This window comes from Actinomadura sp. J1-007, from assembly GCF_009793335.1.
Lineage (GTDB): Bacteria > Actinomycetota > Actinomycetes > Streptosporangiales > Streptosporangiaceae > Spirillospora > Spirillospora yumaensis.
In genome coordinates this window covers 4,948,009-5,003,706 of sequence record NZ_WING01000001.1, presented here as the reverse complement: position 1 = coordinate 5,003,706, position 55,698 = coordinate 4,948,009, and the positions used below count along the sequence as shown (strand labels likewise).

Below are 55,698 nucleotides of genomic sequence, written 5' to 3'. Positions count from 1 at the left end.
GCGTCAAGGCCAACCAGCTCGCCGTCAAGAGCGAGCTGGAGCTCGCCAACACCGCCGTCGCGCAGGGCCAGTACGCCATCTCGCTCGTGAACATCTACAACTTCTACGCGGGCGACAAGAAGAAGGGCGCGCCGCTCACGTTCGTCTACCCGAAGGACGGCGTGGTGATCGAGCCCAACTACTACGGGATCATGAAGGGCGCGCCGCACCAGGCCGCCGCCGAGCTCTACATGAACTGGCTGTACGCCAAGGAGGCCCAGGAGGGCTTCGCCAAGCTCGGCACCTACCCCCTCATGCCCGGCACCAGGACCGGCGGCGACCTGCCCGAGATGAACACCCTCAAGGTGCTCGACACCCCCGACCCCACCGAGATGAGCAAGCTGTGGGGCCCCGGGACCGCCACCCTCAAGAAGATCCTCGGCGGCTCCGCCGCGGGCTGACGCGCCGTCCCCGCTCGCGGGCGGCCGCCCGCCCGGCCGCCCGCACGCGCACCGCCCCACGCTCCGCGCCGTCCATGACGTGCCGCACGCCGTCCACGCACACCAAGGAGAACGATGCCGGCCACCACCCGTCCCGCCCTGTCGGGCCTGCCCCCGTACCGTCCGGGCCGTACCGCCGAGGACCTGGCCCGCGAGCTGGGCCTGGACGAGGCGATCAAACTGGCGTCCAACGAGATGGCGTTCGGCCCGCTGCCGAGCGTCGTGGACGCGGTGACCCGCACCGCGACCGGCGTCAACCGCTACCCGGACATGTACAACCGCGCGCTCATCGCCGCGATCGCCGAACGCTTCGAGGTGGACGCCGAGCGGGTCACCGTCGGCTGCGGCTCGGTCGCCCTCGTCCGCCACCTGGCCGACGCCGTCCTCGACCCGGGCGACGAGACCCTCTTCGGCTGGCCGACGTTCGGCGTGTACGGCTCGGCGGCCGTGATCGCCGGCGGCGCCGCGGTGCGCGTCCCCCTGCGCGACCACGCGCTCGACGTGGACGACCTGATCGCGGGCCTCACCCCCGCACGCGGATGGTCGTCGTCTGCACCCCGAACAACCCGACCAGCACGCACGTCCCCGAGGCCGCCCTGCGCCGCCTGCTGGAGGCCGTCCCCCGCGACGTGCTGGTCGTCCTGGACGAGGCGTACTGCCACTTCGTGACGGCCCCCGACGCGGTGGACGGCCTGGCCCTCGCCCGCGAGTACGACAACGTGGCCGTGCTGCGGACGTTCAGCAAGGCGTACGGCCTCGCCGGGCTCCGCGTCGGCTTCTGCGTCGCCGACCCGGCGGTCACCGCGACCCTGCGCAAGGTCGTCACGACGTTCTCGGTGTCCGCCGTCGCGCAGGCCGCCGCGATCGCCTGCCTCGAACCGGCCGCCGAGAAGGAGCTGACCGACCGCGTGGCCGAGGTCGTCTCCGAGCGCTCCCGCGTCACCGAACGGCTCGCGGCGCTGGGCGCGGCGGTCCCCGACTCCCAGGCCAACTTCCTCTGGCTGCCGCTCGGCGAACGCTCCGCGACGTTCGCCAAGGAGTGCGAGAAGCGCGGCATCATCCTGCGCGCGTTCCCCGACGCGGGCGTCCGCGTGACCATCGGCGCCCCGCACGAGAACGACGCGTTCCTGGAGGCCGCCGCCGCTCTCCTCTGACCCCGTCCCCCCGTCCGCGGCGGGTCGCGGCGCACGGCCGCGGCCCGCCGGTTCGGGCGTACGTCAGGCGGACGACCCGGCGGGCGCCTCCTCCGGAACGGACGCGTCCCCGGTACGGCGCGCGGGGCGTCCGGGGAGCGCGAGGGCGATCGCGGCGGCGGCGAGCGCGACGCCGCAGCCGATCAGCATGCCGGTGCGGAAGCCGTCCTCCGACGGCAGCTCGTGCCCGCCCATGCGCACCGTCATCTGGGCGAGGACGACGCCGACGACCGCGGCCGACACCGACGTGCCGATGGAGCGCATCAGCGTGTTGAAGCTGTTGGCCGAGGCGGTCTCCGAACGCGGCACGGCGCCCATGATCAGGGCGGGCATCGCCCCGTACGCCAGCCCGACGCCGAGGCCGCACACGCACGTGACGATCATCAGGCCCCACGCCGTCCCCATCAGGACGGTCGAGGAGCCGTAGCCGAGCGCGATGACGAGGCTCCCGGCGCACAGCGTGGTCTTCGGCCCGCGCGCCGCGGACAGCCGCGCGCCGACCGGCGAGACCGCCATCATCACGAGCCCGGCCGGGGCCATCCAGAGGCCCGCCGCCAGCATCGAGCGGCCGAGCCCGTACCCGGTGGCCTCGGGGAGCTGGAGGAGCTGCGGGACGATCAGCGACTGGGCGTACATCGAGAAGCCCACCACGACCGAGGCCGCGTTGGTCAGCAGCACCTGCCGCCGGGCGGTGACGCGCAGGTCCACGAGCGGGTCGTCCGAGCGCAGCTCCCACCAGCCCCACGCCAGCAGCACGACGAGCGCGACGGCGAACAGCCCGAGCGTGGTGCCGCTCGCCCAGCCCCAGTCGGCGCCCTTGGACACCGCCAGCAGCAGGGACACCAGCCCGACGCCGAGCCCGACCGCGCCGACCGCGTCGAACCGTCCCGCCGTCCGCGCGGGCGTGGCGGGCACCAGCGCCCAGATCAGGACGGTGATCAGCAGGCTCAGCGCCGCCGAGCTCCAGAACAGCACCCGCCAGCTCGCGTGCTCGGCCACGGCCGCCGCGACGGGCAGGCCGAGCGCGCCGCCGATGCCCATGGACGAGCTCATGAGCGCGATCGCCCCGCCGAGCCGTTCGGGCGGCAGCAGGTCGCGCAGCGCGCTGATGCCGAGCGGGACCAGGCCCATGCCCATGCCCTGGAGCCCCCGGCCGACGATCATCGGCGGCAGCGAGCCCGCCACCGCGCACAGCACCGATCCCGCCACGAGCGGGACCGTGCAGGCCAGCAGGACGCGGCGCTTGCCGTACAGGTCGCCGAGCCGGCCGCTCACCGGCGTGGTGACCGCCGCCGCCAGCAGCGTCGCGGTGACCACCCACGAGGCGTTGGCGGCGGAGGTGTGCAGCAGGCGGGGCAGCTCGCCGATCAGCGGCACCACCAGCGTCTGCATGAGCGCGGCCACGATGCCGGCCACCGCCAGCACGCCGACGATCCCGCCGGGGCGGGCGGACGTGGAGTCGTCCACGCGGATCTCCCTGCTCTCGATGGTCAAGCCATGTGCACCATACATACGATGTGGTCGATACACAACGCGTGCATGGCGCATAATCGAGGTGAGGCAGGACGCACCGATCGGGGAGCCACCGGATGGACAAGCCGACGCACGAGATCGAGTACGAGAGCATGCTGCTCGGGCGGCACAGCCACATGACCGCGCCCCGCACCCGGCGCGACGGCGGCCACCTGGACCGCAGCGCCTACATCCTGCTGAGCCGCGTCCGCATCGAGGGCCCGATGTCCATCCGGCAGCTCAGCGAGGCGTTCGGCCTGGACCCCTCCACCCTCAACCGGCAGACCTCCGCCATGCTCCGCGCCGGCCTGGTCGAGCGCATCCCCGACCCCGACGGCGGCATCGCCCGCAAGTTCCGCATCACGCCCGAAGGCGAGCGCCGCCTCGACCAGGAGCGCAGCGAGACCGTCCTCGGCCTGGAGAAGGTCCTCACCGACTGGACCCCGGAGGAGGTCGCGACGTTCGCCGCCTGCCTCAAGCGCTTCAACACCGACATCGAGCGCCTGACCGGCCGCCCCTGGCCCCGCCCCGCCGACCCTTCCTGACCCCGGCCACGCCGCACTCCGCGACCACCCTGGCCCCATCTGTGACCGCCCGGACGCCCCGGCCGCGCCGCGCTCCGCGACCACCCTGGACATCTGCGACGCCCCTGGACATCCGCGACCGTCCGTACGCCCCGACCGCGATGGGCTCCCGCGTCCCTCCGGCTCACGGCGGCGGCCTGGGAACGCCCCGCCCGGCCCGTACGCCTCGCTCGCCTCGCTCGCCTTGCGGAACGTGGCCGTACGTCCCGGAGCGCGGTGGGGATGTAGCCCAGGGGATTAGGTCCGCGGGCCAATGTGCCGGACGGGCTTCCCGGCTTACGATCGCCGCATGTCCGTCGAACGTGCTCGGCGTGTTACGGGGCGGTCCTGACCTGGGGCGCGGCCGTCCTTTATCCCCCCTACGTCTACTTCGCGATGCACGACACCCGGCTCGGTCTCGGGCCCGGGCGGCTCCTGCTCACGATCGCGCTCACGGTGCTGGTCCTGAACCTCGTGCGGCGCCGCCCGCTGCCCGCGTTCGCGCTGCTGACGCTGGCCTGGGTCGGCGCGGCGATGGAGCTGCGGGGGTCGGGGACCTGGATCGTCCAGACGGCGCTGATGGACGTCGCCGTGGGCTACGTCGCGGCCGCCCGGTCGCGGCGGTTCTCGGTCTCGCTCGCGGGGGCCGCGCTGCTGGCGCAGGTGCTCACCGCCGCGGCGTTCCCCGACCAGCCGGACGAGCTCGTCAGCCGGTCGAGCTACATGATCATGGCGATGGTCGTGGTCTGGCTCGTCGGCAACTCGGTGCGGGTGCGCCGCGCGCACGCCGAGGAGCTGACCGCGCAGGCCACGGCGCGGGCGGTCGCGGACGAACGGCTCCGGATCGCGCGCGAGCTGCACGACATGGTCGCGCACAGCGTCGGGATCATCGCCATCCAGGCCGGGGCCGGCGGCCGGGTGATCGACACGCAGCCGGGCGAGGCGCGCAACGCGCTCGGCGCCATCGAGGCGACCAGCCGCGAGACGCTGTCGGGCCTGCGGCGGATGCTGGGGATGCTGCGGCGGGCCGAACCGGAGGGCGCGCCGCTCGACCCGGCGCCCGGCCTGGACGACCTCGACCGGCTCGTCGCGGCCACGCTCGGCGCCGGGGTCCGGGTGGACCTGCGGGTACGGGGCGAGCGGCGCCCGCTGCCCGCGGAGATCGACCTGTCGGCGTTCCGGATCGTCCAGGAGGCGTTGACGAACGTGGTGCGGCACGCGGGCACCGACGGCTGCCGCGTCACCATCGGGTTCGGGGACGACGAGCTGCGCGTGGAGGTCGTGGACGACGGGCGGGGCCCGGCGCCGGGGAGCGCCGGGTACGGGCTCGTCGGGATGCGGGAGCGGGTCGGCCTGCTGAAGGGGCGGCTCGACGCGGGGCCGGGCCCCCACGGCGGCTTCCGCGTGGAGGCGCGGCTGCCGGTGCCCGCCGTCGCCCGCTGAACGGGGCGAGCGAGCGGCGGGTACCGGCGCGCCGCGGCTAGACCTTCGTTCCGATCACCACGTTCGCGCCCCTCTCCTCGTCGCTGGAGACGCGGGCGCGCAGCCCGCCCCGTTCGAACGCGGCGAGCGCCGCGCCGACCTGGCGGTCGCTCGTCTCGACGAGCAGGTGCCCGCCGCCGGCGAGCCACGCGGACGCCTCGCCGGCGACGCGCCGCAGCACGTCGAGCCCGTCGGACCCGCCGTCCAGCGAGACGCGGGGTTCGTGGTCGCGGGCCTCCGCGGGCAGGAACCCGACGTCGCCCGTCGGCACGTACGGGACGTTCGCGCACAGCAGCTCGACGCGCCCGCGCAGGCCCGGCGGCAGCGGCGCGAACAGGTCGCCCTCGTACACCCGCCCGCCCGGGACGTTGCGCCGCGCGCACCGGACCGCGGCCGGGTCCACATCGGCGGCGTGCACCTCGGCGGGCCGCAGCAGCGCCGAGAGCGCCGCGGCGACCGCCCCTGAGCCGCAGCACAGGTCGAGCACGACGGACCCGCCGAGCGAGACCGCCCGTTCCACCAGGAACTCGGTGCGCCGCCGGGGCACGAAGACCCCGGGGTCCACGGCGATCCGCAGGCCGCAGAACCCGGCCCACCCGACGACGTGCTCCAGCGGCAGCCCGGAGGCGCGCCGCTCCACCATCACCTCAAGCTCGGACGGCGATCCCGCCGCCTCGGCGAGCACGCGCGCCTCGTCTTCCGCGAAGACGCAGCCCGCTGCTCGGAGCCTGGACACGACATCTGATTCGGACAAGAGAGCCTTTCCCCAACGGGCGCTCTCTCGTTCACCCGCACCTCGGGTGGGAGCGCCCGGCCGACGGTGACATGAGCCGGTCTCACCTCCCTCGGTCGTTCGGACGCGCCAAACCTACCCGACCGCGCCCCGCCCCGGTCCGCGCCCGCGCCCGCGCCCGCGCCCGCCGCGATCATGGCGAGGACGTCGGCCGTCGCGCGGACGTCGCCGAACGAGCGGTAGAACGTGTGCAGGGTCGCGTTGTGCTGGTCGTCGCTGCCCGCGGCGTTGGCGTCGGCGACCATGACGACGCGGTGGCCGAGGGTCGCGGCGTCGCGGGCGGACGACTCGCAGCACACGTTGGTGACCGTCCCGGCGATGAGGACGGTGTCGACGCCGCGGGCGGCGAGCAGGTCCGGGAGCTCGCAGCGTCCTGGGAAGAACGCGCTCGGGGCCGTCTTCGCCGCGTAGAGGTCGCCGGGCCGCGGGACGAGGTCCGGATGGAGCCGTCCGGGCAGCGGGCCGGCGCCGCACGAGGTGCGGTAGAGCTCGGCGACCTCGGGGCCGAAGAAGTCGGGGACGGCTCGCTCGCGGGCAGGACCCACGCGACCGTGCCGCCCGCGTCGCGCAGCGCGCCGGCGAGGGCGTTGACGTTGGGCACGATCGACCGGCAGTACGGGTTGCCCGCGACGAAGAACGGGACCATGTCGATCACCGCGAGGGCGGTGCGGCGCGGGACCAGGCCGGGGTAGGCGTGGCGGCGGCCCCGGCGGGTCTCGTGGCGCAGGTGCTCGCGGGGGTCGATCCGCCATTCGTGGAGCGGCACGGTCAGGCGGCGGCTTCCACGGCGGCGGGGGCGGCGGCCTCGGTGTCGAGGGTGACGACGCAGGCGGGCGGGATGGTGATGGTCGTCTCGGTGCCCGGGGACGGCGCGGGGGCGCCCATCCGGATCTGGTCGGCGTCGTCCACGTAGCCGCTCAGCCGCAGGCCGCCGATGTCGAGGGCGAGGTCGGTGCGGCTGCCGAGGTAGACCGACTCGGTGACCCGGCCGGTGAACGCGTTGGCCGACGCGGCGTCGCCGCCGATGCGGACGTGCGAGCTGCGGAACGCGACGGACAGGGCGGTGCCGAGGGCGGCCGTGCCCTCGGCCCAGATCGCGGGGCCGCCGCCGTCGGGGGTGACGGCGACGAGGTCGGGGGAACGGTCGGTGACCGTGCCCGAGACGATGTTCTCGAAGCCGACGAAGTCGGCGACGAAGCGGTTGCGGGGGCGGGAGTAGACCTCGCGCGGGGTGCCGCACTGCTGGACGCGGCCCTCGTCCATGACGATGATCCGGTCGGAGAGCACCATGGCCTCCTCCTGGTCGTGCGTGACGTAGACCGAGGTGGTGCCGATCTCGCGGTGCAGGTTGCGGATCTCGGTGCGCATGACGGCGCGCAGCTTCGCGTCGAGGTTGGACAGCGGCTCGTCGTACAGCAGCAGGCGGGGGCGGCCCGCCATCGCGCGGGCGAGGGCGACGCGCTGCTGCTGGCCGCCCGACAGCTCGGTGGCGAGCCGGTCGCCCTTGTCGCCGAGGCCGACCGCGTCGAGCAGTTCCTGGACGCGGGAGACGAGCTCGGCCTTGGGGAGCTTCTGGAGCTTGACGGGGTAGCCGACGTTGTCGCGGACGGTCATGTGCGGCCAGAGGGCGTAGCTCTGGAACACCATGCCCGTGCGGCGCTTCTCCGGCGGGACGAGGACGCCGCGGGCGGGCGCGGCGACGACCTCGCCGCCGATCGAGATCTCGCCGGAGGTCGGGTCCTCCAGGCCGGCGAGGCAGCGCAGCGTCGTGGTCTTGCCGCACCCGCTCGGCCCGAGCAGGGTGAGGAACTCGCCGTCCTCGACCGTCAGGTCCAGGCCGGACACCACGGTCACGTCACCGAACGTCTTCGTGAGCCCTTTGATCTCCACCTGCGCCACGCTGCTCACCCTTAATGTATGATGATTAGACATTGAGAATTTAGGTCCACGGCCCCTGGGTGTCAATGGTTATACATTCATATGATGGGGCCCGTTCATTACCGACGAGTAGGAGTGCCGGGATGGCTACAGCCCCAGGGGACAAGCCTTGGCGACCGGTCCAGGGCGCGCGGGCCTCTGGAGAGATCGTCGAGCAGATCCGCAAGGCGTTCTTCGGCGGCATGATGCCCGGCGACCGGCTCGGGACCGAGTCCGACCTGGCCGAGCAGTTCGGCGTCAGCCGCATCACGATCCGCGACGCGATCCGCTCCCTGGAGGCCCAGGGCATCGTGACCGTACGGGTCGGCGCGGGCGGCGGGCTCCGGATCGCCGAGAGCGACCCCGACCGGTACGCCGACGCCCTCTCGATCCAGCTCCACCTGATGGGGATCACGTGGGAGGAGCTGACCGAGGCGATGCGCTCGGTCGAGCCGTCCACGGCCGGGCTCGCGGCGCGGCACGCGTCGGGCGAGCAGGTCGCGCGGCTGCGCGGGCTCGTCGACGACGCCCACGCCGCGCTGGACGACGCCGCCCGGTTCACCGACCTCGCCCTCGACTTCCACCTCGCGGTCGCCGAGGCGGCGGGCAACCGGGCGATCCGCGCGTTCCTGCGGTCGCTGCGTTCGGCCCAGCACATGAAGTTCGAGGAGAACACCTCCCGGGAGGTCGCCGAACGCGTCGCGCGGATGCACGGCGAGATCCTCGACGCCATCGCCGACGGCGACGCCGACCTCGCCACCAGCCGGATGAACGAGCACCTCGCGCTCGTGGTGTCGCATCCCGGCAAGTCCGACGAACATCTCTGCGTCCCCCTCACCCAGTAGGCCGCGCCCTCCCGGCCGTCAGATCGGGTAGCGGGGCGGGGTCGTGCGCACCGACACCCACTGGGTGTCGGTGAACTCGTCCAGGTTCCACCGCCCGCCGTGCCGGCCGCCGTTGCCCGACGCCCCGCGTCCGCCCATCGGGACGTGGGGCGCGTCGTTGATCGGCTGCCCGTTGACGTGGAACATGCCCGTGCCGAGCCGTTCGGACAGGGCGAGGCCCCGCTCGACCGAACGGGTGTGCACCGCGCCGGACAGGGCGTAGTCGGTGGCGGTCGCGAGCGCCACGGCCTCGTCGTCGTCGGCGAACGCCGTCACCGGCAGGACGGGACCGAAGACCTCCTCGTCGAACGCCCGCATCCCCGGCGCGACGTGGTCCAGGACGGTCGGCCGGTAGAACAGGCCGTCGCGTTCGCCGCCCGTGCGCAGCCGCGCCCCGGCCTCGACCGTCTCGGCGACGATGCGGTGCACGCGGTCGCACTGGCGGGCGCTGACGAGCGGCCCGAAGCGGACGTCCGGGTCGGACGGGTCGCCGGTGCGGAGCTTGGCGGCGCGTTCGGCGAGCAGGTCGGTGTAGGCGCCGGCGATGTCGCGGTGGACGAGGTGGCGTCCGGCGGCCATGCAGATCTGCCCGTTGTGCGCGAGCGACCCCCACAGGCCGTTGTTGACGGCGGCGTCGAGGTCGGCGTCCTCCAGCACGATGAACGCGTTGTTGCCGCCGAGTTCGAGCACGGCCCGCTTGAGCAGGCGGCCCGCGACCTCGCCCACGCGGCGCCCGGCGGCGGACGAGCCGGTGAAGCAGACCACGGGCACGCCGGGCGCGGCGACGAGCGCCTCGCCCGCGTCCGCGCCGCCCGGCAGGACGTGCAGGACGCCCGGCGGCAGGCCCGCCTCCTCGAAGGCCCGCGCGATCACCACGCCGCCCGACACCGGGACCTGCGCGTCCGGCTTGAGGACGACCGCGTTGCCGAGCGCCAGCGCCGGGGCCACCGAACGGATCGCGAGCATCAGCGGCGCGTTCCACGGGGCGATCACGCCGACGACGCCGACCGGGACCTGGCGGGCGAAGCTGAACTGGCCCGCGTCGGCCCCGCGCAGCAGCTCCCCGTACGGCTCGGCGGCGAGCGCGGCGGCGGCGCGCAGCTCGCCGCGCGCGAGGTCGATCTCGTGGAACGCCTTGTGGCGCAGCGCGCCCGTCTCCCGGATCGCCCACCCGGCGATCTCGTCGCGGTGCCCGGCGAGGACCGCGGCGGCCCGGTCCAGGACGGCGGCCCGTTCGGCGAACGGCGCGGCGGCCCACCCGGCGGCGGCCGAGGAGGCGGACGCGGCGGCCCGTTCGACGTCGGACGGGACGGCCAGTCCCGCCACGCCCAGCTCCGACCCGTCCCACGGGGAGACGATCGGGTGCCGTACGGACGCGGGGCGCCAGCCGCCGCCCGTGTAGATCCGGGCGGTCCAGCGCTCGGGTTCCAGCAGCGTCATGCCTCTCCTCGGTCGGGCCCTCGGTCGGGCGATTCGAGCGAACGGTAGCCGCCCGCGTAGTACAGCAGGGGCTCGCCGCCGTCGAGGTCGCCGCCCGCCGCGACGACGTTGCCGACCAGGATGCGGTGGTCCCCGCCGGGCAGCACGTCGTGCAGCCGGCAGTCGAAGTAGCTGAGGCAGCCGTCCATGACCGGGGCGCCGGTCGCGTGCAGGGAGGTCGGGAAGCCGTCGAACGCCTCGCGGGCGCCGCCCCGGTCGCGGGTCGCGAAGTACTGCGAGATCTCCCGCTGCTCCCGGTGCAGGACGCTGATCGCGAAGCAGCCGGAGGCGCGGACCCGCCCGAGCAGCGGGCTGTGCGCGTTGACCGACACCGTGACCAGCAGCGGGTCCAGCGACAGCGACGCGAACGACGAGCAGGTGATGCCGTAGACCTCCTCGCCGACGCGGGTCGTCACGACGGTGACGCCGGAGGCGAAGCGCGAGGCGGCCTGCTTGAACGCCATGATCATGGGGTCTCCACTCAGCGCCGGAACCCGTACAGGTCGAGGGTGAGCGCGCCGCCCCGGATCCGCTCCAGGAACCCGGCCTCCTTGGCGACGCGCGCGCGGGCCGCCTCCCGGACCTCGTCCAGCCGGACGGCCGGGAACGCGACGACTCCGTCGGCGTCGGCGACCACGACGTCGCCGCGCGCGACGCGCCGCCCGGCGACCTCCACGGGCTCGCCGACCGCGCCCGCGTCGTTCTTGGCGGTACGGCTCACCGCGACGGCCGTGCTGAACACGGGGAAGCCGAGCTCGGCGAGGGGGCCGGTGTCGCGGACGCCGCCGTCGATGACGAGCCCGGCGACGTCGCGGGCCAGCGCGGCGACGGCGAGCACCTCCCCCCAGTAGCCGCACGCGGTGCCGCGCCCGTCCACCACGAGCACCTCGCCGGGCCGCGCTTCGGCGACCGCGAGGTGCAGCGGGAGGTTGTCGGCGGGCGCGGTCCGCACCGGCAGCGCGGTGCCCGCGAGGCGGGCGCCGGGCCAGGCGGGACGGAGCGTCGCGGCGAGGTCGCAGTCCAGGCCGGACGCCTCGTACAGGGTGGCGGTGCCGAGTTCGAGCAGCTCCTTGCGCTCGGCGTCGGAGAGGGCGGGGCTCATCGGCGCTCCTCGGGTCGGGTGGGGGTGCGGCGCTGGAGGAGGTGGTAGCCGTGCGCGGCGCGCGCGTCGGCGATGCTCTTGCCGCCGAGCGCGTCGGCGAGGATCCGGGCCTCGACCTCCGCGATCGCGGTCGCGATCTCCAGCACCTCGGCCTCGGCGTCGCGGGGGACGGCCACCGCGCCGTCCCCGTCGGCCACGATGAGGTCGCCGGGACGGACCTGGACGCCGCCGACCGACACCGGCACCCCGACGCCGGACACCTCGACGCGGTCCTTGCCGGTCCGCATGAACCGTCCGCGCGAGTAGATCGGGTAGCCGAGGCCGAGGGCGCGGTGGGTGTCGCGGCAGACGCCGTCGATGACCGTCCCCGCGACGCCCTTCTGGTGTGCGACGGCGGTGAGGATGTCGCCCCAGACCGTGCAGTCGGTGCGGCCCGCGTTGTCGAGGACGGCGACCTCGCCGGGCTCGATGTCGTCGATGTAGTCGCCGACCGTCCCGGGCGGGCTGCCCGCCGTCACGTACCGGACGGTGAACGCCCGGCCCGCGAACCGCTGCCCCTCGGCGAGCGGCGCGAGGCCGTGCAGCGCGCCCGGACGGCCGAGCCGGTCGAGCGCGTCGGAGACGGTGGCCGTGCCGAGCTCCGCGAACCCGTGGCCGGACGCGTCCCGGCCTCCCGCGCGCTTCATGACTCCCCCTTCGCGGTCGGGAACTTCGAGTCGTGCATGACCTCGGTGACGGGACGGCCCGCGCGGACCGCCTCCACCATCCGCGCCTCGCGCTCGGCGATCCGCTCGGCCAGCTCGACCACCTCGGCGAGCCGCGCCGCCGGGACGAACGCGACGCCGCTGCGGTCGGCCACGGCGTAGTCGCCCGCGTCCACCGCCGCGCCGCCGATCGTCACCGGGACGTCCATCGCCTCCTGGACGATCCGCCCGCGCGCGCTGACCGGGACGACCGCCCGGCCGTGCACGGGCAGCCCCAGCTCGTGGCTCTCCGCCACGTCCCGGCAGGCGCCGTCGATGATCACACCGGCGATGCCCTTGCGCAGCGCCGCGACGGTGAGGATGCCGCCCCAGCACGACACGTCCGTACGGCCCCGGTTGTCGATCACCACGACCTCGCCGGGACGGGCCGACTCGATCACCGGGGTGCCGATGTGCTGCGCCGGGCGGCCGTCGCGCGGCTTCGGCGCGACGCGGATCGTCCGGACCGGGCCGGTCACGGTCGCGGTGCTCGGCCACAGCGGGCCGATGCCCGTCACCGCGCCGGGCAGCCCGAGCGTGTCGAGCGCGTCGGACACCGCGCAGGCGTCCAGCGCGGCGAGCCGCTTGCCGAGGCCGCTCGCGCCGGTCGTGCCGGGCGCCTCGGTCACGTCGGTCGCGTCGGTCACGTCGTTCCCTCCTCGGGCTCCCAGGCCATGAAGCCCATCGCGTTGCCGGTGCCCGCCTCGGTGCGGTAGCACGGCTGGTAGTCCACGAGGCGGGGGCGCAGGCCGGTGCCCTCCAGCGCGCCCGCGACCGTGATCCAGTTGCGCAGCTCGGACGTCCCCGAGCGCAGCAGCTCGCCGTCCAGGCGGCACAGGTACTCGTCGTCGGCGTCCATCAGCGCGCCGATGAACGCCCGGTCCAGGTCCTCGTCGATGACGAAGTGCGACAGGCCGCCGGACGCGACGACGCCGACCCGCAGCCCGTCCGGGAACGACCGGATCGCCGCGCCGAGCGCCTGCCCGAACCGGTGGCAGCGGCGCGCGCTCGGCGGGTTCGGCTCCCAGAACGTGTTGACGAACACCGGCACCATCGGGATCTCGCAGTCCTGCCCGAGGATCCGCTGGTAGACGAAGCCCCAGCCGTGCGGGATGCCGTGGTTGCCGTACCGGCCCGCGGGCAGCTCCTTGGACGCCGACACGTCGAACCCGGCGCGCATCGTGTGCTTGATGACGTGCGTCGCGAGCGCGGGATGGCACGGCCGCTCCATCGGACGGTCCGGGACGTCGCCCTGCGCGGCGGCGGCGAGTCCGGGCGCCATCGCGTCCAGGTGCTCCTGGGTGAACGGCACATGCCCGACCGTCTCGCCCCAGTAGACGGCGAACGGCGGCAGCGAGTCGTCCCCGAAGATCTCCTTGTGGTCGCTGCTGACGATCACCAGGACGTCGGGGCGGGCGGCGCGCACGACCCCGCCCAGCTCGTCCAGCGCGCGCTGCGACGCCTCGTACCGGCGCCGCTGCGCCTCGGGCTCGGTCTGCGGCCCGAAGTCCTCGCGGCGCGCGGCGAGGTCGGCGTAGGCGTAGTCCTTGCGCCGGAACGCCAGCGCCTCGTTGCGCCGGTCGAACACGGCGCGCTCGCCCCATCGTTCCGGCGGCGTCTTGAGCTGCGGTCCGTGCGAGGTGCCGACCGCGACGACGATGTCCGCTGCCATCACTCCCCTTCCAGAGCGTCGGTCTTCTAAGCCGACGCTCAGAGCTTGAAAAGCTTCCGGGCGTTCTCGGCGAAGATCTGCTCCCGCTCGGTCGGCGTCAGCCAGTCGATGTCGCCGATCAGCAGGTGGATGTCGTCGAACCAGCGGCCCGTCCTCGGGTCGCGCTGCGAGCCGGTGCCCGGCTTCTCCGTCCCGAACAGCGCCCGGTCCACGCCGACCGTCCGCAGCAGCAGCTCGATCGAGTCCTGCGTGTAGAGGCAGGTGTCGAACCACAGCGACCGCAGCCGCTCCATGTACGGCCGGTTGCTCCCCCGCACGTCGGCGGGCAGGAACCGGCCCACCTGGTACGGGATCGCGCCGCCGCCGTGCGACACCACGATCTTCAGGTCCGGGAAGTCGGTGAGAACCGACGACGACAGCAGGCTCCAGATCGCGACCGTCTCCTCCTGGATGAAGTGCAGGCTGTACGGCTCGCGGGTCGGCGGGCGGCAGCCGGCGCCGTGGATGATCGCGGGCACGTCCAGCTCGCACAGCGCCTCGTACAGCGGGTACCAGTACCGGTCGCCGAGCGCGGGCGGCACGGCCGTCCCCTCGTGCGGGTCCGGGTTGAGCAGGCACCCCGCGAAGCCCAGCTCGGTCACCGTGCGGCGCAGCTCGGCGGTCCACTCCTGCACGTCCAGCTCGGGGCTCTGCGGCAGCCCGGCCACGCCCTTGTACCGCTCCGGGTACAGCTCGCAGAGCCGGTGGATCACCGTGTTGGTCTCCTCGGTGAACCACTGGACGAGCCGTCCGGTCTCGCTGTGCATCATCTGGTACGGGCGCGGCGAGATGAGCTGGAGGTCCACCCCGGCCCCGTCGAGGTGGTCCATGTGCGAGGCGTTCCCGAAGCTCGGGTTGGGCGCGTCCTGCGCGGCGCGCAGCTCGTCGTCGCTGATGCGGGGGCCGCCGCGCCCGTGCGCGCCCCGGTGCGACAGCAGGTTCGCCTTGTAGGAGTACAGCTTGTCCGGCGCGCTGACGTGGCCGTGAACGTCGATCAACATGGGGGTCCCTTTCAGAGCGGCTTGGCGATCAGCTCGCGGAGGCGGTTCTCGACCTCGGACCGGTCGTAGCGCTTGTAGAGGCGGATCCGGCCCGCCGCCAGGTCGCCGCGGTGCAGGTACTCGTACAGCTCCTGCCGCTGCCCGAACCCGTCGCACACCAGGTCCCACGCGACCCGGAACAGCCGCGACTTCTCGGCGACGCCGATGTCCTTGCCGCGCATGTACGTGTCGAGGAGCGGGCGCAGCTCGGGGCTCGCGAGGTCGGCCTCGCTCGGCTGCATGAGGATCCCGGACGCGCCGATCCGCCGGACGATCTCCGCGACCCGCGACGAGATCTGCGCCGACCAGTAGCCGAGCCCGTAGCTGTCGCCCGGCGCGTACAGCCCGCCCGGCGTCCCGTACCCGTCGCGCTCCGCCCCGGTGATCGCCAGCCGCGCCGTCTCGGCGTAGCTGACCAGCTCGCCGAGGTCCTCCTGGATGCCGCGGAACCCGTCCACGCCGATGCTCTCGGCGACCATCGACCCGACCGCCGCGAACGTGCGCAGCCGCTCGTGGAACCGGATGTGCGTGCTCTGGTTGCTCCACGCGTTGATCCGCGACAGCCCCTTGAGGGCGAGCAGCCCGTCCCCGAGCAGGAACACCCGCTCCCACGGCACCTCGACGTCGTCGAAGAACAGCATCGCGTCCTGCTCGTCGAACCGCCCGGCGAACGGGTGCGAGTGCCCGTGCCCCGGGTCGCTCAGCGGCTCGCGGCACAGGATCCGCAGGCCCGGCGCGTTCATCGGCAGCGCGAACCACACCACGAACTCCTCGGCGCCCCGCTGCGCCGACACCCCGTTCAGGTAGACGAGCACCTCGTGCGCGAACGGCGCGAGCGTCGCGAGCTGCTTCGCGCCCCGCAGCACCACGCCGTTGTCGGTCTCCTTCACCACCCGCAGCGCGAGGTCGGGGTCGTCCAGCGGCGACGCGCTCCGGTCGATCTGCGGGTCGCCGAGCGCGTGCGTCAGCGCGAGGTCGTTCTCCGCGGCCCAGCGGTGGTACGCCGCCGCGTGGTCGCCGAACCCCTCGCGGCTCGCGTTCAGCTCGTTCCGGAAGTCGTGCAGGCCCACCGCGACGTTCGCCATGAAGTCGGGGGCGCGGCCGAGCTGCCCGAAGCTGGCCCGCATCCACGACCGCGTGTTGTCGTACTTGCGGCGCAGGTCGTCCTCGTTCTTCGGCAGGTGGTACGACCAGCTCACCCGGTTGCCGGTGTCCGACACGTACGTCAGCTCGTCGCGCAGCTCCGGGTCGTGCTGCCGGTCGTACAGCCGGGCGAACTCCTCGACCGTCCCGCGGAACGCCGGGTGCGCCGCGACGTTCCCGACCCGCTCCCCGGCGAGCCAGATCTCGCGCCCGTCGTCCAGGCTGTCGCGGAACCGCTCCCCCGTCATCGCCCCGACCGCGTCGGCGATCTGCATGCGCCCCTCCCTCTGTGGTCCGTCCGCCCGACCGTAGGACGGCGGGGGCCTCCCGGGCGTCCGGCACCGTGCGCTAACCTGCGGGCCCGGATTCAGACACCGTGTCGGAAGGCGCCATGGAACCGCAGGATCTCGTCGAGTCGCTCGCGGCCCGCCTGGGCAGGGCGGTCGTGCTGTACGACGCGTCCCTCAACCTCGTCGCGTTCAGCGCGCAGGACGGCGAGACCGACGAGCCGCGCCGCACGATCGTCCTCGCCCGCAACGCCAGCGCCGCCGCCCGCGCCCTGATCCGCGAGTCGGGCGCGAGCCGCGCGTCCGCGCCGGTCCGGATCCCCCCGTACGAGCCGACCGGCGCCCGGGGCCGCGTCGTCTACGCCGTCCGCCACCGCGGCCACCCGCACGGCTACCTCACCTACATCGACGACGCCCCCGCCGAGACCCCCGTCCCGCCCGCCGACGCCGCCGCCCTCGACGCCGTCCACGACGACCTCGGCCGCGCCCTCGCCCGCCGCCTCCTCCGCGAACGCCGCGCCCGCACCCGCGCCGGCCGCCTCCTCGACGAACTGCTGTCCGACGAGCCGTCCCGCCACCAGGCCGCCGAGGCCCTCCTGGACGAGTCCCTGATCGCCGCCGCCCCGCCGTACGTCGTCGCCGTCGTCCGCCCCGGCCTGGACCACCGCCCCCGCGCGTCCGAGGTCCGCCTCGCGATCGAGGAGTCGCTGAACGACCTGACCGCGTTCTCCCCCCGCCCGTTCCCCTGGACGATGCGCGGCGACCACGGCGTCCTGGTCGTCCCCCACGACGCCCCGACCGCCCTCGACCGCCTCGCCGCCTCGCTCCAGGGCATGGTCGTCGGAGCGAGCGCCCCCCACCCGACCCTCCACGAGACCCGCGACGGCTACCGCGAGGCGCTGACCTCAGCCGAAACGGCCCGCCGCACCCGCGAAACGCCCCTCGTCCACTGGGCCGACACAGGCGTGAACCGCCTCCTCGTCCGCCTCCCCCTGGACCGCCTGACCCGCGCGGACCTCCCCCAAGCCGTCCAGACCCTCCTGGAGGCGGGCAACGGCCTCCCCGAAACCCTGGAGTCGTACCTCGACCACGCCTGCGACGCCCAGGCGACCGCCCGCACCCTCACCATCCACCGCAGCACCCTCTACTACCGCCTGGGCCGCATCAAATCCCTGACCGGCGCCGACCTGACCAACGGCACCCAACGCCTAGAACTCCACCTGGCCCTAAAGGTCGCCACCCTGGCCACCCTCTACTGAGCGCCCCCAACGGCGAACCGCACGGGGCGCCAGTCCAACGCGCTCGGCGCCCATCAGCCTTTTGATGGGGTGACGCCGGCGTTCAGGGCGTCGAGCTGGGTGGCCAGGAACCGGCGAGCGGTGGAGGGGCGGACGTCCAGCGCTAGGACCGCTGGGGCGTCGCCTCGGCCTTGGGCAGCACGTGGGAGATCCGCCACAGCTGGCCTTCCTGGTTGCAGACGTAGATGTGGCCGTTGCGGGCGTCCAGCGCGACGCCGTTGGGCTTGCCGAGGCCGGTGGCCACCGCATGGTACGCGCCGTCGGCCAGGTCGACCTTGTACAGGCGCCCGCGTTTCTGGTCGGCGACGTAGGCGTTGCCCGCGCCGTCCAGCTCTACGCGGACCGTGTACGCCCCGGGGATGTTGGCCACCAGGCGGGGCTTGCCGCGGTGCTCGCCGGTCAGGGCGACCTCGTACAGGTTCTCGCCGTCGTACTGGCCGAGGTACGCCTTGTCGTGCCCGTCCAGCGCCACCCCAGAGGCGTTGACCACCGGGTCTTGAGTGACCCGCACTCCGGCGGGGGGCGGCTGGGGCGGTTGTTCCGGCAGGTCGATCTCGTACAGGTGATCGCCCCACCCGTCGGCGACGTAGGCCTTGCGCGGCCCGTCCATGGCGACGCCATACTGGCCGTCCACCACGGCGACGGCGGTCGGGTCGCCGTGGGGCAGGGGCACCTTCAGCAGTTTGTCGCCGTCCCAGTCGGCGACGTAGACCGCCGTGCCCGTACCGTCCAGCGCCACATCGTTGGGGGTGAGGCCCAGGGCGCCGGCGACCACGCGCTTGGCGCCGGAGGCGAGGTCCACCTCCCACAGCCGTTTGCCGGTCCGGTCGGCGACGTAGGCCCTGTTGCGCGAGGGGTCCACCGCGAGGCCTTCCGCCTGGCCCAACTCGTCGGCTATCACCAGGCTGCCCTTGCTCCGTTCGTAAGCCTCTTTCAACCTCTTCTGCTCTTCGTCGCCCATGCTCGGCAGGTCTTCGTCGCTGATCTTCACCTGCACCTTCTCCAACGCCTTGTCCCTGGCCGACGATGCCATGTCGGATGTCGACTGAGGATTCTGGGAAACCTCTTTCTGGGCGGCGGACACGTCACTGAACTTCTGGAGGAGGGGGCCGAGGAAACCTATGACGTCGAGCGCCCCGTGCGCCGTCTGGCGCACCAGCCACGGGTCGCGTTCGCGCTCCATGTCGCGCACGTTCTTCGGGACGTCCTTGGCGCCGGGAGCTTTCTGGTCGGCCCCGGGCGTGCCTTCCTTGAGCGCGTCAGCGGACTTCTTGGCGGAATCGGCCCCTTGTCCGCCGCTGTCGAAGATGTTTCCGAAAGACATGAACTTCCCTCCTGGTCCTTGCGGTGGGCGTGGCGTCATTCCTGGTGAGACTGCTCCTTCTGGGGACGCTCCTTACTCTCCGGGAAATCCAGTTTCTCGGGTTGGAAGACCCGGTGCTCCCCGGTGCGGACGGCGACCATCTCGGCGATCCCCTTCTGCATGAATCGCTTGCCTTCGTCGGCCAGGTCGAAGTTGCCGTTGTCCTTGGAACGCTCGCCGAGTTTCCATGCGATCACGTGCGAGTATTCCGGCTCCTTGTCCTGCGGGGTGTCGTCCGGAATTCTCACCGGCTGGTCGTAGTACAAGGCGACCCACCCGCCGAAGGTGATGGGGATCTGGTAGTCGAACGTCCGCACCTGACGTCGCGTCGTGGCCAGCACGTCGACCCGGCTGCTGATCTCCACACTGACCGAGGACTGGTGCTTCCACGCGGTGGTCAGCGAACCGCTGATGGAACCGGTGATCCCCAGCATCAGGTCTCCCCACAGCTCTCCCGTGCCCGTGGCGGAACCCGTGGCCGTTGTCGTACTCGTCATCTCCGTCTGGGACTCCGAGTCGCCGCCCAAGCGGTCCTTGCTGCTGAGCTGGGTACTTTTCTGATGCTGCTTCATCGCCATGCTCTTCGCCAACTGCTGCTGGAGCGCCGTGCTGGTCCTCGCCCCGAACGTCAGCTTCACCTCACCCGCCAGCGACCAGCTGATGGTGTTCGAGATCTCGAATTCGACGGTGTCGGTCACGGTGACTTTGATGGGGTCGGTTCCGTTGATGTACGTCTGCTTGGAGATCAGGTCGGGAGGGGGCTGCTCGATGTCGCTGCGCTCTTCGATGAGTGGTACACCCACATTCAGGTAGGCGTACCATCCGCGCTCGTGTGCCGTCTGCTCTCTTGCGGGAACCCGCCCGTACCACTTCTCGTTCAAAGAGAATCCGACAGGGCAGATCTCCTCTTTTCCGTCCTTGGGGGTCCTCTTCAGCACACCCCTTTCCTCGTTCCGCCGCAGGATGGCCCCGGCCTTGGCGTCGAGTTCGAGCTCCTGCTGGTTCTGCGTGGTCAGCGGGTGACGCATGAACACGTCGCCGATATATGCGGTGCCCACCGTGTTCTCTGTGCTGTTTCCGGCCATGACCTACAGAGCCTCCTTGTGCCGCGAAGCCGAATGATTCGCCGGGTGTGCCAAGGGCGTGTTCGAGAAGTCGATCTAGTTCAGTGCGCCCGCGTGACGCCACGGGCCGCGCCGGAGGACGAAGGAATCACCCGCCGCCATCCCCGACGGCTCGTACACCCTGATCCGCCGGTTCATTGCAGAACCTCTTTCCGCGTGCGAGCGAGGTGGTCGTTCCGCCTCACCGCGAGCCGACTCCTACCCTGTGCGACCGACCTACTGCTTACCGTCACGACAGGGTGCCTTCTCGGCCGCAGGACCCCCGGATCGCCTTGACGTGATCGCGGCACAAGCCAGCCCCCTGTCACGGCCCCGCCACCCCACCCGCACCGCTACCCCGATGCGACCTCGGCACCGCAACGGGTCGGCGCCGAAACGAAGACTCCCTCGGCGCGGGCCTCACCTGCGAACGGTGGTGGGTGCGGCTGTGCCGTTCAGCCCGCTGACGGTTTCCAGCAGGCCGTCGGCGGCCCGATCCAGCCCGCACGGCGACGCCACCGACGCCTGCTGCGAGTGGCGGTTACCCCGCATGGAGTTGGCCCCGCCGGTCAGAGTGTCGTCGCGGTGATGACATCGGCCCTAGAGGCGTTTGCGAATCCCGACTATGAGGTGCTGCCGGCGGAGCTCGATCGGACGTAAAGGGACAGGGTGCGTCCGGAATTGGGGGGTGGAGGTCCACCACATGAATCCGCCGATAGCTGACTCCTCGGGTTACGGTCACATCGAAGTTAGGGTCGAAGGCCAGACATCTCCGAAGGGTCGACGAACTGTCACGGAGGAGTGGGGCGATGGCGCCGACTGCGGCATACGACGAGATCGCGGACTGGTACGAACAGCAATTCCTCGGGGCAGCCGGGGCCCGGGACGGTGACCCCCTCGGTCTCGACGGTGTCCTGCGCGGCCTCCTCGGCGAGGGCAGCGGGACCTGCTTGGAGATCGGGTGCGGCACCGGCGTCCACGCCGCCCGGGTCCGCGAACTGGGATGGACTCCCATCGGCGTCGACCTGTCCGCCGGAATGCTGCGGCACGCCCGCGGCCGCCTTCCCGTCGCACAGGCCGACGCCGGGCGACTGCCGGTCCGGGACGACTCGCTGCCCGCGGTCATCGCGATGATGGTCCATACCGACATGCCCGCCTACCCGCAGGTGCTACGCGAGGCGGCCAGAGTCCTGCGCCCTGGAGGGACGTTCGTGCACGTCGGCGTCCACCCCTGCTTCTGCGGCGGATTCGCCGACCGCGGCGACCCCGACGCAGTGGTGATCCGTCCCGGCTACCTCGACGGCCACTGGACCAAGGCGTCCTGGACCGACCAAGGCGTGCGCGCCAAAGTCGGCGCCACACACCGTCCGCTCCCCGAACTACTGCACGCCTTCTTGGACGCTGGGCTGACACCAGAACGGTTCTCCGAAAGCGGCGAACCAACCCCCGCCGTATTCGCCATCAGGACGCGCAAGAGCGTCGAGCCTTCTTCATCTTCGTTTTGAGCTGATCAGACGCAGGCAGAGGATGGCTCGGACCAGGCCAGGTGGTGCGGATGGATGAACAGCGGATAGGCCGCGGTTGCGGCTAGCGGGGCTGGGGGCGCAGTCCGTCGAGGATGAGCTGGGCGATGTGTGCTGAGCGTTCGCGGCTGGTCTCCGCGTCGGCGTGGCGGATCGCTGCGAAGGCGCCGGCGACGAGTGCCATCACCTCGTCGACCGTGAGGTCGTGGCGTACGACGCCGGCCGAGTGGGCCCGATCGAGCAGGCCCGCGACCTGGTGCGTGAGGTCTGCCGCGACGTCCGGAGCGGCGCTGCGCAGGTCGAACTCGGCGGCCGTGAGCGCGCTCTTGACCGTTGCGTTCTCCGCGCCGGACGCCATCATCCGCGCCAGCAGTGTGAACAGGGCAGCCGGATCGTCGGTGCCGGTGAGCGCCTCCCCCTCCGCCACCAGGTGCCTGAGCTGATCGATCGCGACGGCGAGGTAGAGCGCTTGCTTGGTGGGGAAGTGTCGGTGGACGGTCCCGGGGCCGACACCCGCCCGGCGGGCGATCTCGTCGAGCGAGACGTCAAGGCCCTGCGCCGCGAACAGTCGCTGCGCGGTCCGCAGCACTCGCTCACGGTTGCGGCGTGCGTCGGCCCGCAGCTCCCGGCCACTCCGGAGGGCTGCTGGGGTCTTCGCTGGATTGCGATCAGGCGGTCGGTCGGACATCTCGCCTCTAGCTTAACCGGGGTGGCGCCCCGTATGCTGGCGCGGAAACGGGGCGGCGCACCGCTTATCGTCTCGCGTCGTTCACCACGCCCAGCAGCCGAAGGGGATCGTGCCGATGACCACACGCGAGGAGGCGAACACTTTGGTGCGGCGGATGCACGAGTGCTTCAACACCCGGCAGTTCGACCAGGCCGCCGATCTGTTCACCCCCGGTTTCCTCAACCATCCGCTCGGCGCCATCGGGTTCGAAGCGGGCAAGGAGGCCTGGCGAACGATCGTCGCCCAGTTTCCGGACATGCGTGTTGTGGCCGACGACGTTCTTGTTGACGGCGACAAGGTCGCCGTCCGCTCGTCCGTCGAGGGGATCGCCGGCCTGGACGGCGACGTGCGTCCCATGCTGATCGAGATCTTCCGCATCGACGGCGGACGGTTCGCGGAGACGTGGGGTGTCAGCGAGGGCCCGGACCCGCGTCTGTGAGTCCCCCCTCTACTGCCGTCGCGCGGACGACGACAGCGACGGGCCCGGCCCTTGAACAGCCGCCTGCCCCTGGATCTGGATCACAGAACGAAGTAGATGCGGATGGTGGTGCCGTCCGGGGTGGTGTGGACGCGGACGAGGTCGGCCAGGTGGTTGATCAGCAGCAGGCCCCGCCCGCCCGGGGTGGCGGGGTCGACGGGGCGGCGGCCGGCGAGGGGATCGGTGATGTGGCCGCGGTCGCGGACGTCGCAGACGATGAAGCCTTCGTCGTTCCACAGGCGCAGGGTGCCGGTGCCGCCGCCGTGGACGATGGAGTTGGTGATCAGCTCGGTGACGGCCAGCTCGAGGTCCAGGACCCGGTCCTGCGGTAGTCCGGCGGTGGTGGCGTGCTGGACGGCCAGGGAGCGGGGCCGGCCGAGGGTGTCGCGGTCGAAGGTCACGACGCTGGCGCGGTCGGGTTCGGGCAGCGGGAGATTGTAGGTGTCCACGACCGCGTCGGGCGCGTACCGGTCGCTGGGTCGCCCGCCCTCGCCCGTGCCGCCGCCCGCGTCGGTGTCGATGAGAACGGGGTGGGTGCGGGCGGCGTCGGCCAGGACCTGCTCGGGCAGGCCGTCGGCGTCGTAGGGGCACAGGATCGACACCATTCGGCCGGTGAAGGCGTTGTTGATCAGCGCTTCGTGCTGGGCGCAGGCGGGGTACTCGCTGCCGGAGCGGCCCGGCCAGATCGGTTCGCCGATGATCCGGACCCGGCGGCGGGGGTGGCGGTCGGCGAACGCGCGCAGGACGCCGGGGATGATGCGGCCGGGGTTGCGGCCGGCGCGGGCCATGTCCAGCAGCCGCACCTGCTCCAGGTCGGCGCCCAGTTCACGGTCCAGGGCCGTGCGCAGCAGTTCCAGACGGGACGCGGGGACCGCGACGGCCACCGGCTCGCCGGCGCGCACGCCTTCGCGGACGAACGGCACGGTGCCGGCCAGGTACTGGCTCTCTCCCCGGTAGAACAGCGCCGGATGCCAGAACGGCTCGGTGGAGGCGCCGCCGGTCCGGCCCGTTCGGGTGTGGTCGGAAGCGGTCATGATGAGGACACCTCGATCCCCGCGGTACCCGGCCAGAGTACTTCCAGGATCCGGGTCAGCGCGCGCGGCGGATCGTGCAGGACCACCCGGCCCTCAGGGGCCAGGCGTTGCGCCACCGCCGCGACGGCCGCGGCGCCTCCGGCGTCCACACTGGTGAGCTCGGCCAACTCCAGATGCACCACAGGCGGGTCGGACGGTGTGGAGGGCAGTTCGGCGAGGGTGCCTTCCCACGCGGTCCGGTTGGTGATGTTCACCTCGCCGACCGCTCGCACGCCGACCAGTTCGGTCAGCGGCTGCAACTGCAACCCACCCATCGGGACCCCCTCTCGGCCACTGCGCGGTGCAGCGGACGGCAGCCCGGTGACGGCGCCTGCGGTCCCCGATCCTAACCCCGGCCGCACATGATGATCGGTCCGTCGCGGCAGCGCGCACGGACCGGCCGCCCGCCCATCGGCCGCGCGCGGCCGCCGCCGTGGTGCCGCAGAGCGTTCGACCCGCGGTGACGTGGGCCCGCGCGGCGGCGGGCATGAACAGGTAAAGGCAGGGTAGAGGCGGGCTGGAGGTGCACACATGGTTCCCTTGCTGCTGGTTCTGCTGCTGATCGTGATCTTGATCGGGGCCGGGTTCGCTCTCAAGCTCCTCTGGTGGATCGCGATCGCGGTCCTGGTCCTGTGGGCGCTGGGCTTCGTCTTCCGGACCGCCGAGGGCGGGGGCCGCCGTCGCCGCTGGTACCGGTGGTGACCGGCCGAAACGATCCCGCCCGGTGACGGGCCCGGCCTCCGTGAACCGTCCCGCCGGGCTCGTGGTCCCCATGGCTGTTTGAACGGCTTCCCTCAGGCAACCGTGGAGGGACGGACGCGCCGGCGTTGACGAAGACAAGGTACGTCCGGCGCATCCGGGACGGTCGGGGGAGCCAGCCGGCGGCGGCGCCGACGGCCGAACGGTGCGGGGAGCCGCGCAGGGAGGCGGGAAGATGGCCGGGAAGACGCTGGCGGCCGGCGGCGGGTCCGTGCTGCCGCTTCATGGAACCGCGCGCGGCGCGTGCCACCAAGGACATGGCCCGGAGAGAGGCGGCCCGAGTGGAGGCGGCCCGGGTAGAGGCGGTGCGCCGCTACGACATCCTCGACACTCCGCCTGACGGGGCGTTCGACCGAGTGGCGGCGATGGCGGCCCGCTGGTTCGACACGCCGATGGCCACGGTGGCGATCGTGGACACCGACCGGATCTGGTTCAAGGCCGTTCACGGCCTCGCAGGCGTCGCCCAGATCGGCCGCGACCCCGGGCTGTGCGCCTCAGCGATCCTGAACGACGAGCCTCTGGTCGTTCCCGACGCCTTGACCGATCCCCTCGCCCGCGCCAACCCCCTGGTGACCGGGGACATGAAGATACGGTTCTATGCCGCCGCGCCGATCATCACCGCCGACGGCCACCGGCTGGGCACCGTCAACGTGCTGGACACCCGGCCCCGGACCATCACCGCCGCCGACACCGCGATGCTGCGCGACCTGGCCGCGATGGTCGCCGACCAACTGGAGCTGCGGCTGTCGGCGCTGAGCAGGCTGCGCACCGAACGCCGGCTGCGCGCCCAGGCCGAACGCGACAAGGCCGACCTGGAGGAGTTCGCCGGCACCCTACAGCGCACCCTGCTGCCCCCTGCCCTGCCGCGCATCCCCGGGATGGGGCTGGCCAGCCACTACCGGACCGCCTCGACCCGCGAGGTCGGCGGCGACTTCTACGACGTGTTCGCGCTCGGCGCCGACCGGTGGGCGTTCTTCCTCGGCGACGTGTGCGGCAAGGGCGCCGCGGCCGCCGCGGTCACCTCCCTGATCCGCTACACCCTGCGCGCCGCCGCCCTGCACGACCCCGACCCCGCCGCCGTGCTCGCCGAACTCAACACCGCGCTGCTGCTGGACCCCGCCCACGGCGGCCGGTTCTGCACCGCGGTCTTCGGCACCATCACCCCCGCCCCGACCGGCGGGTTCACCGTCCACCTGGGCACCGGCGGCCACCCCACCGTCATGGTCCTGCGCGCCCCCGCCCACTCCGGCCCCGTTCACGACGGCGCGGGAACCGGCGGCACGGGAAACGGCGGCACGGGAAACGGCGGCGCGGCCGACAACGGCGAGAGGCTTCGGGCGGAGCCGGCGCGGATCACCGGCGGGATGCTGGTCGGCGCGCTGGAGGAAGCCACCTTCGCCGACACCCGCCTCGTCCTGGACCCCGGAGACGGACTGCTGCTGTACACCGACGGCCTCATCGAAGCCGACACCGACGGCACCGGCGCCATGCTCGGCGAAGCCGGCCTCGTCGAGTTGCTGAACCGGCCGCCCCTCCCCCCGCCGGCCCTGCGCACCGGGCCCGAGAACACCGCGTTCCCCCACCCGGCGACCCAACTGGTGGACCGCCTCACCGCCGTACTGGACGGCTTCGCCTCCAACGACGACGACGTCGCCCTGCTGGCGATGACCGCGCTCAACGCCCCGCACGCCTGCCCCGACGGCGGCGGGACCGGCGCCAGGGCGTCCACCGGTCACGCCGCCGCCCCACCGGCCACCCAGCCCAGAGAGCCGTCACTGTGAGCCACGCCCACGACCTCCGGATCAGCATGGCCCGCACGCTGGACGGCATCGCCGTGCTGGCCGTCGAAGGCGAACTCAACCTCACCACCAGCACCCGGCTCAGCGACACCGCCCTGACCGTCGCAGGAGACCAGCACCCCCACCTGATCCTGGACCTGTCCCGAGTACCGTTCTGCGACTCCAGCGGCCTGAACGCCCTGATCGTCCTCTACCGGCGGCTCAAGGCCGGCCACGGCTCGCTCACCCTGGCCGCCGTCCCCGACCGCCTCACCCGCCTGCTCACCCACACCGGCGTCAACCGCCTCATCCCCACCCACCCCACCACCGACTCCGCCCTTACCACTCACCCCCATGCCACCAGCGGCACCGACAGCCACACCAATGCTTCCCGCCACTCACTATGAGGTCCCGGCGCGCGAGCGCCCGGCAGGCCCCTGGCCGGACAAAGCGTGCAGGATGGCGGTCGCGGTGATTCCGCCGCCCTAGGTGACCAGGCATTCCTCGGCTGTCCTCGCTCGGCCACGGACCGGACAAGCCCAGATGCGGCAGGGCACAATGAACCCTGGCGACCGAACGCCCGACGCAGGTCCGCGTACCGGCGGGCTGCACCGACCAGGACCCAGGGTGATCGATGATGGTGACGGCGGCCGGCACCCCGGCCAGTGGCGCGGACTTCGATCTCAGCCGGCAGGACGGCTGGATCGTGGTGAGCGTCGGCGGAGAGCTCAACCTCCATACCTCCCCCGGCCTGGACGACCACCTCGCGCAGGCCGGTCGATCGCCGGCGTCACCGCCGCAAGTGGCGATCGACCTGTCCCGGCTGCGGTTCTGTGACTCCTCGGGCATCAACGCGCTGGTGCGAGCCCACAAGCGCATCAGCGCCGCCGACGGACGGCTGGTCCTGCTGCGGCCCGCCCCGCGGATCGCCGACCTCCTCGACCGGATGGGCCTGACCCGGCACCTGGACGTCCGTGGCGCCCTGCCCGTCCAGGCCGCCCCGGCCTGACAGAACCGGCATGCCCGCCCCAGCTGATGGCCCCCGACCGGCAACCGGCCTCACGTTCACCGCATCCCGGGACAGGTGGTGCCGCCTGCGGAGTATCCGCGACACTGGACGAGGAGATCTCGGGGGACGATTTGGACGCCCTTTCCGATGAGTTCGCGGAGAATGGGCGGTGCCTCGCTTTGATTCAGTGCTTGGCTACGCCTTTACGGCTGGAGGTCTGGGCGGTCTGGGACGCCCAAGCCTTCGTGGGGCAGCCATAGGCGCAGGGCCAGTAGGTACAGGGCGAAGACAATGACCGGGGCCAGGCCCGCGGCCAATCGCGAACGACGCATCATCCAGAACGAGGCCCACGTCACGGGGGATGCCAAAAGGGCCGACACGACTCCGAGTACGTGGAGGGTACGGCCCACTCGATGCAGGCACGCGAAAGTTCCGGCCCCGCCGGATCCTCCGCAGATGTCTCCCGGGACATTGGCGAAAAGGTTGAACGGCACGTTGAACATGTACAGCCCGAGGGTGACCACCCCGCCGAAGAACCAGGCGGCCAGGGTCAGCATCAAGCCCGCCACCTGGACCCCGTTCTCCCTGGAGCCGTCGTCCTGCCAACGGGCGGATTCCTTCACGACAACGGCCACCAGCGCGCCGATCAGTGCCACGACGGCCAGCGTTCCCAGGGCCCAGGCCAACGACGACACATGGAATGGCCGTTCGTCGTCGGGCATAGAGGACGGCCAGCTCGACAAGGTCATGAAGAACAGGAAGACAAGCGCCGCCCACGCTGTGCCGATAACGGCGACCGCGAACAGCGATCGCCTGCTCGTCAGCCCACCATGGGTCTCCATACGGCCAGACCTTATCCACGGTTCCGCGCTCCCGCCGTTGGGCCACGTGGAAGCCGTGTTCGCGGGTGTCGGGGTACGGCTCGCGCGGCCAGGGGCGTCGCCTCAGCGCTTCCGGGACAGGGCCGCGCCGAGGGCGGTGACGAGCAGTCCGGCGGCGCCGATGCCGAGGCCGGCGAGGGGCTGGTGGCCCTGCGACCATTTCATCAGCTCGATGTTCTCACCGCCGGTGTAGTGGTACACCGCCGAGAGGAACCCGATGGCGGCGGCGATGATCCCGATCGTCCGCATGGCGCACTCCCTTCGCTAGGCGTAGATCTCGATCCTTCGCCACGCGGGGAGCCGGCACCTCGTCGGCGATGAGGTTCTTTCGGTCCCCCGAAGGATGTACGCACCGTCCCCAGCGAGGTGGAGGCGGGCGTCGAACTCCTCTCCGGCGTGCGGGTCGCGCCGAGTTATTGTCACGAAATCCGGACATTTGAAGGGCGTGTTCCTCGAACGCCGGGCCCGTTTCGATGGTCGTATACATCACACGATCGCCGGTCGGACGTCTCGCGCTCAACGCGGGGGCGGGATCCGGCTTCGTCCCCGCGAACTGTTCCCCCCTGTCCGCGCGCAGGCGCGGACGACGAAGATGGAGGACCGTCATCAGCAGTAGACGTTCTGGCCCCGGTCGTCCGATCCGTATCGCCGCCGCGACCGCCGTGGTACTCGCCGCGGGCGGGTTCCAGGCGGCCCAGGCCGCACCGGCGAAGGCCGGTCTCCAATTGCTCGCCGCCTCCGCCAAAGTGACCGTGACCAAGTACGGGGAAAGCCCCGAGGCGATGCTCGACCTCGGGGTCTACCTCAGCGCGACCGGCGCGCCGTTCGAGGTGCGGGCGCAGCGCAAGTCGTACAACGACCCGATCACCGCGAACCAGCTCATCCGCCATTCCGGCGGTACGCGCACCAAAGCGCTGCCGAAGGGCCTGCTGAAGGATTTCACCGGGTTCCCCAAGTTCCTGCACGTGTCGCTGACCGACGCCAAGGGAAAGAAGGTCCTGGACCGCGTCCAGGACGTGTGCCCCTCCGCCGAGTCGGCCCGGGTCGCCCCCGGGGCGCCGGCCAAGTCCCCGTATCCGGTCGGCTGCTCGGGCAACCCGTGGACGCTCGGCTCGGTGTGGGGCATCCAGAAGGGCTGGGCGACCGACGCCACCGGGGACGAGCAGGCCAACGCCCCGGTGAGGCTGGCCGACGGCGCGTACACCGCGACCGTGAGCGTGACCAAGGCGTACCGGGATCTGTTCGGCATCCCGGGCACACCGAAGAAGATCGCGGTGACCGTCCGCACCATGGACGACGGGCACGGCGCCAGGCCGAAGGCCGCGCCCTCCCCGGCCCCGCTCAAGGCCGGCGCGAAGCCCGCCGGCAACGGCGCGGTGCCGAAGGGCCCCAAACCCGACCTGCGGGCCCTGCCGGCCTGGGAGATCGGCATCGATCACGGCGAGGAGGGCGGCGCCGCCCCCAAGCGCGACTACATGGCGTTCAGCGCCAATGTGTGGAACGCGGGCCCGTCGCCGCTCGTCGTGGACGGCTTCCGGGTGAAGCAGGACCTGATGGACGCCTACCAGTACTTCTTCGACGGCAACGGCCGCCAGATCGGCTACGCCAAGACCGGCGGAATGGAATGGGATCCGCGGGACGGGCACGAGCACTGGCATTTCAAGGACTTCGCCAGCTACCGGCTCCTGGGCGCGGACAAGAAGGAGATCGTACGGAGCCAGAAGGAGGCGTTCTGCCTGGCCAACACCGACGCGATCAACCAGTTGGTCAAGAACGCCAACTGGAAGCCGGACAACACCGACCTGCACACCGCGTGCGGTGACCTGTCGTCGCTGTCCGTCCGCGAAGTGCTCGACGTCGGTTCCGGGGACACCTACGTGCAGTCGCTGCCGGGGCAGTCGTTCGACGTGACCGCACTGGCGAACGGCACGTACTACATCCAGGTGATCGCCAACCCGGCGCACCGGCTGTTCGAGGGCGACCTCAACAACAACATCTCGCTGCGCAAGGTCGTCCTCGGAGGCAAACCCGGCCACCGCACCGTGAAGGCGGCGCCGGTCGGCAAGGTCAACGCCCCCTGACCGACCGCGCCACCGTACGACACGCCAGAGGCGGGAATTGCGCCGAGGCGATGGAACGCGGCGGGCCGGGGCGGGGGCCTCGGCCCGCCGCGCGTTCAAGAGTGGATTGCGGAGATGTGGGCGTCGGGACGGATTATCCAGGTCTCGTTTTCGCGGATGGACAGGGTTTTGGCTAGGAGGCCGTGTTCGTCTATGTCTTTCAATTCCAGGTGGCGGACGGGGCCGCCGAACGGAGGTTTCGCTGGGGGTTTCGCGCCGGGGCCCATCAGGTAGAGGTAGCCGTCGCGGGCCAGCGAGCGGAAATGGCGGCCGCCCGCGACCGGGACGTCCGGGACGAGCACGCCCGGCCCCGGGGGCGGTACGTGGCCGCGCGGGGGGCGGCCCGCGAACGGGCGGGTCGGGTCGGGGGTGGTGAGGGGGGACGACACGTACCAGAACGGCTCGGACAGGCGGCCCGAGTCGACCAGGGCGTGCGCCGACGGGTCGCCGAGGGCGCGGGTGAGGACCGCGACGCGGTGGGCGTGGCGGGTCTCGTCTTGGGGGACGAGGAAGTCCATCGTCGCGGTGGTGACCTCCAGGTTCTCGACGGCGGCGGCGTGGCGTTCGAGGTGGTAGGTCTCCAGGAGGTCCTCGCCGGCCCAGCCGTTGAGGACGTAGGCGAGCTTCCACGCGGCGTTCTCCGCGTCGGCGACGCCCGAGTTGAGGCCGCGCGCGCCGAACGGCGACACCAGGTGGGCGCAGTCGCCGGCGAGCAGGACGCGGCCCACGCGCATGCGGTTCACGGCGCGGGAGTGGAAGCGGTAGACCGAGTTCCACACGATCTCGTACGGGCGGTCGCCGATGATGGCGCGGACGCGGGCGTCGAGCGCGCCCGAGGACGTCTCGGCGGCCAGGTCGTAGTCGCCGGGCACCTGCCAGTCGATCCGGAACGTCGAGCCGGGGCAGGGGTGGATCAGCACCTGGCGGCCCGGGTTCCACTCGGGGTCGAAGTGGAAGCGCCGCTCGTTCGTCCAGCCGGGCAGGTCCGCGCGGATGTCGCAGATCAGGAAGCGGTCGTCGAACGAGTGGCCGTCGAACGTCACGCCGAGCGCGGCCCTGAGCGCGTCGCCGCGGGCGCCCGCGCACACGACCGCGTACGCGGCGCGGATCGCGGCGCCGCCCTCGACGGTCACGGTGACGCCGGAGCCGTCCTGGGCGATGCCGGTGACGTGGTGGTTCCAGCGGACGTCGATGAGGGGTTCGGCGGCGATGCGCTCGTCGAGGATCTCCTCCGTCCGCGCCTGGGAGATGTTGACGAACGGCGGGAACGGGGAGCTCCCCCCGTCCTGGAGGGCGTAGGAGAACAGCTCCTCGCCCTGGTAGAACGTGCGGGCGGTCGTCCAGGTGACGCCCTCGGCGGCGATGCGCGCTCCGGCGCCGACCGCCTCCCACACGTCCAGCACGTCGCGCTGCTGGCAGATCGCCTTGGACCCGACCGGGTCGCGGTGGGGGCGCGCGTCCAGCAGGACGGCGGGCACGCCCCAGCGGGCCAGCAGCAGTGCGGTGGTCTGGCCGACGGGCCCGTTCCCGACGACCACCACGCTCGGCTCGGTCATCCTCTAGTCCTGGAGCTGGGCCCAGACCTCGCGGTCGCGTTCGGCCGTCCAGATGACGGGCCGCTCGACCCCGTTCAGCTCGTCCCAGAGGCGGGCCACGTCGAACGGCAGGCAGTGCTCGAAGATCGGCCACTTGCCGTACCGCTCGTAGAGGGCGGCGTGGGTGCGCTGGAACGCCTCCTTCAGCGTGCCGCCGCTCGCCTGGACGGTGCCGACCTCGCGGATCATCACCTCCAGGAAGTGGCGGGTCTGCGCGATCGCGGCGTCCACGCCGTCCCGGCCGCGGGCGACCGCGCCGCGCCCGCCGACGAGCGCCTCGGCGCCGAACGCGGCGAGGGTGTCGAGCGTGCCGGCCGCCCAGTCGCGGTGGAACGCGTCGCCGGTGTAGAGCGCGGCCTGCGCCTCGACGAGGTCGCCCGCGAACAGGATCCCGCGCTCGGGCAGCCAGGCGACGATGTCGCCCTCGGTGTGCCCGCGCCCGCAGTACTTCAGGACCAGGTCGCCGCGGTCGCCGCCGAGCGGGATCGTGAGCCGGTCGGAGAACGTGAGCGTCGGCCAGGTGAGCCCGGGGATGGAGTCGGGGTCCTTGAACAGCCGCGGCATCCGGCCGTACTCCGACTCCCAGTCCTGCCGGCCGCGCTCGGCGACCAGGGCCCGGGTGTTGTCGTGCGCGACGATCACCTCGGCGCCGAACGCGCTCGCGCCGAGGACCCGTACCGCGTGGTAGTGCGAGAGCACCAGGTAGCGGATCGGCTTGTCGGTGTGCTCGCGCAGCTTCGCGAGCCACTCGCGGGCGGCGACGGGGGTGGCGAGGGCCTCGAAGCAGACGAGGAAGTCCTCGCCCTCGATCGCGCCGACGTTGGGGTCGCCCTCGGCGGTGAGGGCGTAGACGCCGTCGGCGAGCACCTCCAGGGTCTGCTCCTTGTCGGTGAGGTCCGCCGAGGACGCGAACGCCTTGGCTGCCATGCCGCCTCCTTTAATCAAAGGTTTGATCATTTGTGGGTCACCGTAACGCGCCCCGCCGTTCCATGGGAAGACCTTCCCCGCGCCCCGTCTAGGCTTGCGCCCATGACCGCCGCCGGATCCGGGGAGCTCGACTACCTGTCGTTCGTCGACTTCGCGATCGAGCGCACCACCGCCGAGCTGCCGTCGGTCGACGCCGACGCGATGCGGCTCGGCCTCACGCTGCACCGCCTCGCGAGCGCGCTGGTGTACGACTGGGAGTCGACCGTGCACCGGCCGCGCGGCTGGAGCTGGGCCGGGTTCCGGGTGCTGTTCGTGCTCTGGCTCGCGGGCCCGCTGGAGGGCAAGCGCGTCGCCCAGCTCTCCGGCAACAGCCGCGCCGCCGTGTCCGCCGTCGTCAACACCCTCGAACGCGACGGCCTGGTCACCCGGCGGCAGGCCGTGCACGACCGCCGCGCCGTCCTGATCGAGCTGACCGGCGCCGGGCACGACGCGATCACCGGCGCCTACGAGGAGCACAACGCGCGCGAACGGGTCTGGGCCGACGCCCTCACCCGGGACGAGCGCCGTACCCTCACCGATCTGCTGGAGAAGCTCATGACCGGGCCCGCCGCCAACGAGGCCAAGCAGCGCTTCTGACGCCGAACGCGCCGTGCGCGCCTCGTTCCACCAGGTCAGGGCACCATCCACGCCAGGACGGCCGTGGACTGGAGGGCCGACAGCACGCACATCCCGGCCAGGAACACCAGGCTCCACGCGATGACCCGCCGGAAGATGTCGCCCTCGCGGCCGTCCAGGCCCACCGCGGCGGCGGCGATCGCGAGGTTCTGCGGCGAGACCATCTTGCCGAGCACGCCGCCGGAGCTGTTGCTCGCGGCCATCAGCACGGCGGGCAGGTCGGCCTTGTGGGCGGCGGTGATCTGGAGCGCGCCGAACAGGGAGTTGGACGAGGTGTCCGACCCGGTGACGGCGGTGCCGAGCCAGCCGAGGATCGGCGAGATCAGCGCGAACGAGCCGCCCGCGCCCGCCATCCACGTGCCGAGCGTGATCGTCTGCCCGGACGCGTTCATCACGAACGCCAGGGCCAGCACCGCCATCACGGTGAGGATCGCCCACCGGAGCTGCCGCAGCGTCGCGCCGTAGGCGCGCAGCGCGGCACCGGGCCCGACGCGCAGCGCCGCCATCGTGAGCGCCCCGGCCACCAGCATCTGCGTCCCGGGCGTCGTCAGGTAGTTGAACGTGAACGTCACCAGGCCGAGCGGCTTGCCGGACGCGCCGACGAGGTCGAGTCCCGGCCAGTCGAACGTGCGGGTCGCGCGGTCGAGCAGGTCCTTCACCGTGTCGATCTGGCAGACGACGAAGACGGCGATGATGATCCCGTACGGCGCGTACGCCCGGACGACCTCGCCCCGGCCCGCGCCGACGCCGCCCGCCGCGCGCGCCTCGAACTCCGGCGTCGGCTCGTCGGCCGCGCCGCCCGCGACGACGGCGGGACGGGCGCCGGCGGCGGGACGGAGCCGTACGAGCAGGACGATCGCGAGCGCCGACGCCAGCGCGGCGACGACGTCGGCGAGCGGCACGGACACGAAATTGGCCGTGGCGTACTGCGCGATCCCGAACGCGGCGCCGCACAGCGCGGCGGCGCCCCACGCCTCCCGCAGCCCGCGCCGCCCGTCCGCGATCACGACGAGCACCAGCGGGACGAACACCGCGAGGATCGGCGTCTGGCGGCCCACCATGGCGCCGAGCGTGTCGCTGTCGATGGCGGTGACCTTGCCCAGCGTGAGGATCGGGGTGGCCATCGCGCCGAACGCGACGGGCGCGGTGTTGGCGGTGAGCGCGAGCACCGCGGCCTTGAGCGGCTCGAACCCGAGCGCGATCAGCATGACGGAGGTGACCGCGACCGGCGTCCCGAACCCGGCGAGCGCCTCCATCAGCGCGCCGAACGAGAACGCGATCAGGATCGCCTGGATCCGCCGGTCGTCGCTGACCTGGGCGAACGAGCGGCGCAGCACGTCGAAGTGCCCCGTCCGGACGGTCAGGTTGTAGACCCAGATCGCGTTGATCACGATCCACAGGATGGGGAAGAAGCCGAACGCGGCCCCCTCCGTCCCGGCGAGCACGGCCTGCCCGACGGGCATCCCGTACGTCCAGACCGCGATCAGCAGCGCCGCGGCGAGCGCGATCAGGGACGCGAGCCAGGCGCGCATCCGCAGCCCGCCGAGCAGCGCGAACAGCACCAGGAGCGGCAGCGCGGCGACCAGGGAGCTCCAGCCGAGCGAGTCGGCGACGGGATCGAGGACCTGCTGGTACAAGGCGATCACCTCGGGGAGTCGGCTCGCCCCCGAGCACGTGGTCGATACCCGCCCCGCCCCCGCCGATCACCCCTTCCCGCGGAAGGATCAGATCTCGCGCGGAGGGTCCGCCGGGGCCGGGCCGGGCCTCACATTCCGGTGAGGATCTTGGCCGGGGTGATCGGCAGGTCGCGGACGCGCAGTCCGGTGGCGTGGTGGACGGCGTTCGCGACGGCCGCCGCCGCGCCGACGATGCCGATCTCGCCGATGCCCTTGGAGCCCATCGGGTTCAGGTGGGCGTCGCGCTCGTCCACCCAGAACGCCTCGATGTCGCGGACGTCGGCGCAGGCCGGGACGTGGTACTGCGCGAGGTCGTGGTTGAGGTAGTCGCCGAACTCCTCGTCCATGACGGTCTGCTCCATGAGGGCCATGCCGAGCCCCATCGTCATGCCGCCGATGAACTGCGACCGCGCGGTCGTCGGGTTGATGATCCGCCCGGCGGCGAACACCCCGAGCATCCGCGGGACGCGGACCTCGCCGGTGTCGACGTCCACCTCCACCTCGGCGAACTGCGCGCCGTACGCGTGCCTGGCGTACTTCTCCTGGGCCTTGACCTCGTCGGTCGTGTCGGCCGTCGCCTCCGCCGGGAGCCCGGCGTCGAGCTTCGGCAGCAGGGCCTCGCACGCCCGGACGACGGCCGAGCCCCACCCGGCGGTGCCGCTCGAACCGCCCGCCAGCGACGCGCGCGGCAGCGAGCTGTCGCCCAGCTCGACGGCGACCCGTTCGGGCTCGACCTTGAGGGTCTCGGCGGCGATCAGGGTGAGGGTGGTCCGGGCGCCGGTGCCGATGTCGGCGGCGGCGATCCGCACCGTGAACCGGCCGTCGGCGTCGGCGCGCACGTACGCCTGGTTGGGCGAGCGGTACGCCGGATAGGTGGACGAGGCGACGCCCGTCCCGTAGAGCTTGCGGCCCTCCCGCCGCACCGCGGGGCGGGGGTCGCGGTCGCCCCAGCCGAAGCGCTCCGCGCCCTCCCGCAGGCACGCGACGAGGTTCCGCGAGCTGAACGGCAGGCCGCTCTCGGGATCGGTCTCGGGCTCGTTGCGGATCCGCAGCTCGACGGGGTCGATCCCGGCGGCGTACGCCAGCTCGTCCATCGCCGACTCCAGCGCGTACATGCCGGGCGTCTCCCCCGGCGCGCGCATCCACGACGGCGTCGGGACGTTGAGCCGGGTCACGCGGTGCGCGGTCCGCCGGTTCGGCGCCTGGTACATCATCCGCGTCGGCGTCGCCGTCTGCTCCACGAACTCGCGGATCATCGACGTCTGCGACAGCGCCTCGTGGACGACCGTCGTCAGCCGCCCGGTGCCGTCCGCGCCGAGCCGCACGCGCTGGATCGACGGCGGCCGGTAGCCGGTGGCCGAGAACATCTGCTGCCGCGTGAACGCGAACTTCACCGGACGCCCGACCACTCCGGCGGCCATCGCCGCCAGGACGACGTTCGGACGCGGCGTGCCCTTGGACCCGAAGCCGCCGCCGACGTGCGGCGAGACGACCCGCACCCGCTCGGGCTCCAGCCCGAAGATCTCGGCGAGCGTGTCGCGCACGGTGGAGGAGCCCTGGTTGGAGTCGTAGAGCGTCAGGCCCCCGTCCTCCTCCCACACCGCCAGCGTGGCGTGCGGCTCCATCGCGTTGTTGTGCTCGGCGGGCGTGGTGTAGGTCGCCTCGACCTGGACGGCCGACGCGGGCAGCGCCTCCTCCGGGTCGCCCTTCACCGAGTCGGCCGGGAACGTCGGGTTCACCTTGTCGGGCTTGTAGATCCCCGGATGGCCCGGGTGGAGCCGTACGTCGGGGCCCTCGGCCGCGGGCGCGTACTCGATCCGGACGAACCGGGCCGCGTCCCGCGCCGTGTCCAGCGTCTCGGCGACCACGGCGGCGACGAGCTGCCCCCGGTACGACACCTCCCGCGACTGGAAGACCGCGAGCTCGGCGTCGGCCGCCTGCCGCAGCCGCGGCGCGTTCTCGCACGACACCACGGCGAGGACGCCGGGGATCGCGAGCGCCGCCTCGGCGTCCACCGCCGCGATCGTGCCGCGCCCGACGGTCGCCTGGACGGCCGACGCGTACACCGCGCCCTCCACCGGGTACTCGTACGCGTACCGGGCGCGCCCGGTGACCTTGTCGCGGCCCTCGACCCGTTCCAACGCCCTCACGACAGCCCTCCGTCCGACGGACCCGGCGCCCGGCCGTCGCCTCCGGCCCGCTCCCCGCTTCCCAGCTCGCTGAGCGTGCGCGCGATGAGGTTGGTGGCGAGCGGCACCTTGTACGCGTTGTCGCGCAGCGGTTCGGCGAGCTCCAGCTCCGCCTCCGCCGCGCGGATGTACGACTCCTCGTTCGCCGGGAGGCCGCGCAGGACCTCCTCGGCCCGCCGCGCCCGCCACGGCATGTGCGCGACGCCGCCGAGCGCGATCCGGCAGTCGCGGACCTCGCCGTCCGCGACGTCCAGCGCCGCCGCGACGGAGACCAGCGCGAACGCGAACGAGGCGCGCTCGCGGACCTTCCGGTACCGCGACGGCATCCCGACCGGCGGCACCTCGACCGCCGTGACGAGGTCGCCGGGCTCCAGCGTCGTGTCCCGCGACGGGTCGTCGCCGGGCAGCCGGTAGAAGTCCCCGAGCGGCACCGGCCGCTCGCCGCCCGACCGGCGGCGGACGCGCACGCGCGCGTCCAGCGCCGCGAGCGCGACGGCCATGTCGGACGGGTGGGTCGCGACGCACGCGGTCGAGTGCCCGAGGATCGCGAGGTTGTGGTGCTCGCCCTCGTACGCCGGGCAGCCGCTCCCGGGGGCGCGCTTGTTGCAGGGCTTGCCGGCGTTCTGGAAGTAGGGGCAGCGGGTGCGCTGGAGCAGGTTGCCGCCCACGGTCGCGAGGTTGCGGATCTGGCCGGAGGCGCCCGCGAGGACGGCCTCGGCGAGCACCGGGTGGCTCGCGCGGACGGACGGGTCGGCGGCCAGGTCGCTGTTGCGGACGGTCGCGCCGATCACCAGCCCGCCGTCGCCGCCGGTCTCGATCCGGTCCAGCGGCAGGTGCGCGACGTCGACCAGCCGGCCGGGCAGCTCGACGCCGAGCCGCATCAGGTCGACGAGGTTCGTCCCGCCGCCGAGGTAGCGGGCGTCGCCGTCGTGCAGCGCCAGCGCGTCGTCCGCCGTCCCGGCGCGCTCGTAGACGAACGGCCTCATCGGCGCCCCACCCCCTGGGCGTGCCCGATCGCCTCGGACCTGGCGTCGGACGCGGCGCTGGTCGCGCGGGCGGCGTCGGCCGCGGACTGCCGCTCCGCGCGTTCGGCGGTGTCGCGCAGCGCCGCGACGATGTTGACGTACGCGCCGCAGCGGCACAGGTTGCCGCTCATCCGCTCGCGGATCTCCGCGGCGTCCAGCATCGGCGTCGCGGCGGTGATGTCCGGCGTGACGGCGCTCGGCCACCCGGCCGCCGCCTCGTCCAGCACGGCGGTCGCCGAGCAGAGCTGGCCCGGGGTGCAGTAGCCGCACTGGAACGCGTCGTACTCGATGAACGCCTCCTGGAGCGGGCTGAGCCGGTCGCCGTCGGCGAGGCCCTCCACCGTCGTGATCCGCGCGCCGTCGTGGGCGACCGCCAGGGCGAGGCAGCCGTTGGCGCGCCGGCCGTCCAGCAGGATCGTGCAGGCGCCGCACTGGCCGTGGTCGCAGCCCTTCTTCGAGCCGGTCAGCCCGAGGTCCTCGCGCAGCACGTCCAGCAGGGACGCCCGCGTGTCCACCCCGATCCGGTGCTCGGTCCCGTTCACGACGAGCGTGATCACCGCCCGCACCGGCGGGCCGCCCGGGGGCGCGCCGCCGGGGGGTCGTCCTCCGCCTGGGGGTACGTCGCCGTCCGAATTGTTCGCGCTGTCCATGGTCGGGTCCTACCCAGGATCATCGACCTGAGTCAGCCGGTATTCCCCGTCCCGGGCAAAGCCGGGGCAAGGACGTCACCGCAGGTCAGCGGCGTTACGGCAGGCCCCGGATCAGCGGCGGCGGGGGCGCAGGCGGTCCAGCCGCCACCACGCGACGGCCACGAACACGACCGCGAGCGCGGCGCAGACGCCCATGTCCATCGCCCAGACCGACGCGCTGTGCTTCCACAGCGGGTCCGGGTCCTCCGCCGGGGGCGTGATGGTGTCGAGATCGACCGTCGCCGCCGCCGCGCCCATCCCCCAGCGGGACGGCGACAGCCAGGCGAGCTGCTCCAGTCCGGGCAGGCCGACGAGCCGTACGAGCGCGCCGCACAGCACGAGCTGCCCCATCGAGATCACGATGAGCAGGGGCAGCGTCTTCTCCGAGCTGTTGACCGACGCCGACACGAGCAGGCCGAGCGTCATCGACACGACGCCGAGCAGCCCCATCGACAGCATCAGCTCGGGCAGCACCGACGTGAACGTCCCGGAGGACGGCTTGTCGACCCACACCAGCCCGATCAGGACGAGCACGATCGCCTGGAGGCCGGTGATCAGGCCGAGCACCATCAGCTTGGACATCAGGTACACCCCGGCGGACAGGCCCGCGGCCCGTTCCCGCCGGTAGATCGTGCGCTCCTTGACCAGCTCGCGGACCGCGTTGCCGGTCCCGGCGAAGCACGCCGCGAACACCAGCACCATCAGCTTGGCGGCGGCGTCCTGGTTGCTCTCCGGCGGCCCGGCCAGGCCCTTGTCCGCCGGGAGCGCGGCCGTCAGCCCGCCGAGGATCAGCGGCATCACGCCGAGCAGCACCAGATAGCTCCGGTCGGACGCGATCACCGCGAGATAGCGCCGGCACAACGTGCTGAGCTGCGCGAACCGCGACTGCTGCGCCGGAGGCGGCGTCGGCGGGCGCGCCTCGGTCCGGTCGCCGCGCTGCCCCTGGGCGTACGCGACGTACCGCGCGAAACGGGGCGAGGCGCGGAACTCCGCCGCCCAGTCGCGCTCCGGATCGCGGTCGAACGCCTGGAACACCTCGGCCCAGCTCTTCTTCCCGAAGTGCGCGAGCCCCTCGTCCGGCGGGCCGTAGTACGCGAGCCGCCCGCCCGGCACGAGGACGAGCAGCCGGTCGCAGGTGTCGAGGTTGGCGACGCTGTGCGTGACGACGATGACCGTACGGCCGTCGTGCGCCAGCTCGGCCAGCATCTCCATCACGGTCTTGTCGAGCCCGGGGTCGAGGCCGGACGTCGGCTCGTCCAGGAACAGCAGCGACGGCTTGGTCAACAGCTCCAGCGCGACGCTGACCCGCTTGCGCTGCCCGCCCGACAGCCGGTCGATCCGCGTGCCCGCGTGCGGCGTGAGCCCCAGCTCGGCGAGCACCTCGTCCACGCGCTGCTCGCGCTCCTCCTTGCGGGTGTCGCCGGGGAACCGCAGCTCGGCCGCGAACAGCAGCGCCTTCCGCGTGCCGAGCTGGGTGTGCAGGATGTCCTCCTGCGGGACGAGCCCGATGCGGTGCCGCAGCTCGTCGTAGTCGGCGTACAGGTCGCGGCTGTCGTACCGGACGGTGCCCTCCGTCGCCGGCCGCGTCCCGGTCACGGCCCCCAGCAGCGTCGACTTGCCCGCGCCGCTCGGGCCGATCACCGCCACCAGCGACCGTTCGGGGATCGGGAAGCCGACGCCGTCGAGGATCACCTTGCCCTCCGGCGTCCGCACGGTGAGCCCCTCCACCGACACCGACACGTCCCCGGTGTCGACGAACTCGCGCAGCTCCTCGCCCACCAGCCGGAACGTCGCGTGCCCGACGCCGAGCAGGTCGTCCTCGCCGAACGCCGCCCGCTCGACCCGCACGCCGTTGACGTACGTCCCGTTGTGGCTGCCGAGATCGACGATCTCACGCTGTCCGGGACCGAGCGTCCGCAGCTCCGCGTGGTGCCGCGACACGACCAGATCGGACAGCACGACGTCGTTGTCCGGCGCCCGCCCGATGCGCAGCGCGCGCGGCGCGACGCGGATCACCGAGCTCGGATGCCTGTCCACACTCGGCCGCCGCGGCGGCGCCTGCCGGGGCTCCGCAGGCTCCGGACGGCGCGCGGGCGGGGCGGGCGGAACGGGCGGCGCCGGCCGGGAACGCGGCTGCGCGGGCGGCGGCTGCGGGCTCTGCACCCGCGTGCGCGGCTCCGCCTGCGGTGCCTGGGGCGGCGGCGGAACGGGCCGCGGCGGCGGGGCGTCGGCGAAGCAGTCGACGGCGGCACCGTCGGCGGGGTTGCCGAGGCGGAACGTGCGCGCACCCTCGATGAGCATGCGCTGCACGCGTCTGCCCTCGAAGAACGTGCCGTTGCTGCTCCCCGCGTCCTCGATCACCCAGCCCGTCGGACCGGCGCGGAGCACCGCGTGGTTCCACGAGACGCGGCGGTCGTCCAGGGGGATCTCGGCCGCCGGGTCGCGGCCGATCCGGTACGAGCCGCCCGGGCGCAGGCGGTGCACCCGGTCCCCCGTCCGCACGACGAGAACCGGCACGGCGGGCGATTCGGCGGAGGCTCCGGCCGTCATGTCCGGAGTGTAAGTCCTCCTCCGCGATAAGGGGAGGAATATTGACACGGCCGCTTTCGCGGAATTGAGTGAATGCCATGGCGAACCGGCCGCTCCGGTGACCGTGACACGGGTGGACCCGCTGCCGCGGCGCAGAGCGCGCCGGTGGCCGATCGTCCTCGCGTGCGTCCTGCTGCTGCTGGTCATGGCCGTGGCGGTCGCGGACCGCCTGGCGGCTGCCTACGCCGAGCGCACGATGGCCTCGGAGATCAAGAAAGAGGGATTTCCGACCACGCCGGACGTGACGATCAAAGGCGTTCCGTTCCTCACCCAGGTCGTCTCGCGCGACTTCCACGATGTAAGGCTCAAAGCGAAGAACATCGCCGAGGGCCCGTTGAACATCACCCGCCTCGACGCACGCGCACGCGACGTCCACGTCGATTCCGGCTTCCGCAGCGGAACGCTCGGCTCGGTCGACGGGTCGGCGTTCGTCAGCTTCGCCGACCTGGCGAAGGCGGGCGGCGAGCCCGCCATGGAGCTGAAGGCCGCGGGCCCCGGCAAGGTCCAGGCGAACGTCGATCTCGGCGTCACCGAGGGCACCGCGACGGCGAGCGTCACCAAAGAGGGCGGCAACATCCGGGTGAAGGCGCTGTCGGTGGAGGACTTCCCGCTGGAGGACCTCGGCGACACGCTCGACTTCACGGTCCCGGTGAGCGGGCTGCCGATGGGGCTGGCGTTCCAGAGCCTGACCGTCGGCAAGGACGGCGTCAGCCTCGCCATCACCGGCCGGAACGTGAAGTTCACCGACCAGTAGCGGCCCGCGCCCGCCCGCCGTTCGGTTTCGCCGCCGTTCAGTCGCGGTCGGTGAGGATCTCGGTGACCTGGCGGGCGGTGTCGGTCGGGAGCGGCGCCGGGTGCCCGCGCCACTTGCGCGACGCGGCGACCGCGGCGGCGCCCGCGCCGCTCCCGTAGACGGCGGTCGCGACGAGCGCGGCGACCTCGGGCGGCAGCTTCTTCTCCAGCAGCAGGACGTTCAGCCGGTACGACGCGGCGGTGGCGGCGACGCCCAGCGTGCCCGCCACGGCGGCGAGCCTGACGGCGGGCAGCCGCCGCCTCGCCTTCGACCACACCTCCCGCTGCGCGGCGTCGAGGACGTGGCGGGCGAGCGCGATGTTCTGCTCGACCGGGTCGTTCTCGTCCACTCGTTCCGGCTGGCGCGACTTGCTCATGTGCCGCCCGTACCCGGACAGGCGCGACCCATGACGCCATACGGAAATCTAACCAGCGGTAACCGGGCGAGCGCGGTACGTTGCCCGGAGCGAAGGCGCCGGCGCGCCGCCGCAGCCCGGCGCGCCGCCGACGCCCGGCGCACCACCGAACCCCGACCGCGACGGAAGGGACCTGGCCGTTCATGCGACCATTCGAGCTGCCCGAGTTCTACGTCCCGTACCCCGCGCGCCTCAACCCGCATCTGGAGCGGGCCCGCGCGCACAGCCGGGCCTGGGCCCGCGACCTCGGGATGCTGGACGAGACCCGCGACCCCGGCACCCCCGACATCTGGGACGAGCGCGCGCTGGACGCGATGGACTACGCGCTGCTGTGCGCCTACACCCATCCCGACTGCGACGCCGTCGAGCTCGACCTCATCACCGACTGGTACGTGTGGGTGTTCTACTTCGACGACCACTTCCTGGAGGTCTTCAAGCGGACCCGCGACCAGGAGGGCGCGAGGGCCTACCTCGACCGGCTCGGCGCGTTCATGGCCGACGGCGAGCCGCCCGAGCCCGTCAACGCCGTCGAGCGCGGCCTCGCCGACCTGTGGGCGCGGACGGTGCCCGCCCGGTCGCGGGCGTGGCGGCGGCGGTTCGCCGAGAGCACCGAGAACCTGCTGCGCGAGTCGCTGTGGGAGCTGGCCAACATCACCGGCGCGCGCGTGCCCAACCCGATCGAGTACGTCGAGATGCGCCGCAAGGTCGGCGGGGCGCCCTGGTCGGCCGACCTGGTCGAGCACGCCGTGGGCGCCGAGGTGCCCGAACGGGTCGCCGCGACCCGTCCGCTGCGGGTGCTGAAGGACACCTTCTCCGACGGCGTGCACCTGCGCAACGACATCTTCTCCTACCAGCGCGAGACCGAGTCCGAAGGCGAGATCAACAACTCGGTGCTGGTCGTCGAGCACTTCCTCGGCGTCGGGACGCAGCGCGCGGCCGGCCTGGTCAACGACCTGATCACCTCGCGGCTGCGGCAGTTCGAGAACACGACGCTGACCGAGCTGCCGGGCCTGTTCGAGGAGCACGGCCTCGACCCCGCCGAACGCGCCGACGTGCTCAGGTACGTCAAGGGCCTCCAGGACTGGCAGTCCGGCGGCCACGAATGGCACCTGCGCTCCAGCCGCTACATGAACGAGTCGGCCGACCGGGCCTCCGCGCCCGGCGCCCGGGTGCGGGGCCTGCTGAAGGCCGCGCACGCGTCCCGCCCGTACGTCCCGTACGGGCGCCGCGTCGGGCCGCTCGAACACCCCGACTTCCCCATGCCGTACCAGGTGGGCGACAACCCGCACTACCCGGCGGCGCGGCGCGCGGCCGTGGCGTGGTGCGAGGCGATGGGCATGTTCGGCCCGGTGCCGAGGATGGCCGAGCCGGTGTGGACGGCCGAGCAGCTCGACCGCTTCGACTTCGCGATCTGCGCGTCCGGTCTGGACCCCGACGCGTCCGCCGAGGCGCTCGCGCAGGCGACGCAGTGGCTGTGCTGGGGGACGTGGGGCGACGACTACTTCCCCGCGGTGTTCTTCCGCGACCGCGACATGGCCGGGGCCAAGCGCTTCGTCGCGCGGATACCCGCGTTCATGCCGCTGGACTGCGGCGGCACCCCGCTGCCCGAGAACCCCTTCGAACGCGGCCTCGCCGACCTGTGGTGCCGTACGGCCGAGCCGATGGCGGCGCACGACCGCGCGCGGCTGCACCGCGCGGTCGAGCTGATGGTCGACGCCTGGCTGTGGGAGCTGGCCGGGCAGATCCAGAGCCGGATCCCCGACCCGGTCGACTACCTGGAGATGCGCCGCCACGGGTTCGGCTCGGAGATGACCACCGAGCTGTCGCGGATCGAGCACGGCGCGCTCATCCCCGACGAGGTGTACGACACCCGCACGATGCGCGGGATCGAGTCGTCCGCGATGGACTACGCGTGCCTGCTGAACGACGTCTTCTCGTACCAGAAGGAGATCGAGTTCGAGCACGAGGTCAACAACGGGGTGCTGGCCGTCGAGCGGTTCCTGGAGTGCGGGCGCGACGACGCCGTCGCGATCGTCAACGACCTGATGACCGAGCGGCTGCGGCAGTTCGAGCACTTGGCTGCCGCCGAGGTGCCCGCCGTCGCCGCCGAGTTCCGCCTGAGCCGCGAGGGCCGCGCCGCCCTCGACGCCTACGTGGACGAGCTGCGCGACTGGATGGCGGGCATCTTCCGCTGGCACCACCGGACCGAGCGCTACGACGAGGCCACGCTGCACGAGCGCTTCGGCGTCCCGGACACCGACCCGTCCCCGGCGACCGGCACCGCGCCCGCCCCGCACTCGGACTCGGACGCCGAACCGGACACGGCCGTACCCTCGTCCCCGGCCGCCGCCGCGCGCGTCCTCGGCGGCCCGACCGGCCTCGGCACCTCGGCCGCGCGCCTCTACGCCGCGTTCGCGCGCTCGGCGCGCTGACCGCGACCGCCCCAGAGCCCGGGGCCGCCGGTCACGCCAGGCGGCTCCGGGCCTCCATCAACGCGAACCCGAGCAGGTTGAGCCCCTCCCAGGAGGCGGCGTCACCGGCGCGCTCGTCGTCCGCCGCGAGGCCGATGCCCCACACGCGGTCGAGCGGGCTCGCCTCGACCAGCACGCGGCGCCCCGTTCCCCTCAGGTAGTCGCCGAGGTCCCGGTGCTGGGAGAACTTGGCGACGTTGCCGCGCACCACGATCTCGAACCGGTGCTCGACCCACGTCGCCTCGTCGAACCCGCGCACCCGCCGCCCGAGGTCCTTGGCGTGCCGGGGGTGGTTCGCCGCGACGATCGCGGCGGCGCTCGCCCCGTCGCCGAACAGCCGCGCCTTCTCGGCCATCATGTAGTGCTCGGCGGTCGCGTACGTCACGCCGTCCAGCGTGAACGGCGACGACCACCACTGGCTGAGGCACCCGGGTCCGGCCGCGCCCGACCGCGGCTCCCGGTGCCCCCAGAAGAACACGAACTTCATCCGTTCCCCCGAGCCTGGAGCTCGGCGAGCCGGTCCGCGTCACGCACGGCAAGCACATCCGACATGCCCCAGACCCTCCCAGCCGCGGCCCCCGGAACGCGAGCGGATATTCCGGGCGGACGCGCCGCGGAGGGTGGTCGACGAGTCTCGCCGTCACCTCTGGACCCAGGGGACCCTGCGGCTGCGGCCGCGGTTTCGGAAAGCGCCGCCACGGGTACTGCAAGCATCTTGGACCGTGGTACGCAGGGTCGGCGAGCACGCGTTCCCGGACGGTGCGCACGCCGCCTTCACGAGTACGCGAACGCCCCCGCAGCCCAGGAGGAGACGGCAATGGTCCGGGAGGAGAGACCGCCGCGGACGTCCGTCGATCCCGCGAGCGCCATGGCCGCCGACTTCGACATCGTCGACTTCCTGGCCGTCCTGGCGGAACGCCACGCGCAGCTGCTGGAGGTGGACGCCACCGGCCTGATGCTGTCGGACCTGGACGGCCGCCTCCAGGTCACGGCGGCGACGGGCGAGGAGGCCCGCGACGGCCTCGACCGGACGGGCGGCGAGGAGGGGCCGTGGCTCGACTGCTTCCGCGCGGGCCGTCCGGTGGCGTCCGGCGACGTCGAGGCCGATCTGGAGCGCTGGCCGCGCGCGGCCCCGGCGATCCTGGACGCGGGGTTCCGGTCGGTGACGGCGCTGCCGATGCGGCTGCACGACGAGGTGATCGGCGCGACGGCGCTGTTCCGGCGGCGGCCGGGCGTGCTGGACGGCGGCCGGATCGCGGTCGGGCAGGCGCTCGGGGACGTCGCGACGGTCGGCATCCTCTACCAGCGGTCGCTGCGCGAGCAGCACGCGCTCGCCGAGCAGCTGCGCACGGCCCTGACCTCCCGGATCGTGATCGAGCAGGCCAAGGGCGTCCTCGCCGCCCGGCTCGGCGTCGGGGTGGACGAGGCGTTCGCGCGGATGCGGTCGTTCGCGCGCGGCAACAACCGCCGGCTCGCGGAGGTCGCGGCGGCCGTCGTGGACAACGCGGTGAGCGTGCGCGATCTCGCCTTCCCGGCGGGCCGGGACGACGGGGACCGCGCCCGATGATCGGAACGATCTCCGCCGGGCGTTGTTTCGACCGTTCCGGCACGCCTTAGCCCCTTTCTCGCGGGACCGGAAACACAACGCGGCATAGCGGTGCAATTCATCCCATCATTGTCGGAGCGCGATCAATTCCCGCGCCGCCGACCTGTGGCGATACCGTTCCGTACGGAAAAGACGGCAAACACGTCGGGAGCCAACCAGATCCCTTCCGGCGCCGCCTGAATTTTGGCCGGAACGACGCCCGCCCGCATTCGGAATGATGCATCCTACGGTTCGTGCCCGCCTCCATTCCCTCCGTCGGCCGAGGCCGTTGCCAAGGATCCGCGCCCATGCCAGCACACCTGTCCCCCGACCATCCGATGGAACGGACGCCGCCGGAACACCTGCCGCGCGCACACGGCCCGCTCGAACGGTCGCCGCTGGAACGGGCGCTGCTCGCGTGGGTGGTCGCGGTGACCGTCGTCGGCGCCGCGTGGCTGGGCTCGGTGTTCGCGGCCTCGCCCGAGACCAAGGCGTTCGTCGCGTGGGCGGGCGGCGGCGCCGCGCTCGTGCTGTGCGCCGCCGTCGCGGTGGCCGCCTACCACGCCGCCCTGGCCCGGCCGCTGCGCGCGAGGCTCGCCGAGGCCGAGGGCTCCGCCGCCCGCCTCGAACGCCAGATCGGCGAGCTGGCCGACGGCCCGCTCCCCCAGGCGATCCGCCTCGTCCGGCAGGGCGCCCTGCCCGAGGAGGCGCTCGCGAGCCTGCCGCGGCCCTCCAGCCCCTCGCTCCAGCGCGTGCTGAACGGCGTCGTCCACGAGGTCGCCTCCGCCGAGCGCGCCGCCGCCGAGGCGCAGGCGGACCTCGCGGTGCTGGAGGAGCAGGCGGCGTTCTTCGCCGACACCACCCTGCCCGCCGTCGGCGCGAAGCTCCGCGGCATGCGCAGGTCGCCCGACGCCGTCCTCACCGAGACCGAGCCGCCCTCCCACCCGCTCGTGCGGCGGCTCCTGGAGACCACCGTGCACACCATCGCCGAGGGCGAACGCTCCGGCGCGTTCACGAGGATCGCGTGCGCGCACGCCGCGTCGCGCGTGCAGGCGGCGGTGACGCGGATGCTCGCGCAGCTCCGCGAGCTCCAGTTCCGGTTCGGCGAGGAGCCGTTCTTCGCCGACCTGCTGGACCTGGACCACGGCGTCTCGCAGATCGGCCGGACCGCCGACGGCATCGCGGTGCTGAGCGGCGGCCGGACGGGCCGGCGCTGGACCAAGCCGATCCGGATGGAGAGCATCCTGCGCGGCGCCATGGGCCGCATCGCCGACTACCGCCGCCTCCGGCTGCACTACAGCAGCACCGCGCACGTCGCCGGGTTCGCCGCCGAGGGGGTGATGCACGCGCTCGCCGAGCTGATGGACAACGCGACGATGTTCTCCTCGCGCGACACCGAGGTGCACGTGTACGTCGAGGAGGAGGACGCGGGCGTCGTCGTGCTGATCGAGGACAGCGGGCACGGCATGCGGCACCGCGAGCGGGCCCGCGCCGAACGGCTGGTGACCGCGCCCCTCGAAGTGGCCAACCTGCCCGGGACCCGGCTCGGCCTCGCGGTGGTCGGCCGCCTCGCGGTCAGGTACGGGCTGAGGGTCAGCTTCCGGCCGTCCTCGCGCGGCGGGCTCGGCGTGGTGGTGCTGATCCCGCGGCGGCTCGTCGTTCCGCCGAAGGACCCCTTCGACGCCGACGTGCCGTCCGCGCTCGACGGGTACGCCCACCGCGCCGGTCCGATCACCGGCAACACGGGCTTCTCGTCCGCGCCCGTCCACGACGCGCCGCACGCGACCGCCGCGTCCGGGACGGCGCGGATCGAGGCCGGGGCGCTCGACCTGCCGAAACGGCCGCGCGGCGAGAGCCTCGTCGGCGTCGCCGGCATCGACGGCGCGGCGCCGGAGCCCGCGGCGGCCGAGTCGGCCCGGAGCGACGCGGGGCGGTTCGCCGCGTTCCGCGGGGCGGGCCGTTCCCCCGGCGAAGACCTTGGCGGGGCCCCGGACGGCGCCTCCGCCACCGGCGACGGCACCGAGGCACAGGACACGGGACGGGACCGATGAGCATCGAGGGAACGCGGCGGCCCGACTGGACGCTGGACGGCCTGGTGGCGCGCGCCCCGGGCGTCCGGCACGTCCTCGTGCTGTCCCAGGACGGCCTGAAGGTCCGCTTCACCGCGGGCCTGGACGAGGACCGCGCCGACCGGCTCGCGGCCGTCGCCTCCGGCGTCCAGAGCCTCGCGGTCAGCGCGTCCGCCGAGTTCGGCGAGGGGATCGGGTCCGGGCAGTCGATGGTGGAGTTCCGCGGCGGCGTCCTGCTGATCGTCCCCGCCGGAGAGGGCGCGCACCTCGCCGTGGTCGCCGAGGCGGACGCCGACGTCGGCCGGGTCGGGCGCGCGATGAACGAGCTGGTCGAGCGGGCCGGCGGGCTGCTGACCGCGCCCCCGCGCCGGCGGGACGGCGCCCGCCCGGCATGAGCCCGCGACCCGTCGACGGCGAGGACCCGGACCGGATGCACGCGGTCACGGGGGGACGCGCGCGGCCGGAGGGCGCCGCGCCGCCCCCGGTCCCGATCGACCTGGCGACGCTCGCCGTCGCCGAGACCGGCGACGTGCCCGGCGGGCCGTCCGAGCACGCCCTGATCCTGCGGCTGTGCCGGCGCCGTCCGGTCGCCGTGGCGGAGCTGGCGGCCCGCCTGGGGCTGCCGGCCGGCGCGGTGCGGATCCTCCTGCGCGACCTGCTGGAGGCGGGCCTCGTCTCCCTCCGCGACCCCGCCCCCGCGCCCGCCGCGCGGCCCTCCGCCGACCTGGACACCCTGAAGCAGGTGCTCATTGGACTGCACCAGCTCTGACCCGCCGCTCCCGGTGGTGGAGGCGCCGCCGCGCGCCGCCCGCCTCCACGACCCGTCCGCAGCCGCAGCACCGGAGACCGCACCGTGACGAATCCAACGGCACCGCCGCCCGCCTCCCCGCAGGAGCCCGCCGCCGCCGACCCGCCCGCCCCGCGGAACGAGCCCGCGGAGCCGGTCCGGCTGTGCGGGGCGCGGCTCGCGGGCGACCCGGGCGAGCTGCACCGGTCGCTGCGGCAGCGGCACGGCCCGGTCGTGCCGGTGCTGCTGGACGGCGACGTCCCCGCCTGGTTCGTCCTCGGCTACCGCGAGGTCGGCCACGTCGCCGGGAACCCGCGGCTGTTCGCGCGCGACTGCCGGCGCTGGAACGCCCGGGAGCTCGTTCCCGACGACTGGCCGCTGATGCCGCACGTCGGCTGGACGCCGTCGGTGACGTTCGCCGAAGGGGCCGAGCACCGGCGCCGCACGGGCGCGATCGGCGACGCCCTGGACCGGGTCGAACGGTCCGCGCTGACGCTGGTCTGCGAGCGGGCCGCCGACCGGCTCCTGCGCGCGTTCTCCGGCGACGGCGAGGCCGACCTGGTCGCGCAGTACGCGCACCGGTTCCCGCTGCACGTCCTCGCCGAGCTGTACGGGCTGCCGCGCGGCGACATCCCGGTCCTCGCGCAGGACGTCGCCGAGTCGCTGGACGCGGACGGCAAGGCCGCGCGGGCGCGCGAGCGGATCCGGGACCGGATGGCGCGGCTCGTCGCCGAGCGGCGCGCGGCCCCGGCGAGGGACGTCCCGTCCCGGCTGGTCGAGCACCCCGCCGGGCTGACCGACGAGGAGATCACGCTCGACCTGCTGGCGGTGACGGCCGCCGCGCACCAGCGGACCGGCGACTGGATCGGCAACGCGCTGCGGCTGATGCTGGTGGACGACCGGTTCTCGATGTCGATGCAGGGCGGCAGGGGCGGCGTCTCGCAGGCGCTGAACGAGGCGCTGTGGGAGGACGCCCCCGCGCGGAACCTCATCGGCCGCTGGGCCGTGCACGACTGCGACCTCGGCGGACGGCGCGTCCGCCGCGGCGACCTGCTGGTGCTCGGGCTCGCCGCCGCCGGCGCCGACCCCCGGGTGCGGCCCGGCTCCTACACCGACCACGGGCCCGGCGCGAACCGGGCGCACCTGTCGTTCGGGCACGGCGAGCACGGCTGCCCGTTCCCCGCGCCGGAGCTGGCCGAGACCATGTCCAGGACCGCCGTCGAGGTGCTGCTCGACCGGCTCCCGGACGTGGCGCTGGCCGTACCGCCGGAGCGGCTGGAGTGGCGGCCGTCGGCGTCGGTGCGGGGCCTGCGCGCGCTGCCCGCCGTCTTCTCCCCCGTCATCCAGGACATGACGGCCTGGGACGACGACTTCTAGCTCGGACGGGATGCCGGGAATGTCTCGCGGGGTCGCGGCGCTCCCCATGACGACGGCCTCCCGCCGCGCGCGGCAGGCGGTCCCTAGCACAGCGGGATCGGTACGCAGGTCTAGACCATTTTGCGGACCAGGGGTGGGTATCCGGGAAGATCTTCATAATCGAGGTTCCACGGGAGGACAGCAGCAACCATGAGCAACGCACTGGCGAACCCTCGTCGCACCAAGCTGGACGCGTGGCCCGAGCGCCGCACGCTCGACTCGGAGTCCGAGCAGGGCGTCCTGCCCACCGACTCCTCCGAGACGTCCGCGACCGAGGACGAGCGCACCGGCCACTGAGTCCGGTCACGACGCGCGGGGTCCCTTCCACACCGGAAGGGACCCCGCGCGTCTCCCATCCCGCACCGATCGGGCCCCCGACGGCCGTCCTGTCCGCGTACCGGTGCCGTACCACCGCAGGCCGCGCCGCCGGGCGATCCGCCGCGCCGCGGTGGTCTTCCCGGCGCCTGCGCGGGGCAACCGGCCGTGCCGGTCGTTCAGGGGAGCGGGAGGCGGGCGGTGTGGAGGCCCTCGTCGGTGGCCGCGAGGACGATGCCGGTGGGGGTCAGGGCGATGGCGTTCGGCGGGACGGACAAGGGCAGCTCGTGGAGGGGCCGGACACACGACAGGTCCCAGGTGAGGAGGCGGCCCGGGTGGGCCGTGACGAACACCGGGCGGTCGCCCACGGACGCGGCGGCCAGTTGGGCGGCCGGATCCGGGAGGGAACGCTCGGCGAGGGGCTCGCCGGTCGTCAGGTCGTGGACGAGCAGGCGGCCCGGCGCGGTGTGCGCGAGGGCCGTCCCCGCGACGGCGTGCAGGTCGCCCGGCGACGGGTGCCGGGCCACCTCCTCGCCCCGGGACGTGTCGAGGACGCAGACGCAGCGGCCGTCGACGGGGCGTTCGCGATCGGTGTCGCAGGCGAGCGCGATGAGGCCGCCCGCGGACGAGAGCCGGTGGCCGATCGCGGAACGGTGGCCGAGCCACACCGTGAAGTCGCGCAGGTGCTCGCCCGTACGGGCGTCCCAGGTGGAGACCCGGGCGTCGTGGGCGGGGCCGGAGACGGCGACGACGGCGGTACGGCCGTCCGGCGCGGCGAGGCCCAGCAGGTCCGGGACGGACGGCGGCTCGATGGTGATCTCGTCCCGGCCGCAGAGGACGTGCACGCGGTCGCGGTGCGTCCAGGCGAGAACGTCGGCGAACGCCCAGTCGCCGAGGTCGGGGACGGGCGGGCCGACGGGGCGGCCGGCGGCCGGGTCCCAGAGCTGACCGATGCTGGCCGCGTGGTCGCGGCGGGAGGCGAACGCCAGCGTCGGCCCGGCGGCGCACCCGTCGAACTCTCCAGGTGCGAGGAGCTGGACGGGGAGGCATACCGGCACGTGACGGAGGCTAGGGCACCCCGGGCGCCTCGTTCCACCTGGTAGGGAAATCCTGGCGGCTAGTCGTTGTCCGTCCGCTCCGCTAGGTTCCTCCCTCAACGACTGCAATGAGGAGGAGCGCGCATGGGTGCCTGGGGGCATGGTCCGTTCGAGAACGACTCGGCGATGGACTTCGTCGGGGATCTGGCCGACGGGCCGGCCGAGGAGGTGCCCGAAGGGCTGCGTTCGGCGATGGCCGACATGCTGGAGGCCGGCGACTACCTGGAGGGGCCGGACGTGGAGGCGGCGATCGCGGCGGCGTGCCTGGTCGCGGCGCGGCTGGAGCCGTCGATCAAGATCGGCGGCAGCGCCGGGGAGTACCTGGAGGGCATGGAGTTCACCCCCGACGAGCCGCTGCGCGAGCTGGCCTCCCGCACGTTCGCGCGGGCGCTCGACCCGAGCGACAACGAATGGTACGACCTGTGGGCCGACGGCGGCGGGTTCACCAAGGTGCAGGCGGCGATCGCGCCGTTCCGCAAGGCCGTCGCGCACGGCCGCAACTGAGCCGCGCACGGCCGCGACCGACCGGCGGGCGCGGCCCCCGCGGTCCGCGCGGTCAGCCGCCCGTGGCCCCGCGGACGGTGGCGGCCCCGCGCCCGGCATGGTGGACTGGGCGTACGTCCCCATCCCTTCTCGCACGGGAGCACGCGGATGTCCGACCCGATGACGCTCGCCATCGCCACCGCCGCAGCGGGCAAGGTCGTGGAGGTCGCGGGCGAGCCCGCGCGCGAGGCCGTCGCGGCGCTGGTCCGCAGGATCCGCGAGCGGTTCCGCGGCGACCACCTCTCCGAGCAGATCCTGGAGGGCGCGGCCCGCGACCCCGACTCCCCCGAACGGCTCGCGGAGCTGGACGAGGCGATCGCCCGCACGCGCGAGCTCGACCCGGCCTTCGACGAGGAGGTCCGCGCCCTGTGGGACCGGGTGCGCACGGACGCGTCGGCGAGCGGCGACGGGGTCACCAACGTCTTCAACGGCCGCGCCGACAAGGTCGTCCAGGCCCGCGACATCCACGGCGGCCTCCACCTCGGCTAGCCGCGCCCGGCGCCGGGAATTAACTCGTTGTGGGCATTGCGTACCGCTTCGTCGCCGTGCAAGCTTGAGTGCCGTTGATCAAGCCTCCGGCCCCCGCCGGAAGCGTTCCCCCTTCATCGACGAAGTCAGGAGAACGGTGAAGTTCAGCTACGCGATGCTCCCCGACTACCCGCTGAACGAGTCCCTCGCCTCGATCAGGCTCGCCGACGAGCTCGGCTTCCACGCCGTGTACGCCGCCGACGAGCCGTGGCACAAGGACCTGTGGCTGCTGTTCGCGGCGGCCGCCGCCCAGACCTCCCAGATCCGCCTCGGCCCGAGCGTGTCCGCCGTCACGCTCCGCGAGCCGACGCTCATCGCCCAGGCCGCCGCGACGCTGGACGAGCTGACCGGCGGGCGCGCTGAGGTGGTGCTCGGCAGCGGCAACTTCGGGGTGCTCGCCCAGTACAAGATCGACTGGACGAAGACCAAGCCGCTCACCCGCGTCAAGGAGGCCGTCGAGGTCGTCCGGACGCTGCTGGACCAGGGCACCATCACCCGCGACGGCGAGTTCTACTCCTACGACGGGCTGTTCACCTTCGCCCGGCCCGTCCAGGAGCACCTGCCCGTGAAGATCGGCGCGATGCGCGGGCCGAAGTCGTTCGAGGCGGCCGGTGAGCTGTCCGACGGCGTCCACCACGCGCTCAGCTACACCCGCGAGGCGTACGAGTACGCCGTGAAGCACACCCGCGCGGGCGCCGAGCGGGCGGGCAAGGACTGGAAGACGCTCGACATCGGCGCCTGGGTCGTGTTCGCGACCGGGCGCGACTCGGCCGCCGCGAAGGAGGCCGCCCGCAGCATGGTCGGCCTCTACGCCTCCGCGATGCCCGAGGAGCAGCTCCTGCGCAACGGCGTGGACCCGAAGGACATGGCCCCGATCATCGAGGCCGTCGGCGCGGGCGACCTGCCGAAGGCGATCGAGCTGACCACCCCGGAGATCACCGAGAAGCTGTCGCTGGCCGGCACCCCGGACGAGGTCGTCGCCAAGATCCGGCGCGAGATCGAGCCGACCGGCGTCAACCACCTGATCGCGGCGATCACCGACGCGACCCTGGTGAAGGGCTTCACCGGCCGCGAGGTCGAGGGCGTCGCCGACGTGGACACCCAGCTCCGGCTGATCCACGACGAGGTCATGCCCGCGTTCGCCTGAGGCGCGGCGCGGCGGGCACGGCGGGCGTGCCGGACTCCTGGGCTCAGGAGACCGGCACGCCCGTGTCGTGCTGCCGCTTGTGCACCGCGAGGACGTGCCGGACGAGCGTCGTCAGCACCTCCTTGCCGGACGTCCGCTCGCGCACGTCGCACAGCACCACCGGCAGGTCCGCGGACAGGTCGAGCGCCTCGCGGATCTCGTCGGAGGTGTAGTCGTAGCCGTCCTCGAAGCAGTTCACCCCGACGACGAACGGCAGGCCGCGGCTCTCGAAGTAGTCCACCGCGGGGAAGCAGTCGGCGAGGCGGCGCGTGTCGGCGAGCACCACGGCGCCGAGCGCGCCGTACGACAGCTCGTCCCACATGAACCAGAACCGGTCCTGCCCCGGCGTGCCGAACAGGTAGAGGACGAGCCCGTCGCGGATCGTGATGCGGCCGAAGTCCATCGCGACCGTGGTGGTCGTCTTCTGCTCCACGCCCTCGGTGTCGTCCACGCCGACGCCCTTGTCGGTCAGCAGCTCCTCGGTCTGGAGGGCGTGATCTCGCTGACGGCGCCGACCAGCGTGGTCTTGCCGACGCCGAAGCCCCCCGCGACGAGGATCTTCACCGCGACCGGCACCGCCGGCCCGCCGCCTTCGGCGGGCCCGCTCCCCAGACCCCTGGGCTTCGACCGGCGGCTCTTGCTTCCTGGGGCGGACCCCCAGACCCCCTGGGCTTCGCCCGATTCCGGT

The 55,698-nt window shown here is 73.0% G+C and carries 52 protein-coding genes and 3 pseudogenes (1 of these 55 only partly in view); 25 read left to right on the top strand and 30 right to left on the bottom strand.

Annotation, left to right across the window (positions count from 1 at the left end):
- Together GEV43_RS22790 and hisC are read left to right on the top strand one after the other, a co-directional pair.
- Window positions 1-440, top strand: the end of a protein-coding gene (locus GEV43_RS22790) for an ABC transporter substrate-binding protein (protein WP_160822419.1). It extends 673 nt beyond the left edge of the window; only the last 440 of its 1,113 coding nucleotides appear in the window; the start codon falls outside the window, past its left edge; its stop codon occupies window positions 438-440.
- 114 nt (window positions 441-554) lie between these two features.
- Window positions 555-1,633: pseudogene (hisC, locus tag GEV43_RS22785) on the top strand (histidinol-phosphate transaminase).
- A 63-nt stretch (window positions 1,634-1,696) separates the two neighbouring features.
- On the opposite strand, the gene GEV43_RS22780 reads toward hisC, so the two are convergent.
- Window positions 1,697-3,166, bottom strand: coding sequence for an MFS transporter (locus GEV43_RS22780; protein WP_302930936.1), 1,470 nt, complete (start codon window positions 3,164-3,166; stop codon window positions 1,697-1,699).
- Window positions 3,167-3,261: 95 nt separating this feature from the next.
- On the opposite strand from GEV43_RS22780, the gene GEV43_RS22775 reads away from it, so the two are divergent.
- Together GEV43_RS22775 and GEV43_RS22770 are read left to right on the top strand one after the other, a co-directional pair.
- Window positions 3,262-3,729: a MarR family winged helix-turn-helix transcriptional regulator gene (locus GEV43_RS22775; RefSeq protein ID WP_160822418.1), complete on the top strand. Its 468-nt coding sequence runs from the start codon at window positions 3,262-3,264 to the stop codon at window positions 3,727-3,729.
- A gap of 414 nt (window positions 3,730-4,143) precedes the next feature.
- Window positions 4,144-5,190 (top strand): sensor histidine kinase, encoded by a 1,047-nt coding sequence (locus tag GEV43_RS22770; RefSeq protein ID WP_160822417.1) that lies wholly within the window; start codon window positions 4,144-4,146, stop codon window positions 5,188-5,190.
- Window positions 5,191-5,227: 37 nt separating this feature from the next.
- Here GEV43_RS22770 and GEV43_RS22765 read toward each other — a convergent pair whose 3' ends face one another.
- The 3 genes from GEV43_RS22765 to GEV43_RS22755 form a co-directional block, all read right to left on the bottom strand.
- Complete coding sequence (locus GEV43_RS22765; protein WP_309239781.1) at window positions 5,228-5,914, bottom strand: putative protein N(5)-glutamine methyltransferase; 687 nt, start codon at window positions 5,912-5,914, stop codon at window positions 5,228-5,230.
- A complete protein-coding gene (locus GEV43_RS22760) occupies window positions 5,872-6,567 on the bottom strand; it encodes an isochorismatase family cysteine hydrolase (protein WP_206681237.1) in 696 nt (231 codons plus the stop codon). Before GEV43_RS22760 ends, GEV43_RS22765 begins: the two co-directional genes overlap by 43 nt.
- Window positions 6,568-6,790: 223 nt before the next feature.
- On the bottom strand, window positions 6,791-7,930 hold the full coding sequence (locus GEV43_RS22755; protein ID WP_309239780.1) for an ABC transporter ATP-binding protein: 1,140 nt from the start codon (window positions 7,928-7,930) through the stop codon (window positions 6,791-6,793).
- 113 nt (window positions 7,931-8,043) lie between these two features.
- Between GEV43_RS22755 and GEV43_RS22750 the strand changes: the two genes are divergently transcribed.
- Window positions 8,044-8,784, top strand: coding sequence for a FadR/GntR family transcriptional regulator (locus GEV43_RS22750; protein WP_160822415.1), 741 nt, complete (start codon window positions 8,044-8,046; stop codon window positions 8,782-8,784).
- Between the two features lie 18 nt (window positions 8,785-8,802).
- Here the strand turns inward: GEV43_RS22750 and GEV43_RS22745 are convergent, their stop codons facing one another.
- From GEV43_RS22745 to GEV43_RS22710, 8 genes are read right to left on the bottom strand one after another with little or no spacing between them, the layout of a single operon-like run.
- A complete protein-coding gene (locus GEV43_RS22745; protein ID WP_160822414.1) occupies window positions 8,803-10,263 on the bottom strand; it encodes an aldehyde dehydrogenase family protein in 1,461 nt (486 codons plus the stop codon).
- Window positions 10,260-10,772, bottom strand: a complete 513-nt coding sequence (locus tag GEV43_RS22740) for a flavin reductase family protein (protein ID WP_160822413.1) — start codon at window positions 10,770-10,772, stop codon at window positions 10,260-10,262. Before GEV43_RS22740 ends, GEV43_RS22745 begins: the two co-directional genes overlap by 4 nt.
- Before the next feature lie 11 nt (window positions 10,773-10,783).
- Window positions 10,784-11,404, bottom strand: a complete 621-nt coding sequence (locus GEV43_RS22735) for an RraA family protein (protein WP_160822412.1) — start codon at window positions 11,402-11,404, stop codon at window positions 10,784-10,786.
- Window positions 11,401-12,090: an RraA family protein gene (locus GEV43_RS22730; RefSeq protein ID WP_160822411.1), complete on the bottom strand. Its 690-nt coding sequence runs from the start codon at window positions 12,088-12,090 to the stop codon at window positions 11,401-11,403. The genes GEV43_RS22735 and GEV43_RS22730 overlap by 4 nt, the downstream gene beginning before the upstream one ends.
- Window positions 12,087-12,794, bottom strand: a complete 708-nt coding sequence (locus tag GEV43_RS22725) for an RraA family protein (RefSeq protein WP_206681236.1) — start codon at window positions 12,792-12,794, stop codon at window positions 12,087-12,089. Before GEV43_RS22725 ends, GEV43_RS22730 begins: the two co-directional genes overlap by 4 nt.
- A complete protein-coding gene (locus GEV43_RS22720; protein ID WP_160822410.1) occupies window positions 12,791-13,819 on the bottom strand; it encodes a hypothetical protein in 1,029 nt (342 codons plus the stop codon). Before GEV43_RS22720 ends, GEV43_RS22725 begins: the two co-directional genes overlap by 4 nt.
- Window positions 13,820-13,857: 38 nt before the next feature.
- Entirely contained in the window at window positions 13,858-14,859 is a 1,002-nt protein-coding gene (locus GEV43_RS22715; protein ID WP_160822409.1) for an amidohydrolase family protein, read from the bottom strand.
- 11 nt (window positions 14,860-14,870) lie between these two features.
- Window positions 14,871-16,316: a 4-hydroxyphenylacetate 3-hydroxylase family protein gene (locus tag GEV43_RS22710; protein ID WP_160822408.1), complete on the bottom strand. Its 1,446-nt coding sequence runs from the start codon at window positions 16,314-16,316 to the stop codon at window positions 14,871-14,873.
- Between the two features lie 116 nt (window positions 16,317-16,432).
- Between GEV43_RS22710 and GEV43_RS22705 the strand changes: the two genes are divergently transcribed.
- Window positions 16,433-17,587 carry a CdaR family transcriptional regulator gene (locus GEV43_RS22705; protein ID WP_160822407.1) on the top strand — a complete coding sequence of 385 codons (1,155 nt, stop codon included), beginning with the start codon at window positions 16,433-16,435 and terminating at the stop codon, window positions 17,585-17,587.
- Window positions 17,588-17,729: 142 nt separating this feature from the next.
- On the opposite strand, the gene GEV43_RS22700 is transcribed toward GEV43_RS22705, so the two are convergent.
- Both GEV43_RS22700 and GEV43_RS22695 read right to left on the bottom strand, forming a co-directional pair.
- Window positions 17,730-18,950 carry a hypothetical protein gene (locus tag GEV43_RS22700; protein WP_160822406.1) on the bottom strand — a complete coding sequence of 407 codons (1,221 nt, stop codon included), beginning with the start codon at window positions 18,948-18,950 and terminating at the stop codon, window positions 17,730-17,732.
- Between the two features lie 35 nt (window positions 18,951-18,985).
- Window positions 18,986-20,074, bottom strand: coding sequence for a gluconolaconase (locus tag GEV43_RS22695; RefSeq protein ID WP_160822405.1), 1,089 nt, complete (start codon window positions 20,072-20,074; stop codon window positions 18,986-18,988).
- An 827-nt stretch (window positions 20,075-20,901) separates the two neighbouring features.
- Here GEV43_RS22695 and GEV43_RS22690 point away from each other — a divergent pair.
- The gene (locus tag GEV43_RS22690) at window positions 20,902-21,597 is read left to right on the top strand and encodes a class I SAM-dependent methyltransferase (protein ID WP_160822404.1); all 696 of its coding nucleotides are present in this window, start codon (window positions 20,902-20,904) and stop codon (window positions 21,595-21,597) included.
- Window positions 21,598-21,679: 82 nt separating this feature from the next.
- Here GEV43_RS22690 and GEV43_RS22685 read toward each other — a convergent pair whose 3' ends face one another.
- The gene (locus GEV43_RS22685; protein WP_206681235.1) at window positions 21,680-22,204 is read right to left on the bottom strand and encodes a TetR/AcrR family transcriptional regulator; all 525 of its coding nucleotides are present in this window, start codon (window positions 22,202-22,204) and stop codon (window positions 21,680-21,682) included.
- A gap of 214 nt (window positions 22,205-22,418) precedes the next feature.
- Here GEV43_RS22685 and GEV43_RS22680 point away from each other — a divergent pair, with 214 nt between their 5' ends.
- Window positions 22,419-22,781, top strand: coding sequence for an ester cyclase (locus GEV43_RS22680; protein WP_160822402.1), 363 nt, complete (start codon window positions 22,419-22,421; stop codon window positions 22,779-22,781).
- Between the two features lie 80 nt (window positions 22,782-22,861).
- Here GEV43_RS22680 and GEV43_RS22675 read toward each other — a convergent pair whose 3' ends face one another.
- Window positions 22,862-23,854 (bottom strand): sensor histidine kinase, encoded by a 993-nt coding sequence (locus GEV43_RS22675; RefSeq protein ID WP_160822401.1) that lies wholly within the window; start codon window positions 23,852-23,854, stop codon window positions 22,862-22,864.
- On the bottom strand, window positions 23,851-24,168 hold the full coding sequence (locus GEV43_RS22670) for an STAS domain-containing protein (protein ID WP_160822400.1): 318 nt from the start codon (window positions 24,166-24,168) through the stop codon (window positions 23,851-23,853). The genes GEV43_RS22675 and GEV43_RS22670 overlap by 4 nt, the downstream gene beginning before the upstream one ends.
- A 256-nt stretch (window positions 24,169-24,424) precedes the next feature.
- On the opposite strand from GEV43_RS22670, the gene GEV43_RS22665 reads away from it, so the two are divergent.
- The 4 genes from GEV43_RS22665 (at window position 24,425) to GEV43_RS22650 (ending at window position 27,439) form a co-directional block, all read left to right on the top strand.
- The gene (locus GEV43_RS22665; protein WP_160822399.1) at window positions 24,425-24,595 is read left to right on the top strand and encodes a hydrophobic protein; all 171 of its coding nucleotides are present in this window, start codon (window positions 24,425-24,427) and stop codon (window positions 24,593-24,595) included.
- 314 nt (window positions 24,596-24,909) lie between these two features.
- Window positions 24,910-26,433 (top strand): PP2C family protein-serine/threonine phosphatase, encoded by a 1,524-nt coding sequence (locus GEV43_RS22660; protein WP_160822398.1) that lies wholly within the window; start codon window positions 24,910-24,912, stop codon window positions 26,431-26,433.
- Window positions 26,430-26,837, top strand: coding sequence for an STAS domain-containing protein (locus GEV43_RS22655; protein ID WP_160822397.1), 408 nt, complete (start codon window positions 26,430-26,432; stop codon window positions 26,835-26,837). Before GEV43_RS22660 ends, GEV43_RS22655 begins: the two co-directional genes overlap by 4 nt.
- 227 nt (window positions 26,838-27,064) lie before the next feature.
- Window positions 27,065-27,439 carry an STAS domain-containing protein gene (locus tag GEV43_RS22650; protein WP_160822396.1) on the top strand — a complete coding sequence of 125 codons (375 nt, stop codon included), beginning with the start codon at window positions 27,065-27,067 and terminating at the stop codon, window positions 27,437-27,439.
- 203 nt (window positions 27,440-27,642) lie between these two features.
- Here the strand turns inward: GEV43_RS22650 and GEV43_RS22645 are convergent, their stop codons facing one another.
- Window positions 27,643-28,281, bottom strand: a complete 639-nt coding sequence (locus tag GEV43_RS22645) for a hypothetical protein (RefSeq protein WP_160822395.1) — start codon at window positions 28,279-28,281, stop codon at window positions 27,643-27,645.
- A gap of 102 nt (window positions 28,282-28,383) precedes the next feature.
- On the bottom strand, window positions 28,384-28,569 hold the full coding sequence (locus GEV43_RS22640; protein WP_160822394.1) for a hypothetical protein: 186 nt from the start codon (window positions 28,567-28,569) through the stop codon (window positions 28,384-28,386).
- A gap of 413 nt (window positions 28,570-28,982) precedes the next feature.
- Between GEV43_RS22640 and GEV43_RS55030 the strand changes: the two genes are divergently transcribed.
- A complete protein-coding gene (locus tag GEV43_RS55030) occupies window positions 28,983-30,401 on the top strand; it encodes a lysyl oxidase family protein (protein ID WP_206681234.1) in 1,419 nt (472 codons plus the stop codon).
- A 95-nt stretch (window positions 30,402-30,496) separates the two neighbouring features.
- Here the strand turns inward: GEV43_RS55030 and GEV43_RS22630 are convergent, their stop codons facing one another.
- Together GEV43_RS22630 and GEV43_RS22625 are read right to left on the bottom strand one after the other, a co-directional pair.
- Window positions 30,497-31,996, bottom strand: a complete 1,500-nt coding sequence (locus GEV43_RS22630; RefSeq protein WP_160822392.1) for an FAD-dependent monooxygenase — start codon at window positions 31,994-31,996, stop codon at window positions 30,497-30,499.
- A gap of 3 nt (window positions 31,997-31,999) precedes the next feature.
- Window positions 32,000-32,962, bottom strand: a complete 963-nt coding sequence (locus tag GEV43_RS22625; RefSeq protein ID WP_160822391.1) for an MBL fold metallo-hydrolase — start codon at window positions 32,960-32,962, stop codon at window positions 32,000-32,002.
- A gap of 102 nt (window positions 32,963-33,064) precedes the next feature.
- Here GEV43_RS22625 and GEV43_RS22620 point away from each other — a divergent pair, with 102 nt between their 5' ends.
- Window positions 33,065-33,598, top strand: coding sequence for a MarR family winged helix-turn-helix transcriptional regulator (locus GEV43_RS22620; protein ID WP_160822390.1), 534 nt, complete (start codon window positions 33,065-33,067; stop codon window positions 33,596-33,598).
- Between the two features lie 35 nt (window positions 33,599-33,633).
- Here the strand turns inward: GEV43_RS22620 and GEV43_RS22615 are convergent, their stop codons facing one another.
- The 5 genes and pseudogenes from GEV43_RS22615 to GEV43_RS22595 form a co-directional block, all read right to left on the bottom strand.
- Window positions 33,634-35,274: an L-lactate permease gene (locus tag GEV43_RS22615; RefSeq protein ID WP_160822389.1), complete on the bottom strand. Its 1,641-nt coding sequence runs from the start codon at window positions 35,272-35,274 to the stop codon at window positions 33,634-33,636.
- 128 nt (window positions 35,275-35,402) lie between these two features.
- Window positions 35,403-37,463, bottom strand: a complete 2,061-nt coding sequence (locus GEV43_RS22610) for a xanthine dehydrogenase family protein molybdopterin-binding subunit (protein ID WP_309239778.1) — start codon at window positions 37,461-37,463, stop codon at window positions 35,403-35,405.
- A complete protein-coding gene (locus GEV43_RS22605; RefSeq protein WP_160822388.1) occupies window positions 37,460-38,488 on the bottom strand; it encodes a xanthine dehydrogenase family protein subunit M in 1,029 nt (342 codons plus the stop codon). The genes GEV43_RS22610 and GEV43_RS22605 overlap by 4 nt, the downstream gene beginning before the upstream one ends.
- Before the next feature lie 101 nt (window positions 38,489-38,589).
- Window positions 38,590-39,093, bottom strand: a pseudogene (locus GEV43_RS50800) (2Fe-2S iron-sulfur cluster-binding protein); the annotation flags it as partial.
- A 195-nt stretch (window positions 39,094-39,288) separates the two neighbouring features.
- Window positions 39,289-41,766, bottom strand: coding sequence for an FHA domain-containing protein (locus tag GEV43_RS22595; protein WP_160822386.1), 2,478 nt, complete (start codon window positions 41,764-41,766; stop codon window positions 39,289-39,291).
- A gap of 112 nt (window positions 41,767-41,878) precedes the next feature.
- Here GEV43_RS22595 and GEV43_RS22590 point away from each other — a divergent pair, with 112 nt between their 5' ends.
- Window positions 41,879-42,559 carry a DUF2993 domain-containing protein gene (locus GEV43_RS22590; protein WP_160822385.1) on the top strand — a complete coding sequence of 227 codons (681 nt, stop codon included), beginning with the start codon at window positions 41,879-41,881 and terminating at the stop codon, window positions 42,557-42,559.
- 37 nt (window positions 42,560-42,596) lie between these two features.
- On the opposite strand, the gene GEV43_RS22585 is transcribed toward GEV43_RS22590, so the two are convergent.
- The gene (locus GEV43_RS22585) at window positions 42,597-42,974 is read right to left on the bottom strand and encodes a phage holin family protein (RefSeq protein ID WP_160822384.1); all 378 of its coding nucleotides are present in this window, start codon (window positions 42,972-42,974) and stop codon (window positions 42,597-42,599) included.
- A gap of 182 nt (window positions 42,975-43,156) precedes the next feature.
- On the opposite strand from GEV43_RS22585, the gene GEV43_RS22580 reads away from it, so the two are divergent.
- Window positions 43,157-45,445 (top strand): germacradienol/geosmin synthase, encoded by a 2,289-nt coding sequence (locus GEV43_RS22580; RefSeq protein WP_160822383.1) that lies wholly within the window; start codon window positions 43,157-43,159, stop codon window positions 45,443-45,445.
- 31 nt (window positions 45,446-45,476) lie between these two features.
- Here GEV43_RS22580 and GEV43_RS22575 read toward each other — a convergent pair whose 3' ends face one another.
- Window positions 45,477-45,971 carry an NADAR family protein gene (locus GEV43_RS22575; RefSeq protein ID WP_160822382.1) on the bottom strand — a complete coding sequence of 165 codons (495 nt, stop codon included), beginning with the start codon at window positions 45,969-45,971 and terminating at the stop codon, window positions 45,477-45,479.
- Between the two features lie 330 nt (window positions 45,972-46,301).
- Here GEV43_RS22575 and GEV43_RS22570 point away from each other — a divergent pair, with 330 nt between their 5' ends.
- The 6 genes from GEV43_RS22570 to GEV43_RS22545 all read left to right on the top strand — a co-directional run bounded on the left by GEV43_RS22570 (window position 46,302) and on the right by GEV43_RS22545 (window position 51,638).
- Window positions 46,302-47,051, top strand: a complete 750-nt coding sequence (locus GEV43_RS22570; protein ID WP_160822381.1) for a GAF and ANTAR domain-containing protein — start codon at window positions 46,302-46,304, stop codon at window positions 47,049-47,051.
- Between the two features lie 326 nt (window positions 47,052-47,377).
- Complete coding sequence (locus tag GEV43_RS22565) at window positions 47,378-49,120, top strand: ATP-binding protein (protein ID WP_241683009.1); 1,743 nt, start codon at window positions 47,378-47,380, stop codon at window positions 49,118-49,120.
- Window positions 49,117-49,533 carry a roadblock/LC7 domain-containing protein gene (locus tag GEV43_RS22560; protein ID WP_160822380.1) on the top strand — a complete coding sequence of 139 codons (417 nt, stop codon included), beginning with the start codon at window positions 49,117-49,119 and terminating at the stop codon, window positions 49,531-49,533. The genes GEV43_RS22565 and GEV43_RS22560 overlap by 4 nt, the downstream gene beginning before the upstream one ends.
- Window positions 49,530-49,907: a DUF742 domain-containing protein gene (locus GEV43_RS22555; protein ID WP_160822379.1), complete on the top strand. Its 378-nt coding sequence runs from the start codon at window positions 49,530-49,532 to the stop codon at window positions 49,905-49,907. The genes GEV43_RS22560 and GEV43_RS22555 overlap by 4 nt, the downstream gene beginning before the upstream one ends.
- Before the next feature lie 84 nt (window positions 49,908-49,991).
- Window positions 49,992-51,302: a cytochrome P450 gene (locus GEV43_RS22550; RefSeq protein ID WP_160822378.1), complete on the top strand. Its 1,311-nt coding sequence runs from the start codon at window positions 49,992-49,994 to the stop codon at window positions 51,300-51,302.
- Window positions 51,303-51,491: 189 nt separating this feature from the next.
- Window positions 51,492-51,638: a hypothetical protein gene (locus GEV43_RS22545; RefSeq protein ID WP_160822377.1), complete on the top strand. Its 147-nt coding sequence runs from the start codon at window positions 51,492-51,494 to the stop codon at window positions 51,636-51,638.
- Window positions 51,639-51,835: 197 nt separating this feature from the next.
- Here GEV43_RS22545 and GEV43_RS22540 read toward each other — a convergent pair whose 3' ends face one another.
- A complete protein-coding gene (locus GEV43_RS22540; RefSeq protein ID WP_160822376.1) occupies window positions 51,836-52,714 on the bottom strand; it encodes a hypothetical protein in 879 nt (292 codons plus the stop codon).
- Between the two features lie 123 nt (window positions 52,715-52,837).
- Here GEV43_RS22540 and GEV43_RS22535 point away from each other — a divergent pair, with 123 nt between their 5' ends.
- The 3 genes from GEV43_RS22535 to GEV43_RS22525 all read left to right on the top strand — a co-directional run bounded on the left by GEV43_RS22535 (window position 52,838) and on the right by GEV43_RS22525 (window position 54,971).
- Window positions 52,838-53,257, top strand: a complete 420-nt coding sequence (locus GEV43_RS22535) for a DUF4259 domain-containing protein (protein WP_160822375.1) — start codon at window positions 52,838-52,840, stop codon at window positions 53,255-53,257.
- A 147-nt stretch (window positions 53,258-53,404) separates the two neighbouring features.
- Window positions 53,405-53,785 carry a hypothetical protein gene (locus GEV43_RS22530; RefSeq protein ID WP_160822374.1) on the top strand — a complete coding sequence of 127 codons (381 nt, stop codon included), beginning with the start codon at window positions 53,405-53,407 and terminating at the stop codon, window positions 53,783-53,785.
- A 136-nt stretch (window positions 53,786-53,921) separates the two neighbouring features.
- Window positions 53,922-54,971 (top strand): LLM class flavin-dependent oxidoreductase, encoded by a 1,050-nt coding sequence (locus GEV43_RS22525; protein ID WP_160822373.1) that lies wholly within the window; start codon window positions 53,922-53,924, stop codon window positions 54,969-54,971.
- Window positions 54,972-55,014: 43 nt separating this feature from the next.
- On the opposite strand, the pseudogene GEV43_RS22520 reads toward GEV43_RS22525, so the two are convergent.
- Window positions 55,015-55,622, bottom strand: a pseudogene (locus GEV43_RS22520) (ATP/GTP-binding protein).
- Between the last annotated feature and the right edge of the window lie 76 nt (window positions 55,623-55,698).

Coding starts and splice junctions, on each gene's coding strand:
- GEV43_RS22775 (WP_160822418.1), top strand. CDS start 3,262: ATGGACAAGCCGACGCACGAGATCGAGTACGAGAGCATGCTGCTCGGG.
- GEV43_RS22770 (WP_160822417.1), top strand. CDS start 4,144: ATGCACGACACCCGGCTCGGTCTCGGGCCCGGGCGGCTCCTGCTCACG.
- GEV43_RS22750 (WP_160822415.1), top strand. CDS start 8,044: ATGGCTACAGCCCCAGGGGACAAGCCTTGGCGACCGGTCCAGGGCGCG.
- GEV43_RS22745 (WP_160822414.1), bottom strand. CDS start 10,263: ATGACGCTGCTGGAACCCGAGCGCTGGACCGCCCGGATCTACACGGGC.
- GEV43_RS22740 (WP_160822413.1), bottom strand. CDS start 10,772: ATGATCATGGCGTTCAAGCAGGCCGCCTCGCGCTTCGCCTCCGGCGTC.
- GEV43_RS22735 (WP_160822412.1), bottom strand. CDS start 11,404: ATGAGCCCCGCCCTCTCCGACGCCGAGCGCAAGGAGCTGCTCGAACTC.
- GEV43_RS22730 (WP_160822411.1), bottom strand. CDS start 12,090: ATGAAGCGCGCGGGAGGCCGGGACGCGTCCGGCCACGGGTTCGCGGAG.
- GEV43_RS22720 (WP_160822410.1), bottom strand. CDS start 13,819: ATGGCAGCGGACATCGTCGTCGCGGTCGGCACCTCGCACGGACCGCAG.
- GEV43_RS22715 (WP_160822409.1), bottom strand. CDS start 14,859: ATGTTGATCGACGTTCACGGCCACGTCAGCGCGCCGGACAAGCTGTAC.
- GEV43_RS22710 (WP_160822408.1), bottom strand. CDS start 16,316: ATGCAGATCGCCGACGCGGTCGGGGCGATGACGGGGGAGCGGTTCCGC.
- GEV43_RS22705 (WP_160822407.1), top strand. CDS start 16,433: ATGGAACCGCAGGATCTCGTCGAGTCGCTCGCGGCCCGCCTGGGCAGG.
- GEV43_RS22700 (WP_160822406.1), bottom strand. CDS start 18,950: ATGTCTTTCGGAAACATCTTCGACAGCGGCGGACAAGGGGCCGATTCC.
- GEV43_RS22695 (WP_160822405.1), bottom strand. CDS start 20,074: ATGGCCGGAAACAGCACAGAGAACACGGTGGGCACCGCATATATCGGC.
- GEV43_RS22690 (WP_160822404.1), top strand. CDS start 20,902: ATGGCGCCGACTGCGGCATACGACGAGATCGCGGACTGGTACGAACAG.
- GEV43_RS22680 (WP_160822402.1), top strand. CDS start 22,419: ATGACCACACGCGAGGAGGCGAACACTTTGGTGCGGCGGATGCACGAG.
- GEV43_RS22675 (WP_160822401.1), bottom strand. CDS start 23,854: ATGACCGCTTCCGACCACACCCGAACGGGCCGGACCGGCGGCGCCTCC.
- GEV43_RS22670 (WP_160822400.1), bottom strand. CDS start 24,168: ATGGGTGGGTTGCAGTTGCAGCCGCTGACCGAACTGGTCGGCGTGCGA.
- GEV43_RS22665 (WP_160822399.1), top strand. CDS start 24,425: ATGGTTCCCTTGCTGCTGGTTCTGCTGCTGATCGTGATCTTGATCGGG.
- GEV43_RS22660 (WP_160822398.1), top strand. CDS start 24,910: ATGGCCCGGAGAGAGGCGGCCCGAGTGGAGGCGGCCCGGGTAGAGGCG.
- GEV43_RS22650 (WP_160822396.1), top strand. CDS start 27,065: ATGATGGTGACGGCGGCCGGCACCCCGGCCAGTGGCGCGGACTTCGAT.
- GEV43_RS22645 (WP_160822395.1), bottom strand. CDS start 28,281: ATGGAGACCCATGGTGGGCTGACGAGCAGGCGATCGCTGTTCGCGGTC.
- GEV43_RS22640 (WP_160822394.1), bottom strand. CDS start 28,569: ATGCGGACGATCGGGATCATCGCCGCCGCCATCGGGTTCCTCTCGGCG.
- GEV43_RS22630 (WP_160822392.1), bottom strand. CDS start 31,996: ATGACCGAGCCGAGCGTGGTGGTCGTCGGGAACGGGCCCGTCGGCCAG.
- GEV43_RS22625 (WP_160822391.1), bottom strand. CDS start 32,962: ATGGCAGCCAAGGCGTTCGCGTCCTCGGCGGACCTCACCGACAAGGAG.
- GEV43_RS22620 (WP_160822390.1), top strand. CDS start 33,065: ATGACCGCCGCCGGATCCGGGGAGCTCGACTACCTGTCGTTCGTCGAC.
- GEV43_RS22605 (WP_160822388.1), bottom strand. CDS start 38,488: ATGAGGCCGTTCGTCTACGAGCGCGCCGGGACGGCGGACGACGCGCTG.
- GEV43_RS22595 (WP_160822386.1), bottom strand. CDS start 41,766: ATGACGGCCGGAGCCTCCGCCGAATCGCCCGCCGTGCCGGTTCTCGTC.
- GEV43_RS22585 (WP_160822384.1), bottom strand. CDS start 42,974: ATGAGCAAGTCGCGCCAGCCGGAACGAGTGGACGAGAACGACCCGGTC.
- GEV43_RS22580 (WP_160822383.1), top strand. CDS start 43,157: ATGCGACCATTCGAGCTGCCCGAGTTCTACGTCCCGTACCCCGCGCGC.
- GEV43_RS22575 (WP_160822382.1), bottom strand. CDS start 45,971: ATGAAGTTCGTGTTCTTCTGGGGGCACCGGGAGCCGCGGTCGGGCGCG.
- GEV43_RS22570 (WP_160822381.1), top strand. CDS start 46,302: ATGGTCCGGGAGGAGAGACCGCCGCGGACGTCCGTCGATCCCGCGAGC.
- GEV43_RS22565 (WP_241683009.1), top strand. CDS start 47,378: ATGCCAGCACACCTGTCCCCCGACCATCCGATGGAACGGACGCCGCCG.
- GEV43_RS22560 (WP_160822380.1), top strand. CDS start 49,117: ATGAGCATCGAGGGAACGCGGCGGCCCGACTGGACGCTGGACGGCCTG.
- GEV43_RS22555 (WP_160822379.1), top strand. CDS start 49,530: ATGAGCCCGCGACCCGTCGACGGCGAGGACCCGGACCGGATGCACGCG.
- GEV43_RS22545 (WP_160822377.1), top strand. CDS start 51,492: ATGAGCAACGCACTGGCGAACCCTCGTCGCACCAAGCTGGACGCGTGG.
- GEV43_RS22535 (WP_160822375.1), top strand. CDS start 52,838: ATGGGTGCCTGGGGGCATGGTCCGTTCGAGAACGACTCGGCGATGGAC.
- GEV43_RS22530 (WP_160822374.1), top strand. CDS start 53,405: ATGTCCGACCCGATGACGCTCGCCATCGCCACCGCCGCAGCGGGCAAG.